A 57671-nucleotide genomic window follows, 5' to 3' on the forward strand; every position below is an offset into this window, starting at 1 on the left:
GGCACTACCATTAGTTTTAGGAGTAAAAACACAACCTAGAGGACCTTCCGAATCTGTGGTACATGGATTACCGTCGTCACAAACGACACTTTTTGAATAGACAAAAGGTATATCTTTTTTTATTATATAGTTATTAAAAATCAACCTACTTTTCAAAAACTGTAAGGATTGGTTTATTTCTGGGTATGGTTTTAGAAAGTAGGATTTATATACATTTTTTAAAAGCTGAATAAATTCTTCTTTTTCTTTAAATCCTGAAGACATGGTTTTTATGTCACCATTTTCATCAAAAAATAAAAGAGTAGGAAGAGATTTAATAAAAAAAGCAGCTTTATAAGCTGTCCCTTCCTCTGAACTGTTCAATACACGATAAGAAACAAAACCAGAATTTAAAACATTAATTACTTGAGGATCGGTTAATGTTTCTTCTTGAAATTTTTTACAGAAACCACACCAATCCGCATAATAAAGCACAAAAATACCTTTATGTTCATCAATAGCTTTCTGTTTAACCTCCTCAATAGATTGTAAAAATACAGGAGATGGTGCAGCTATAAGTTTTATAGAAAAAAATATCAGTATTAAAACGAAATGCTTTTTATTCATAAAAACTAAATTTTAACCCTTAAACTTATATTGAAAATTTTGAACAGAATTAACCAAATTATCAATAAACCAATCTTAAAGTTAAAAAAACAATAAACGGACTCCAAAATTGAAACCCGTTTTTTATTTTAAGGGAAATGCCATTCCATCTTTAAAGAATAATTTCGAGGCATAATCGGATCAACAGAATTGTACTCCTGCACATTGAAGGATATTTTGTCAAAATCATTTCCTACTTTTCCCCTTTATGTAAACTACCTAAAACTATAAAATAAATTGATATCTGATGGTATAAAAGCTGGAATGGCGATAAGTTGACATGCGTCGTTTTCGACTGTAAAATATGCAGACCTCTCGGCAAATCTTTTACAAAAAGCAAAAAATAAAAACTGCTGCCTAACAAGTTGCCAAAGGAAAAGGACTGCATTTCGTGTTTTCAAGAAACAAATCTGACCGCCCAATGACCTCTGGAAGAGTAATATAATACGCTGGAAACAAAGGCACTGGCAATATATCAGATACTGTTTTGGCAAAGCAGGGAAGTCAAGTGAAGGCTGCAAAATAATTAAGACAAAAAAACATTCAAGTTTATTTTGAATTTATTATAAAAGGAGTCTTTTTGGGACTCCTTATAATTTATAAAGCTTCAAAATGTTTTTAAAACTTTACACCTGCTGAAACATTAAAAGTACGACCATCAGCTGGTAAAATTCCAGGGCCAGGATACCCCCCAGCTCTTCTTGTGAAGTACTTTTCATTGGTTATATTATTAATTCCAGCTTTCACATTATAATTTTTCAGAAACTTAAAACTAGCCGAAATATCTTGAACTGTATAGGCTGGAATTAAGCCTGTAGTTGCAGCAACATTTGGAGTCTCCGTATTTGAGGCATCAGAATAGGCACTTCCGATATCACTTAACTGCCAAGTCATCGAAAATCCTTTTTTATTATAGTTCACCCCAAAACGATTGATTTTACTAGGAGCATTTTCTACTTTTTTGCCGCTTAAATTACCTTCAACTATTTGGTTATTAACAACAATTGTAGTTTTAAAACCTTTGTAGGTAGCATCAATAAATGCAACTGAAGCAAATAAACTCAAATAACCAAATTTTGATTTTTTGATAAAAGCAGAAATAGGATCAAATTCTAAATATCCTTCAAATCCTTGACTCAAGCTTCTTCCTAAATTTGTTCTATATTGATATCTTTGTCCTAAAGTATTCATTTGGGTTATTGTCCCTATTCTATCATTATAGTTTAATCTAAAATAGTCCACATCAAAACTCAAATAATTCCCAAGTCTTCCGCGATAACCAAAATCAAAATTATATCCTTTGGCGTCCTTTAAGTTTTGGTCAATTTCATCAGTAGTGGCAGGAGGAATAAGGTCAGATATTAGAACTGGTCTATAAGCTTGTGAAATATTAGAATAAAACTCAGAATTATTGCTTACATGATATTCTGCACCGCCTCCAAACAATACAAAAGTACGGCCTCTGGTAATCATGCTCAGATTATTATCTTGACCATTTAAAATGTTTAATCGCCCATCCATTGTAGACTTTATGTTTTCAAGCCTGAGACCTGCGGTTACCAAAAACTTTTTATTCAACCTAAAAACATTTTCAAAGAAAGCGGCCTTATTGATATTATTAAAATCCAATTTTCTAGAAAAATCTCCTTCAGCTAGTTCAAAATCCATATTGGACCCAGTAGACCCTTTCCCTAATTGATTCCGGTTAATATTACCATTGTAATATCTTAAACCACTTGCCAAAGTGTTTTTGAATTTACCAATTTTAAAATCACTTAAAAATCTTATTTCAGAGCCAAAATTATTATAAAAATCAGTGTCAACTTGACGGTTTTTAAAGTCATCTACCTCAGTGATTGCTTTTACAAAACCTACACTGCTTCTTTCCGCTATAACTCCAAAAGTTTTCCAACTAATTTTGGATTTACTGTTAAAAATATATTCGGCATTAACAGAAGGTACCAACCATGGTGTACTAAACCAATTTCGGCTTCGTAAACTTTGGCGAGGATCAACAGCATATTGAGCGTCAGTAAGGCCTCCTGCTTGTTGACTCGAATAGGTCATATAAGTTAATTCAGCAGCTACTTTTAATTTATTTGTAAATGCATAACTTAGTTCGGCATGTGCATGATCGGTATTATAGTAACTATTTTCTCTCCAACCATTTCCAAATCTTTTTTGGTAATACATGGTATAACTTAGTCTACCACGAGTACCCCCTAAATAATTAAACGTACTGAATAAACCATTGCTACCCATTGTATTTTGAGACTCAAAAGTGATTTTAGTTGATATATCAGGTTTACGAAGCACAAAATTCATAAGACCTCCAAATTGTGGTCCATATTGTAAGGAAGATGCCCCTCTAACTATTTCTATTCTATCAACAACCTCCATTGGAGGTGTATAATAGGCCTCAGGATACCCCATTGGATCAGGAGTTATGTCATATCCGTTCATCCTCATATTAAATTCCCACGAGCGATTAGGACTAAGACCTCTAGATGCTACACCTAGTTGAATCCCCGATCCATCATTTTCCCAGACTGAAATCCCAGGAGTTCTACCAAAAATCTGGCGACTATTATTCATAGCCAAATTGGCGTTGATATTATCTAGTTTTATAACTTCATTTTTTTTGGCAGCATTTATAGAATACCCTTCCACTTCCGCCATATAATCATTTCCTCTTACTCCCCTACTCGCTACAATCTGCACATCGTTCAAAAAATAGGTTTCATTTTCAAGCGTAAAATTTTCGCTTCTATGCTCCTTATTCTCTAAAAACAATGCTTTTTCAATAGATTTCATTCCTATTGAAGAAACAACCAAAGTATAGTTTCCTGCTTTTAAACCTTCTAAAATATATTCCCCTTTACCGTTGGTTTGCACTCCTCTGACTGTACCTTTTAATGATACGCTTGAGTTGCTCAATGGTTTTTGCTCGCTGTCATTTACAATACCTCCTATACTTGAAAATTGAGCTTTACTCTCAAAAACACAAAATGTAAATACAATAATTGTACAAATTAAATACTTCATATACTTTATTTTATTTTTATTTAGACTTATTATAAATAATACGCAAAACTAAAATTAAAAGATCTTCAAGTCAAGCTTATTTAGAATTATTTTAAATAAAAATAGAATTAAAAATTCTATCCATAGGGATATTTGAGTGCCTTTTAACGGTTTAGGGGGGAGAAATAACTACTTTTTTACATATAAATAAATAAAAAAACGTTTACTACGAATTCAAAACAATCAAATTATACATGGGTTTTATGAAAAACAAAATCAAGCCAAATCTAAAAGCCACAAGGCAAGCCTGATTTTTTCGTAGCCAACATTGCCTTCAAAATGCTCGAAGAGAGGTTTTAGAGCATCACCTTTTTTAACCTTTAATTCTTTGGCTGCATCTCCTATTGCATTTAAATCCCAGGAATCTATCAATTTCGTTAGATCAATTTCATTGCCATCTTCTTTCATTTTTATGAGATGAGAAATTACTGTAGATTGAGCTATTGACCTCTGTTGGGCAATTTCTTCCACCGAAAATCCATCTTGATACATTTGAAAAGTAACTGCCTGCGTAAGGCCTTTGCCCATTCTTGAGGCTATCTCTTTGTTTTGGTTTACAAATTCAAATATTTCTTTCATGAAAGCCTCTCCAAATCGCTTAAACTTCTCCTGACCGACTCCCGAAACTTCCAAAAACTGACTTTTAGTAATTGGTTTTTTTGATGCCATATCTACCAAAGTAGCGTCCGAAAATACGATATAAGCCGGTGAGCCAATAGCATCGGCAATTTGCTTGCGAAGCACTCTCAGCTTCTCAAAAAGTTCACCTTTGACTTGCTCCGTTTTACTTGGAGCTCGCTTAAGCAATTCTTCTTCAGCCGCTTGTCTTTCAGAAGGACTTATGTATTCAGATATCTCAACTTTTCTTTGGCCTTTTAGAATCTGCCTGCTCACTTCATTAAGCTTAAAAGTATGGCCTTCATCGTAGGCGATGTCAAAAGCACCATAATTGAGCAATTGTAAAATATAATCAACCCAAACTTCAGATTTGAGGTCTTTACCCACACCGAAAGTAGGTAATTGATCATATCCATGTCGAATCACACTTTGGTTGCGACTGCCACGCAATATATCTACCAACATAGTGAGAGCTATTTTTTCCTGGGTCCGAGATATAGCTGAAAGTGCCTTTTGGGCTATCACCGTAGCTTCAAATTTTTTCCTTGGATTTTTACAAACATCACAGTTGCCACAATCTTTGCCTATGTCTTCATTGAAATAACTTATCAATATACGTCGCCTACAGATATTTGCTTCGGCGTATTGCTTCATTCTATCCAACTTGGCCAACATCAGTTCTTTCTGTTCTTGAGGCAGTTCAGAGCTTTTTATCATGTCGGTGCGGGTGATAATATCCGCAAAACTATAGAATAGGGTTGTCTGAGCAGGTGTACCATCACGACCAGCACGGCCAATCTCTTGATAAAAACTCTCTACATTGCTTGGCATATTATAATGAATAATCCACCGAACATTCGACTTGTCAATACCCATTCCAAAAGCTATCGTAGCAACTATAATGGGTGTATCATCATTGATAAAATTCTCTTGAATCCTAGACCTTTTTTCAGAACTGATGCCCGCATGATAGGCTTCAGCCTTAAAACCCATTTTGTTCAAGCTTTCTGCAACGGTTTCAGTGGACCTACGGCTAAGGCAATAAATTATACCCGATTGGTTGGGCACTTTATTTAGAAATGACTGGATTTGTTGTAAACGCTTGCGACCCGGCAAAACTTCCAAACTAATATTTGGTCTATCAAAACTGCTGATGTAGGTATTTTCTTCAGGAATCTGCAATTGTTTACAAATATCTCTGCGGGTTACCTTGTCCGCAGTGGCTGTAAGTGCAACTACAGGTACATCTGGAAATTCATTCTTGATGATAGCCAGTTGTCGGTACTCAGGGCGAAAATCATGCCCCCACGAAGAAATACAATGCGACTCGTCAATGGCAAAAAGTGTGATATTTAGATTTTTGAAATTCTCAACCATATTGCCTGAAAACAATTTCTCAGGTGCTATATACAGGAGTTTCAGTTCGCCCATTTTAGCTGCCCAAAACACTGCATCTTGTTCGTCATTGGAAATACTTGAATTCAAAAAGGAAGCTTTAATTCCGTTTGCCCTTAATGATTCCACTTGGTCTTTCATTAAAGCTATCAAAGGGGAAATCACGACCGTTAGACCATCCATAACCATAGCAGGCACCTGAAAACAAATAGATTTCCCTCCGCCCGTAGGCATTAAAACGAGGGCATCTTTTTTGTCAAGAATTTGATCTATTATTTCTGCCTGAAGTGGCCTGAAACTATCGTATCCGAAGTATTTTTTTAATGCTGTGGTTTTGTCCATTATTAAAATTCTAAAAATAAAGGTTTTAGGAAATGCAATTTAAGATTTTTTTGAAGAAACAATAAAATTGGATTTATTTATGCTAAAAATTGTAGCTAAATAATTTGATTTATTTGGAATAGAGTTTCAGTTTTTTGTTTTTAAAGAACGGTTTAAATTGCTTTGATTAAATAATGCGACCTCTCTGAGGTCTTTTGCTCTGAATTATCTTCTTTGCTAATATAATTTGACTGCTCTGCAGTCAAAAGATTCATGTATTAAAAAAACATGTTATGACCTCAAAGAGGTCAAATTATATTAAAACACAAAGCTACCATGTGGCCACGACCTCAGAGAGGTCGAATTAAAACAAAGTCAAATTGAAAAATCAAGTAACATTACATTAAAAAACCTAAAGTTTAATGACCTCAGAGAGGTCAAATTATGTTAAAACCTAAAGCTACCGAATAAAAACGACCTCAGAGAGGTCGGATTTAAATAATGTCAATACTAGAAACAAATGGACACACTTGTATTTCTAGAAAAAAACTCAAATATCAAATCAAATATCTTATTCAAAATCCTCATAAACTTTGGAGGAATCTACTGTAGCTGAATTTATTTCTGCTAGTTCTTTCACTGTAAGATTTCGCCATTTCCCTTTAGGCATATCAAGGTGAATATTCATTATTCTCACTCTTTTGAGTTTTGTAACTGAGTAGCCCAAATACTCACACATTCGTCTAATCTGCCTATTGAGGCCTTGCGTAAGGATGATATTAAATGTATATAAATCTACTTTTTCTACTTTGCATTTCCTGGTAACTGTATCTAAAATCGGCACTCCTTTACTCATTTTAAAGATAAAATCTCGGCTGATAGGTTTGTTTACTGTCACCACATATTCTTTTTCGTGGTTGTTTCTTGCTCTTAGAATTTTGTTCACGATGTCACCATCCGAAGTTAGTAAAATCAAACCTTCACTAGGTTTATCGAGCCTTCCGATAGGAAAAATTCGTTTTGGATGATTGATGAAATCGATGATATTGTCTTTCTCTGCTTTAACATCTGTGGTGCAAACTATGCCCACAGGCTTGTTAAACGCAATGTAAACGTGCTCTTCTTTGGGTTCCGAAATCAGTTTTCCATCCACACTTATTTCGTCTCTATCTTGGATCCTCGTTCCCATTTCGGGTACTTTTCCATTAATGGTCACACGTTTTTCTTCAATGAGTGTGTCGGCGGCTCGTCTTGAACAAAAACCGACCTCGCTCAAGTATTTGTTAATTCTTGTGCCTTTGGGTTCTGAAGTATTATTTTCCTGATTTTGCATCCTGTTTAAATGTATAACTTTGTGACATGAATTCTGCCACAAAGTTCTACAAAGTATACCAAAACCTTTTATATTTTAAAAAAGAATTTACTCAAGCCCCCTCATCCCAAAGATTTTCTATGGTATAATCCGTGCCAGGAAGGCACCAAAAATCACCTTTGATGTATCTGTAATCAAGATTTACGGATGCCAAAAGACTCCTTTCTGTTACAGACAATTCGATATCCGCTGCTTCTAAGTTTTCTTTTAGTCTTTCTGCCCTAACAGACTTAGGTATAACAGATGTTCCACGATTTACGGCCCATGCTAACATTATCTGGGCTGTTGAGCATTTTTTACGCTCTGCTAAAGTTTTCAAAATTTCATTTTCAAAAAGCTTTGGTTCGCCCTCAACTATTCTGTTGGCAGGTCTATCAGCTGAACCTAGTGGCGAATATCCAGTCATAAAAATACCTTCTACATCACAAAATTCTTTCAAGGTATTTTGCTGTAAAAAAGGATGCATTTCCACTTGGTTCATTTCTGGTTTTTCTCCAGTTTTTGCAGTAATATCCTTGATTTTTTTGATACTAAAATTACTTGTACCGATGTGTTTTGTAAGTCCCTGAGCCTTCACATTTATCATCCCTTGCCAAGTTTCAGACAAAGGCGTTTGACTCAAACTAACCATTTCATCTGCATTTGTCGGGAAATTTACGTCGTCTTTCAGAGCAATTGGCCAATGGATTAAATACAAATCTAGATAATCCAAACGAAGATTTTTTAGCGTCAATTTGATGGCCGGCTCGACTTGCTCCAGCCGATGCCGATTATTCCAAAGCTTGGAGGTTATCCAAAGATCTTCCCGCTTTACTTCGCCATCCTTCATTGCGTCTGCCAATGCATCTCCGATTTCTGGCTCGTTGCCATACAAATGAGCACAATCAAAATGACGATATCCTATTTTTATTGCTGTTCTTACAGCTTCATACACTTCTCCAGGAGCAGATTTCCATGTTCCTAGTCCCAAAATCGGCATTTGGTCGCCATTCGTATACCTCAAAAATTTCATTTATTTTGTTTTAAATATATAATTTGTAATTGTGTACTTTCAATAAAAACAGTATCAGAAAAGTATCCTTCTTTCGAAAATTCAAGATTAAACTCGGGGCATTTCCCACGGGCTCTGCCTATTTCTACTTTATCAAAAACACCATCACTTTTAGTTTTTTCTCCTTCTTCCGAATCGATTAAATTTCTCACTAAAACCCCTTCCAAAGGCAGCTTTGAATCTGCATCCAAAACCGTTCCTTTTGCTGTTACCATGCAATCGCAGGACAAGACAATGCAAATTGGGCTGACTTTGAGAATACATTTGAGAAAGGCTTGCATCATTTAAACTTTTTCGGGCACTACAAAAGGTGCTCTGTATTTTCTTGTGAGCATTTCATTCGCTTTTTTATCGTCCACAAATTTCTCTTTTACTGGATCAAAATCCAAGGTTCTTCCTAATCTGTAAGAAATATTACCCAAATGTGCTAAACTAGCGGCCAAATGTGCAGTTTCCACAGGACCATTAAGATGTTTTTTGTCTTGAGTTCGAACCGCCTCCACAAAATTCAAATAGTGATCACCACCTTCTTTCCGAGCTGGACCAGGTTCTCTATTTTTACCTAAAAATGTCTTGTAGTCGTTATAGCCATTAATGACCATATAGCCCTTATCACCATAAAATATATTGCCAATTTCTACGCCATCCTCTTTGTTGGTCATCCATGGACGAACCTCAAACTGCAATATTTTATTTTCTTTGGTGTATTGATAAGAGGATGTCAAATATTCAGGCGTTTCTTTACAATCGTCCCAAAGGTATTTTCCGCCATTTGAACTTATTCTATCAGGCAAACCAACATCCAAGCCCCACATAGCGAGGTCTGTTTCGTGTATTCCTTGATTGCCTATATCACCATTGCCGTAGTCCCAAAACCAATGCCAGTTGTAGTGAACATAGTTTTTGGAAAATGCTTTTTCTTGGGCTGGCCCCTGCCAAAGGTTCCAATCAAGCCCTTCTGGTACTGCTGAATTCCCTTGGCTACCGATATCTGGCCTCCACTTATAAACTATTCCTTTAGCCATGTAAACTTTACCTATCAATCCGTCACGAAGATGTTTTATTCCTTCTTGGATAGCCACTGAGCTACGCAATTGCACACCATGCTGTACAATACGCTTGTATTTATCCGCAGCAGCAATCAACTGGCGACCTTCAAATACATTGTGACAAGCTGGTTTCTCTACATACACATCTTTGCCAGCCTGCATTGCCCAAATAGCCGCCAAGGCATGCCAGTGATTAGGTGTAGCTATACTTACTGCATCAATATTTTTATCCTCGTACACTTTTCTGAGGTCTTGCTCAGTACTTACTTTTTTATTGTATTTGGTTTCAAATTCAGTCGCTCTGTCTTTCAATACTACTTTGTCAACATCACAAAGTGTTGCGACCTCCACATTTGGTAAATTCATAAAACCTTTGATGTGGTCTTTTCCTCGACCGTTCACACCAATTACAGCCACCCTCAAGCGGTCATTAGCTCCAAATGCAGCGGAAGGTATTAATGTTGGAATAGCGTAAGCCACTACAGTAGCTGGCAAAGCAGTTTTTAGAAGATCTCTTCTTGTAAATTTTTTCATTTATGGTTGAATATTTGTTAGGTTAAATTTACATTTAATATTTTGTAAATCTCCAAATTGGTGGGGCAATTTTTAAAATTGCCTTAACAATATTCAATTACTAAATTTTTTATTTACTAATTTGTTCAAATTGGAAATTTGAACCACAGATTACAACCGTGCCACCGTCAAGCCACCATCTACCAAAAAAACCTGCCCAGTAGAATATAAGAAATTTCCTTGAGCAATAGCCGCCACTGCTTTACCAACATCTTCTGGCAACCCCCATCTTTTGGTTAAACAAAGGCCATCTTCTATCAAATCATCATATTTCTGGCTTACTTTTTCAGTCATATCTGTTTTTATAATACCCGGACGAACCTCAAAAACAGGAATCCCAACTTCGGCCATTCTAACCGCAAAAAGCTGCGTAGCCATTGCCACACCAGCTTTTGAAATACAATACTCACCTCTGTTTATTGAAGCCACAGTTGCAGAAATTGAAGAAACATTGATGATGCTTCCTTCAAAACTTGCGTCCTTTTGTTTTTGCTCCAACATCCAATTAGCTACAGATTGACTTAAAAAAAATGGCCCTTTTAAATTGGTATTGATTATGTTTTCAAAGCTTTCTTCAGACATTTCCAAAAGGTCTCTTCGCTCTTTTGGGGCTATGCCTGCATTGTTTACCAAGACATTTAATTTGCTAAAATTTGTTTTTATTTTTTCTAAAACTGCCTCTCTATCTTCTTTTTTTGAGATATCTCCTTGGCAATAAATTACATCTGCTCCCAATTCTTTTAAGTCTGCTAAAACAGATTCCACATCATTTTCGCTCCGCATACCATTTATGGCTAAATCAAAACCGCCAATTGCCATTTTTTGAGCAATCCCTAAGCCTATTCCCCTTGTGCCACCCGTAATTAAGGCTACTTTTTTCATAGCTTTTCCTTTATTTCTTTTAGTGTAATTTGCTCAGGTAACGTTTTATATAAAGGATCCAAAGGGTAACAACCTGAAACTAACCCATTACGTGGGGCAGTAGTACAGTCAGAAAAAGTTCTACACAACAATTTCCTCTCAGTAGGTTGATTGCTAAGCATATCGTCAGCCATAGTCGGATATGATAACACCATCCTTCCAAAGCCAACCGAATCTACCATCTTATTTCGTAGAACATATTGAGCAACGTTTGGCAACCATTCCTGCAAATACGAATATCCCGAACCTACTATCACTAAGTTTGGAAAATCCTTTTTCAGATCCGCCACAACATTTATCATTCGGGCCACGCCCAAAAGTGGCTCCTCTGGTGCTTGATACCCATCAGATGGTGGAAATAATGCCGGACGTGTAACATGCGGATTATAATAAGGACTCGACAATGTAATACAAACCAACTGAATATCAAGCTCTTCCAAAAGAGCTAAAAACTTTCTCGGTTCTTCTAAATCTATATTTAAACCTGTCTCATCACATCCAAAAGCGTATTTATATTTTTCGTTTTCTGCCAAATCTGGCGTCCCAATTCCGTCAGTTCCTTTTTTGAAAGGTGCAAAATCTATTGCACTTAACCTTACCCCTATCTCCAATCCTGGAGCTTCTTTTCTGATTCCTGCAACTATATTCTTTAAAAACCTGGTTCGGTTTTCAAAACTCCCACCATATTTTCCATCTCTATCGACTGCACTCAAAAACTCATGTCCCAGATATCCATGGCAATGTTTGATATCCACAAAATGATAGCCTGCTTTTTGAGCTAATACAGCTGCTTTAACAAAATCTGCTACCAAAGCGTCAACTTCATCGTCAGTCATTGGAGCATTATCTGCTGCCACATGAAACTTTTCGTCTAACTTTGGATGATTATAGGCTATTTTCGACTCAAACTTTGTGTTATCATTGGGTTTGCAAAAACGTCCCGAATGTGTCAGCTGCAAGCCCACCAAAAGGTCTTCAGAAGTACCATATTTTTCAGCATGTTTATCCAAAACCATTTGAAGCATTTCTTGCAAATCGCCAATATTTGCTTCGTTTATAGTTAATTGCCTCGGATTTGCCCTTCCTTCGTTCGTAACTGCCACAGCCTCGCAACCCCAAAGTAATTTAGCCCCAGAAATGGCAAAATTCTCCCAACGTTTTTTTGTAAAATGCGTAGGTTTTCCGTCAGCCGTGCCGTCCCAACCTTCCATTGGCAAAATTGATAAACTGTTGCCAATCGTCTTACCTGATTTCAATTGGATGGATTTATTGAAAGGAGAGCTTTCTTTGGGCAGTATTTCGGCATCAAATTTCAAATCTACATTATTGTCATGTAAATATTTTTCAAAATCTGCCGCTGTTTTTAATTGGGCAACTCTGCTGTATTTTGGTTTAAATTTTCCGGTCATTTTTGGGATGAATAATTACTTAGGCAAACAATTAAAAAAAGTATAATACGGTTCATTATTTAATGTTTTTTGGAGATATAGGGCGACTTCTCTGAAATGGTAATCTCCCCACATGCACGACTCACCATAAGGAATTTTGCTTCCCTCTGGCACAAAATCCCAGCCGTTTGGATGATGATAAATAGTATGTAAAAGTAAACCTTGGTGATTTTTATCGGTACTCAAATAGGGTTCTTCCAATAATGAGTTCATCACCGTCAGCCCTGCTTGCCAGTATTTATTTCCATCTTCCGCATCTCCGTTTTCTTTTAAATACTTACCCAATCGCAACAATCCTTGTGCGGCAATGGCCGAAGCCGAACTATCTACAGGCTCGTGATCGTTAAAAGGATTGGCTTTTTGGTATAGATAATCACCCAATTTGTGCAAATTCGGAGCACCTGTATCCCAATATGTTATACCATCAATTGGGGTATTTTCAATATAGAAATCACAAGTGGCTTTTGCTGCTTTCAGCATCTTATTTGTGATGTAAGTCCTACCTCCTATTGCTTCTAATTCTTCGCCGTCTAAAATCTCCAAACATTCTAGTTGCTCTGCAAAGCCACAAATAGCCCAAGCTAAACCACGTGTCCATGTACTGAAACCAGTATACCCTTGTTGTGAATTTGGACAACGATAATTTCCATCTTTTACATTAAAAATACACTCATGAGCCGTTCGGCCCCAAGCATCATAAATATCTCGGCCTTCGCCATAGAAAACAGAAAAATTTGCAGTTGCCTCAATATGTTTTAATGCTCGTTCTAAAAGACTAATTTTAGCATCGCCTTCTCCCTGAAACACATGGCCTAGTTGATGACTAATTATCAATGCCCTACATGACCTAATAGTGTCCACAAAAAGCGAATGTGCTCCATTGAAAGAATGAATATATCCGCCGTCGTTCTTGATATCAGTCCATCGGCTAGCCTGCACTGCACCCGAAATTTTCAGGGCCAATTCGTAGAAATTTTTCTCCCAATCATTTTGTTCGATTTTCCCCTCACGCATCAACCTTAACAGATTACCATAGGTACTTACATTGTTAAATCCATGATCGTGCACTCCAATATGACTGATATGCGGAGCCATTTTCTCAAGCGTTTTCTTTCGACCGATCTCTAAAAATTCACTTTCGCCAGTTGCATCAAATTGCAAAATAGCCGAGCCATATTGAAACCCTTGCGTCCATTCTGTCCAACCTCGGGTGGTGTATTTACCGTTTCTTGTAAAAACTGGCGAACCATCATTTTCATCGTATTCGGCTTGGATGGCCAAAATTTTCTCGCCAGAAAGTTTCCAAAATTTCTCTAATTTGGCCTGCAAATCCTGCACACTTAACTCGTAATCTATTTTTACCATTATATAGTGAAAGAAGAAATTGTAGATTTGTCATCTACAAGATTCTAGTATTTTATTTAAAGTCTTATTCTAAAGCGAATATTGTCAGTAAATTTAGAAATCCAAAGCAATAATTGAATTAAAACCTTTGATGTTTTTGTTATAAAAACAATCAATCTATCAAAAAAAGAGAAAATAGTATGAAAAATGTCTTGTTAATAATATTTGTGTTGGGTGCTATGGCTTATTTATATTTTAGAAATAACCCAAAAGTTGATTTTAAAGAAGACTTAGCAGGAGGAATACATTTCCAAAAAGGCAACTGGCAGCAGACATTGGATTTGGCAAAAAAAGAAAACAAAATGGTATTCTTGGATATTTATGCTACTTGGTGTGGGCCTTGTAAGCAACTCAAAAAATACACTTTTGCAGACAAAACCGCAGGGGAGTTTTTTAATGCAAACTTCATAAACATGGCATTAGACGGTGAGCAAGAAGAAGGAGCCATATTAGCACAGCAATTTGGCATCAGAGCCTACCCAACCCTTATGTTTGTAAGCCCAGAAGGTGAACTTATTACAAAATCTCCAGGATTCCGCACACCGAATGATTTGATAAAATTGGGAAAAGAGATATTGGAAGGAAGACAGTAAAAAAAATCGCGGCTCAAAAACATGAACCGCGATTCTGACCCTAATCCCAGTTATTTAATTAAATTCATGTGAAATAAATCACGTTCATTCAAAATAAATTCCACCTATATAGACGCAGATTTGCTTCGTTTCGATGCTTGCAAGTGCCTGTTTTTTTCAAAAACTTTTTATATCTACCCTTTTGCCAATATCAAAGCCAAAATAATGGTATTTGTAGCCCGCATAATTATTTATTTAAAAAAATAAATATATTTACTCTACGATTTTATCATCAAAATAAAACCATCATTATGGATAGAAGGAAATTTATTCAGCTTTCAGGCTTGAGTATGGGAGCCATGGCCAAGGCAGGATTCCCGATTATAGGGCATGCCGCCACACCAGAACAGTTTTTAGAATCTCCCGCTGACGTAGCTCAGAAAAAGAGAATGGCGGACATCGCCCTCAATGCAGCCAAAAGCCGTGGAGCCACTTACACCGACGTAAGAATTGGAAGATATTTACAGCAGTATTTGTTTACCAGAGAAACTAAGGTACAAAACATCGTAAATGCAGAATCATACGGCGTAGGCATCAGAGTGATAGCCAATGGCACATGGGGCTTTTCGGCAACCAGCGATGTTAGTCCAGAAGGCATAGCAAAATGTGCTGAAACCGCAGTAGCTATAGCTAAGGCCAATGCAAAAATCCAAACCGAACCCGTAATTTTAGCACCACAAAAAGGCGTTGGAGAGGTAAGTTGGAAAACGCCGATCGTAAAAAATGCATTCGAAATTCCGGTGCAAGAAAAAATAGATTTGCTGATGAATGTAAATTCGGAAGCAATGAAAAACGGAGCTGGATTTGTGACTTCTAATTTGTTTTTTGTAAACGAACAAAAATACTTCGCTTCCTCGGATGGCTCATATATCGACCAAGATATTCACAGAATCTGGCCGACCTTTACAGTTACGGCAGTAGACAAAGCCGCTGGAAAATTTAAAACCCGTGACGCCATCAGCTCTCCTATGGGCATGGGTTATGAGTATTTGGATGGTTTGGCTTCTGAAAAAATTGCAGGGCCAAATGGCCTAATTGGCTACAAAGCATCGTATGATATGGTTGAAGATGCTGTAACTGCTGCTAAACAAGCCAAAGAAAAAATGACGGCCAAGTCTGTGGCAGCTGGCAAATACGATTTAGTTCTTGACCCCAACCATCTTGGCTTAACTATTCACGAGTCTGTTGGGCATCCTTTGGAGCTGGACAGAGTACTAGGATATGAGGCAAATTACGCTGGTACGAGCTTTGCGACTTTGGACAAATGGAAAACGGGCACATTTAATTATGGATCAAAAGAAGTAAATATTGTTGCTGACAAAACCCAAGCCCACGCCCTTGGTACAGTAGGTTATGACGATGAAGGTGTACCTTGCAAAGAGTGGGATTTGATAAAAGCCGGTATTTTGGTAAACTACCAGGCCATAAGAGATCAGGTGAATATAATTGGTGAAAGTGAATCACATGGGTGTTGCTATGCAGACAACTGGGATTCTGTACAGTTTCAAAGAATGGCCAATATTTCGCTTAAACCAGGCAAAGATAAACTCAGTGTTTTGGATATGATTAAAGGTGTAGAAAAAGGCATTTATATAGTTGGTCGCGGTTCTTATTCGATTGACCAACAACGTTATAACTTCCAGTTTGGGGGACAGGTTTTCTACGAAATCAAAAACGGAGAAGTAGTAGGCATGCTCGATGATGTGGCTTATCAGTCTAATACTCAGGAGTTTTGGAACTCTTGCGTTCAGATTTGCGACAAAGACGATTACAGAACTTTCGGGTCGTTTTTTGATGGGAAAGGGCAACCTTCTCAAATATCAGCGGTTTCGCATGGTAGTTCTACCACGAGATTCAATGGCGTAAATGTTATAAACACTGGAAGAAAAATATAAAATGTGTCTGGACAAAAGGTCAGATATAAAATACAATCATTTTCAAAATTATAGATTCTAAAATATGAAAATATTAACAAGAGAAGAGGCCAAAAAAATCATAGACAAAGTTTTGGCGTTTTCAAAAGCAGACGAAATGAGTGTCAACCTAAATGGTGGACGCACTGGTAATATACGATATGCAAGAAACACGGTTTCTACTAGTGGGGAATCTGAAAACATCGCTTTGGCTGTTACCGCAGTGTATGGCAAAAAATCAGGAACTGCAACTATAAACGAATTCGATGATGCTTCTTTAGAAAAAACTGTAAGAAGAGCAGAAGAAATAGCAAGGTTAGCACCTGAAAACTCGGAATATATGCCCATGCTTGGGCCGCAAACCTATCTGGAAACCAATACTTTTTCAGAAAATACAGCAAAAATAGACCCAACCATAAGAGCTCAAGCAGCCATGGATAGTATAATGCCATGCAGAGAAAACAAACTTACTGCTGCTGGTTATATGGAAGATTCGGCTGGATTTTCGGCGATGGGAAACTCCAAAGGGCTTTTTGCCTATAACAAGGCCACGTCTGTGGATTTCACTATCACTGTAAGAACCGATGACGGCCTAGGATCTGGCTATGGCATTCAGGATTTCAATGACATCAAACTACTGAATACTAAAAAAGTAACCGAAGTTGCAATGCAAAAAGCTAAAGCTTCTGCGAGTGCTCAGGCCATAGAACCTGGTAAATATACTGTAATTTTAGAGCCAGCTGCAGCCGTAGATTTACTTCAAAACATGATGCGAAATATGGACGCAAGAAATGCCGACGAAGGAAGAAGTTTTTTAAGTAAAAAAGGCGGGGAAACTAAACTTGGCGAAAAGCTTTTTGATGAGGCTGTAAACATTTATTCTGACCCCATGAATGCCGAAATTCCAGGTTCGCCGTTTTCAGGAGATGGTCGTCCGCAAGAAAAAATCTCTTGGATAGAAAACGGCGTAGTTAAAAACATGACCTATTCGAGATTTTGGGCTGATAAAAAAGGCGTAAAAGCAGTTCCACCACCCAACGCTTTCATTATGGCAGGAGGAAGCAAATCATTGGCGGATTTAATCAAAGGAACTGACAAAGGCATTTTGGTTACTCGTTTGTGGTATATCAGGGCAGTAGATCCTCAAACCTTACTTTATACTGGTTTGACAAGAGACGGAACTTTTTATATCGAAAACGGAAAGATTAAGTTCCCAGTTAAAAACTTCCGATTCAACGAAAGTCCAGTGATAATGCTTAATAATCTTGAGGAAATGGGCAAGCCAGTTAGAATCAGCGGAAATCTTGTGCCTCCACTAAAAATTAGAGACTTTACGTTTTCTAGTTTGAGTGACGCTGTTTGATTTTGGTGGTTAGTTGATTGGTATTTGGTAAGTTGGAATGAAGTCAAATCACTAAAACTTAGTTCAAACTATTAATAATACTTTATGGTTTCGTTGCGTGTTTTAGATGAAAATGATGCTTCCGATTTAGCTTTTTTGGCCAATAATATAAACATTTGGAACAACGTCCGTGATTATTTTCCGCATCCTTATAGCAAAGAGGATGCGGATTTTTTTATTGATTTATGTAAAAAAGAAAAGCCTCAGGTCACTTTTGCTATTGAATATAAGCATAAGACTTGCGGAGTAATCGGGCTGGTTTTACAAAAAGACATATATAAACATTCTGCTGAAATTGGTTACTGGATTGGAGAACCTTTTTGGGGAAAAGGAATAGCCACTAATGCTGTGAAACAAATGGTAGAATATGCATTTCAAGAATTAAAACTAAAGAGAATATTTGCAGGAATATTTGAATACAACAAAGCCTCCATGCGGGTTTTAACAAAATGTGGTTTTCAAATGGAAGGAATTTCTAAAAAGGCTTTAATAAAAAATGATGGATTTTGGAATGAGTATAGATATGCAATTGTGAATTGAAATCTTCAAACCTAAAAACTTAAATACCAACAATTTATTTTTTTAATCTAAATTAATTAAATTTGACATAACAACCTTAAAGCTATGTCAATTTCAAAAAAAATAGGCTTTTTAACAGCATACTCGTTACCATTTTTGATAATTCTATCATATTATTTTGTCGGAATTATTTGGCCATTTCTTCCGGCTTTGTATGCTTATGTTTTTGTTCCATTATTAGATGAAATTATAGGCAATGATGCTCAAAATGTCCAAAAAGAGGAATTTGAGGATTTGCTTCAAGAAAAATATTTCGACTTTTTAGTTTATTCTCATATTTGGATACAAATCGGCCTATTGTTTTTTATTACTTATCAGTTTGCTACGCAAAGTCTTACAGACCTCCAAGTTTTTGGATATATCTTAAGTCAAGGCGTTTATGCTTCTTCTATCATAAATGTTGCACACGAATTAGGCCACAGAAAACATCCTTTGGCACAATTACATGCCAAAATTGGCTTAATTTCAGTTTGTTATGCTCATTTTACGGTTGAACACAACAGAGGCCATCATGTAAATGTAGCCACACCAAAAGACCCAGCCACTTCAAAATTCAACCAAACTGTTTTTTCGTTTTGGAAACAAACCTTAATCGGAAGCTTCAAAAGTGCTTGGCACATTGAAAAATCACTGTTAGAAAAGAAAAACATCGCAGTTTTAAGCTTTAAAAATGAAGTATTACAAGGTATTTTTGGAAGTATACTATTGTTAACCCTCTTGACTGGATTTTCATTTTATTTAATAAATGAATTTACTTGGCTGCCTATAATATTTTTCTTTGGCCAAAGTATAGTCGCTGTATTATCTTTAGAATGTGTGAATTACATTGAACATTATGGTATTTTAAGACAAGAAATAATTCCAGGAAAGTACGAAAAAGTAAATCCTTTGCACTCTTGGAACGCCAACCATTTCTTTAGCAATCTGTTATTGTTCCATCTTCAAAGACACTCTGACCACCACGCTTATGCTTCAAGACCTTATCAGGTTTTAAGACATTTTGACGAAAGCCCACAACTGCCTTTCGGATATCCAGTAATGATTTTGATGTCGCTTTGTCCTCCTCTTTGGTTTAAAATAATGAACCCTAGGCTTCAAAATTGGAAATCAAAATCGTATGATTCTGATACAATAAAGCATATCGTTAGACAATTTGCGTAAACACATCCTTATTTTTTACCAGATTTTGGTCAAAAATAACCATTAGAAAAGACTTTTTAACAACCATCATTTTTTGAATAGGAAAATTTAAAAAAATATGTAAGTTTGTAAAAAAAGAAAATACATGCTTAAACAGCTTAAATCGCTTTTTATTATAACCGAAGAAGCTAAAACTGAGACTTCAGAGAAAAAATCAGAAGAAAATAACGTAAATACTGAAGGTGAAAAAACAGAAAATCTGCCAAAAGTAAATACCTATTCTAACAAAGTTGACAATGGAATCCTTGAAAAATTATTGAGCAATATCGAGCAAAACAACCTTGAAGGATACGACTATTTCGAATTTAGGGCGGCTTTGATTAATATGGCCAAACTAAACCTTGACGAACCCACAAAGTTCAGGTCAGCTTTTGCTTCTTTGTCACCGATTGGGCTAACAGTCGACAAACTTTCAGAAACAGGAAGTTATTATATAGACATTTTGGTCAACGAAGAGAAGAAGTTTTCAGAAGCGATTGAGAATCAAGTAACCGAAAAAATAGAAGGTAATAAATCGAGAATTGTAGATTTGGAAAAAATGATTTCTGAAAAGTCAGAAATGATTAAAAAATTCACTGATGAAATTCAAGTTTTTCAAACCGAAATTGGTTCTATAAATCAGAAATTAGACGAAAACAGCCAGAAAATTGAGCAAACCAAAAATAGTTTCACAACTACAATGGAATACCTAAAAAATGAAATAAAAACCGACATTAATAAAATCAAAGAATATTTAAAATAATGAGCAATCTTATCGAACCTAAGACTTTTTGGGAGAAGCCAGAAGGAAAAACTGGAATATTTACCCTAGCCGGAATCGGCCTTGGAGCTGGATATCTTTTATATAAGGCTCTTCCTTTTCTAATTTCACTCACTTCCAACCTTCTTTATCTCTCGTTTTTGCTTTTGGCTTTGGGAGCCTTGATTTACTTGGTTTTGGATCCAAAAGTCCGCAACCTCGTATTTTATATTTACAAATCTTTTATGAGATGGATTACGGGACTTTTTATACAAATTGACCCGATAGGAATCCTTAAATCTTACATTGGTGATCTTAGAAACAATCTGGTAAAAATGAACAAACAGATTGCTATTCTCAAAGGTCAAATGATTAAGCTTAAGCAAATCATTACCCAAAATGAGCAAAACATAAACGAAAACCTAAAACTAGCAAGCAAAGCCAAAGAAACTGACAAACAGGCGATTATGGTTTTGAAATCGAGAAAAGCTGGCAGACTACAAGAGTCAAATATGCGACTGGACGAGCTTTATAAAAAAATGGAGGTTTTATATAAAGTATTGTTTAAAATGTACGAAAACTCTGAGATTTTGTTAGAAGATATTCAAGACCAAGTGCAGGTAAAAGAGCAAGAAAGAAAAGCCATAAGAACGAGTCACTCTGCTATGAAATCTGCTATGAATATCATTTCAGGAAATAATGACAAAAGAGATATGTTTGACAGAGCCTTGGAAGCAATTGCAGACGATGTAAGCTTGAAAGTTGGTGAAATGGAGCGTTTTATGGAAATGTCATCGAACTTTATGGATTCTATTGACCTTCAAAACGGTGTTTTTGAAGAAGAAGGACTTGAGCTATTGGATAAATGGGAAAAAGAAGGCGTTTCGCTGTTACTTGGAAATGAAAAAAATATTTTGGTGAAAGGCAGCGGAAACAAAGTAGATTTAGATGCTCCACTTCCAGAAAAAAACCAAAGGTCTGGCAACCACAACAATAATTATAACGAACTTTTTAATTTTTAAAAATATAAAAAAATGGAAAAAACTAGACTTACACCTTTCGCAAAAATATTGATTGTATTTGGTATAGTTGGGGCTATAGGATATGGTTTATACCAACTCCGCGGTAGTTCTTTGGCTACAAAAGATTCGGTTTTTGGAGATAGTAGTACCACAACAGATGCAAAATCAAAAGATGTAATAAACGTAGGCGTGGTTACTTGGGGCGGATACGCTGGTGGTCAATATTTCAACGAAGGGTTTGAAGCAAATAGCAAATCGAGATTTCTTAAAGACTATGGTTTTAATGTAAACTTCAAGGTTATTGACGATTTTGATGCGTCTAGAGATGCATTTAAAAGCGGCGACATTGACTTGATGTGGGCTACAGTGGATGCATTTCCTACTGAAGTGGCAGGTCTTGCACAGTTCGAACCACAAGTTGTATTCCAAGCAGACTGGTCTCGTGGCGGTGATGCAATAGTAGTAAATAGAAACATTAAAAATGTTGCGGATTTGAAAGGCAAAAAGGTTGCAGTAGCACCCATGACGCCGTCTCATTCATTTCTAATTTGGTTGTTAAACGCCGGCGACTTAAAAATGTCAGACATAAAATTAGTCGAAGTACCAAGTGCTATTGATGCTGCTGATGCTTTTAAAAGCGGAAATGTAGATGCCGCGGTGGTTTGGAGTCCGGACGATCAAGACTGTGTTAAAAAAGTGGCTGGTGCTAAAATCTTGGAAAACACTAAAAACGCTTCTCATATTATAGCCGACGTATTCATTGCAAAAAAAGAATTTGTAGACAAAAACAAAAAGAGACTTCAACAACTTTACGAAGGTTGGATGATAGGAGCAGCAGAGCTAAATCAGTCAGACGAAAACAAAAAGAAAGCGGCTGGTATATTAGCCACGGGTCTGAAAATGCCTGAAGACTTTTGTTATAATGCAATCAATAACGTAAGGCTTGCAACGCATGGAGACAACAAGAACTTTTTCCAATTAAACTCCGATTATAAAGGCGTTACTGGAGAAGAGCTTTACAATACCATGAAAATGAAATATGATGAATTGGGCTATAAAACAGCAAATGTTAAAAGCTGGAGATTGGTTTCGAATAGCGACTTGGTTACAAACACTTCGCTTTCAGGATCAGAAAATGATGCAGAAGAAGGGGCTACCTTCAACGTAGCATCTTCAACTGACGCAAAAAAAGAGGCAATTTCTACTAAAAATGTTTCGATAACTTTCAATACTGGCCAGTATACTTTAGATGAAAACGCAAAACAGTTGATTGACTTGCAGTGTGTGCCTATTGCCAAATCTTTCTCAAATGCGAGAATTAGAATAGAGGGAAATACAGATAATGTAGGCTTGAGAGAAAGCAATGTTGCACTGTCGAAAAGAAGAGCTCAAGCTGTAGTAAACTACATGGTGACAGAATACGGCATGCAAGCCGAAAGATTTATAGTGGTGGGCAATGGCCCAGACAAGCCATCGAAAGGTTGCGAGGCAAATGACAACGAAAGATGCAAAGCCAAAAACAGAAGAACTGATTTCGAATTGGTTTCAAATTAAAAAATCTTAAAATGGAATTGTTTGCATTAAGAGGTAAATTAGATTCAAAGCAAAGCTTGATCCTGATGATTTCTGGAGCAGTTTTGGTTATACTTTTTTGGTTTGCCTTATCTGAAATATTATCAAAAACCATCATTACCCAAACCGATTTCGGTAATGATAAAATCGAAAACAGCATAGACCATGAGTCGGATCTAGGTAAAGATTTAAGTCTAAAAACCGACGAAGAATTATCTAAAATAGGTTACGCTAGAGAAAAAGTATATCCACTTTTACCCTCGCCTATCAGCGTTGTAAAATCATATAGTGAACTTATTTCGGAAGATGATTTGATAGGCAATACATTTTTCTCAATAAGACTCAATTTTTTCGGTTATGTAGTTGCTATAATACTGTCAGTCATTATCGGGTTTATTCTTGGTTTGGTGCCACTTTTCAGAGGATTATTTAGCAAAATATTCGATTCATTTAGGTTTATTCCTTTAACGGCAGTTACGGGTATTTTCATTATGTGGTTTGGGCTTGGTTCTGAAATGAAAATCAGTTTTTTGGCTTTTGGTATTATGGTGTATCTAATTCCAGTTGTGGTACAAAGAATAGACGACGTTAACGAAGTTTATCTCCAAACTGCCTTTACCATTGGAGCCAGTTATTGGCAAACCATAAAATCGGTTTTTGTTCCGTTTACTTTTTCAAAGCTAATAGACGACATCAGAGTACTTACGGCTATTTCTTGGACGTATATAACCATAACGGAAATGCTGAACAAAGGTGGTGGAATAGGAGAATTGATTTGGATGGCAAAAAGGCAAAGTAGAATAGATAAAGCTTTTGCAATATTAATTGTAATTGTTTTAATCGGTATTATTCAAGATCGCCTATTTGTTTTTTTAGATAAAATATTATTTCCTCACAAATACGTAGCCGCTAAAAACAGATAAGAAATGAGTAAAATTATTTTCAAAGACGATCCAAATCTGGCCAATCTAATTGATTTGAGAGGTATCTCCCAATCTTATGATGAAAAGCAATCTTATATCATCAAAGACCTTGATTTATTGGTAGAAGATAAACCTATGCAGGGTCAGTTCGTGATTTTGTTAGGAATGTCGGGCTGTGGAAAGTCCACTATTCTAAGATATATCGCTGGCTTGCAAAAGCCAACTGAAGGCACAGTGCTTATAAAAGGAAAAGAAGTAAACGATGAAAATAGAGTCGGAATGGTTTTTCAGCAGTATTCTTCATTTCCTTGGCTTTCAGTTTTAGACAATGTAGCTCTACCGCTAAAGTTCAAAGGCGTTGGCTCCGCTGAGCGAAAAGAAAAGGCAATGGAGATGATTAAGCTGGTTGGACTAGATGGACAAGAAAACAAATACGCTCTATCTCCGTCTCTTTCTGGAGGTCAGTTACAAAGAGTAGCTATAGCCAGAAGTCTAATTTCAAACCCTGAAATCATCTTAATGGATGAACCATTCGGTGCGTTGGATATTAGAACCAGACTACAAATGCAAGATTTGCTTTTAAACGTTTGGGAGAAATTCCACAGCACTATTGTATTTGTAACACACGATATTGACGAAGCCGTATATCTTGGAGATGATATATATATTATGAATTATGCTCCATCAAATATTGTGGAGCATATAGTGGTAGATCTGCCTTTTCAAAGAAATAGATTGATTAAAAAAGACCGAAAGTTTACGGAAATAGTTCAACATGTAGAAGATAGCATGATGAGAATAACGGAGAAGAAATGAAATCCAAAACTTTAGATATTGCTGTAGATTTTAAGAATAAACTTCCTGAAGATTTGAAGGGATTTTTTTTTGCTAAAGATGATTTAAAGTTAAATCTTATTTGGTCCATTTCTGAAAAATTCAAAAATCTGAATCTTCAGAAAGAAGACATAGCTTTGGTGTATTCCAAAGTCCAAACGCTTGAAAATCCAGATATCATAATAAGTGATTTAAAAATTCATTTTCAGCAGGAATCCCCTATCAATATAAGTCATTTTTTGTCTAATTCAGAAGTTTTTAAAGGCTTAGACAAAACGCACGCTGAAGTTTTGGAAAGTTTTTTAGAAAAAATAAAAACGCAAAAAACCGAAGAAACTAATTACCTGAAAGACACGGCATTCCTTACCAATAAGCTCAAAGATTTGTTTAATATCGAAAAAGACAAGACCGAGAATTTTGTAATAAATAAAGCATATCTAGACTTATTGGCCAAAGAAGGGGAAGAACTCCAAAAATTGAGTGAGGATTTAGCCCAATCAAAAGATGTTCAAGATGCTTTAAATCTTTTGGTGCAGACATCAGACGCCGCCGAAAACTTTACGGTGACGCATGTTTTGATGCATGACCTTATAAAAATTTATAATATCCTATCTCCAGTTCTTTCTAAAAAAACAGATGATGATCTCATAAAAATCAAGTTTTTCTTGGCCTATTTCTTTGAAAAAATCCAAGGAAATGATATTTCAAAATCGCTCACTATAGAACGAATAAATCAAATGGTTAGCAAAGACCAATTTGAAAAAAACATTCAAACGATTGTAGATAGCTCCATTTTTACACTTCCTGACGAATACAAAGATGAGTTTTTGCTTTCAGCCATTCTTACCAGATTGGAGCATCCGCTTAAGACTTCCTCAATAACACTTTTGCTAAGGTTAGTACAGATTTTGATAAAAATTGACGATGAAATATCCGAAGGTGAGAAAGAGGTTTTAGAAAAAATAAAAGAAAGACTTTTTCATCCAAAAATAAAAATAAAAGGTGTAGAAGTAAGCGAAGTGCCCGAAGGAGAAAGTTTTGAAGATGTGATGAAAGAGCTGGATGAATTGATTGGATTGGCTGAAATCAAGAAAAGTATCCGGGAGTTTGCGGATTTTCTTAAAGTGCAAAAAATCAGAGAAACTTCAGGATTGAAACCCGTTAATAATTCATTGCATACTTTATTTTTAGGCCCTCCGGGTACAGGAAAAACTACTGTTGCACGTATTTTAGGAAGGATTTACAAGCATTTGGGATATTTAGAAAAAGGACATTTGGTAGAAACCGACCGAACAGGAATGGTGGCGGGATACATAGGACAAACTGCCATAAAAGTTGACGAAATAGTCACCAAAGCCCAAGAAGGTGTACTTTTTATTGACGAAGCCTATTCACTTTCTAGAGATGGAGACGATAAAAAAGACTTTGGCAATGAAGCCATTGAAGTGCTTTTGAAGAGAATGGAGGATAAAAGAGACAATTTTGTGGTAATAGCCGCTGGCTATAATGACGAAATGAAAACTTTCATAAACTCTAATCCAGGCCTTCAATCCAGATTCAATAGGCACTTTATTTTTGACCATTATCATCCTGAAGAACTTTTAGGTATTTTTGAATTGTATTGCAAAAAAAATGACTTCGAACTTAGTGAAGACGCTAGGGAAAAGCTATTTTTTATCTTCGAAAAACTCTACGAAAAAAAACACAAAGGCTTCGGGAATGCGAGAGTAGTCAGGAATCTTTTCGAAAAAGTAATTGAAAATCAATCGAGTAGAATCATAAAAATCAGCCCGATAACCAAAGAATTATTGATAAAAATCGAAGAACCTGACATACCTCCAGTCAACCAAACTGTAGAGAAATTCTTGTACTTTTTACAAAACCAAGAGGAAGAAACAGAAGCTTGACTTACAGAAAAGTTATTTTCATTTGGTTTAGATCTGTTCCATAGCTGAACTTTAAAGCTATTTCTACTTTATCTCCAGCAAGTACCGTTTTTGAATTTTGAGCTCGTACAATCGTCGGAGGCATTAAGCTATCAGTTCCAGTAAAGTTAGCTCCAGGACAAACTTCAACATAAGACTCTAAAAACAGACCATTAATTTCGCCTGATAGACAAGCTTCAGTTTTTAATATCAACTCAACATTTAAATCATTTTGTTGATTAAAATCTATTTGATTTACCAAAAACTGACCTGAATAAAAAGTTGGCTGATGCCGTGTAAATTGAATTGGAAAATGATCAATTCCGTTATCAAAACTATTAAAACAAAGCCTACAGAAATTCAGTATTTTATTTGGGAAAAAACTGCCCTCGGTTTTTAGAAATTTTCGAGCATAATCAAAAATCTGGACTTGCAATTCATTGGCACAAAAAATACTCATCAACTCTCCTATCACAGCGTCCACTTTTTCGGGCAGTTCTACTTCAAAAACACTTTTCGAAAAAAACTCTACTTTGTTTTCCCAACCATTATTTTTTATTATTTGCTCAATATTTGCTTTTACCTCAGGATTGCTCTCTATCAAATATGCTTTTTTTACAAAAGGCAAGTACAAGCTCGACAAAGGCATATTTCCAACGCCTATTTCACAAACTACCTTATCTCTAAAAAAATTATTCAGCCCAAATGCTTTTGCAAAAGCTCCAACTCGTTGAGCATCCGTTTCCATTATTTTATAGTATAATTCAGGAAAACCAAAGTGATCGGGATTAAAAGTTTGTGCTTTAAGCAGCTCATATTTTAGTTTCTCATAATTCTCAACTATGCGTGTTGAAAGCTTAGACAATTCCATATTTTTTGTTGCGTTATTATCAAATTTAAAGAGATTTAAAACCCAAGTTCAATTTAATAAAAATAAATCAGCTTTTAAATTCTCTTAAAAAAACTTAAACCTCTCCCTTTCACCCCTTAAATAATTCCATTTATCCTTTTGCAACGCTTTGTCTATTGTTTTCATCTTTTCTAAAAACTATATTTACTAATATTTCAAATCTAAACTAAAAGCTATTTACCTTGAAAAGAAGAAATTTCCTTCAATTATCAGGTATGGGATTGGGAGCAGCTATGTTGCCTAATATTCCTATTATGGGAAACACCGTATCTTACGAAGCTCTACTCAATGGCTCCATGGACGTTGCCGTAAAAAAACGTTTGGCTGATGCTGCCTTAAATGCTGCAAAATCCAAAGGAGCAAGCTATACTGACATCAGAATTGGCCGATATCTCAACCAATTTGTGGTAACTCGAGAGGACAAAGTTCAAAATATCGTCAATACTGAATCTTATGGCGTCGGAGTTAGAGTTATTGCCGACGGCTGTTGGGGATTTGCCGCAGTAGTAGATGCCAAGTCTGAGGCTGACACAGCTCGAGCAGCTGAAGAAGCCGTAGCCATAGCTAAAGCCAACGCAAGGTTGTTAAAAGAGCCAGTTGTTTTAGCTCCTCAAAAAGGTTTTGGTGAAGTTAGCTGGAAAACACCAATTGTTAAGAACGCCTTCGAGGTGCCTATTCAAGAGAAAGTTGATTTGCTTTTGGGCGTAAATGATGCCGCCATGAAAAACGGAGCAAACTATATGAATTCTGTTTTGTTTTTGGTAAACGAACAAAAATACTTTGCTTCTTCTGATGGTTCATACATTGATCAAGATATTCATCGCACTTGGCCTATTTTTAACGTAACATGTATTGACCCAAAATCAGGAAAATTTGAAACCAGAAATGCCTTGAGTGCTCCTATGGGCATGGGTTATGAATATCTTCAGACCAATCCTAAAGACAAAATATCGGGCATCACTACCAGATACAACAAAGGCTATGATATGCTTGAAGACGCTATTTCGGCGGCACAACAAGCCAAAGCCAAACTTTCAGCCAAGTCAGTTGAAGCTGGTAAGTATGATTTGGTTTTAGATCCATCTCATCTTTGGTTGACTATTCATGAGTCGGTAGGTCATCCGCTCGAACTTGACCGTGTTTTAGGTTATGAGGCCAACTTTGCGGGCACATCCTTTGCTACACTCGACAAATGGGAATCTAAAAACTTCAACTACGGAAGCAAAGAAGTTACACTTTTCGCAGACAAAACCCAAGTAGGTTCACTAGGAGCAGTTGGCTGGGACGATGAAGGCGTTAACACTAAAAAGTGGGATTTGGTAAAAGATGGCACTTTGGTAAATTATCAAGCCATCCGTGACCAAGCCCATATCATTGGAGAAAAAGAATCACATGGATGTTGCTACGCTGATAGCTGGTCTTCGGTGCAATTCCAACGCATGGCCAATGTTTCACTTGCTCCAGGAAAAACTCCTCTTTCTGTAGAAGAAATGATAAAAGATGTAAAAAAAGGAATCTATATCATCGGCGACGGTTCGTTTTCTATAGATCAGCAGCGGTACAATTTCCAATTTGGGGGTCAACTGTACTATGAAATAAAGGATGGAAAAATAGGAGAAATGCTCAAAGATGTCGCCTATCAATCTAATACGCAAGAATTCTGGAACTCATGCACCAAAGTTTGTGACGACAGAGACTATAGATTAGGAGGTTCGTTTTTCGATGGAAAAGGTCAACCTTCGCAGTCTAGTGCGGTGTCTCACGGTAGTTCTACTGCAAGGTTTGATGGTGTAAACGTGATAAATACTGCAAGGAAAATATAATTGGTTATTGGTTATTGGTTATTGGTTATTGGTTATTGGTTATTGGTAAAATGAGTTTGATAGCTATAAGTTCCAAATCATCGAAACTTTAGGACTGTCCCAAAAATCATTACCAACCTTTTTGAACCTAGCATTATTTTTTTCAATTTAAAAAAAGAATTTAAAAAAAATGAGTATAATATTAACAGAAACAGAAGCTAAGGCATTGCTAACGAAAATAATAGGGTTTTCGAAGGCAGACGAATGCATAGTGAATATAGTTGGCGAACGTAGAGGAAATATCCGTTATGCTAGAAACGAAGTTTCAACTAGCGGAGCCTTAACCAACAAAAACATAGCGGTTACTTCAGCTTTTGGCAACAAAGTCGGAACTGCCACCATCGACGAATTTGATGATGCATCTTTAGAAAAAGTTGTAAGAAGGGCTGAAGAACTGGCTAGGCTGGCACCCGAAAATCCAGAATACGAAGGATTGGTAGAACCTCAAAAATACATGAAAGCCAATGGTTTTTTTGATTCTACAGCTGGAATTAACCCAGACAAAAGAGCCGAAAAAGTAGCCCAAAGTTTGGAACTTTGTCGCGATGAGAAGCTTGTAGGAGCGGGTTTTCTTGAAGATCAATATGGCTATACCGCTATCATGAACTCCAAAGGCTTATTTGCCTATTATGCTTCATCTAATGTCAACTTTTCTTTGACGGTTCGCACCGAAGACGGCAAAGGCTCGGGTTATGTAGCCAAAGGGTATAGTGATTTTGATAAACTAAATACGGTTTCGGCCACAAAAACTGCTCTTCAAAAAGCAAAAGCCTCCGCCAGTGCTCAAGCAATAGAGCCTGGAAAATATACTGTAATATTAGAAGCAACGGCTGCCACTGTTTTATTAGAAAACATTTTCTTTGGTATGGATGCCCGCAGTGCAGATGAAGGTCGCTCGTTTTTCAGTAAACCTGGTGGCAAAACAAAATTGGGCGAAAAAATAGTAGACGAAGCAGTGACTTTCTACTCAGACCCAGCACATCCAGAATTGCCATCTTCGCCGTGGTCAGGTGAAGGTTTGCCTCAAGAAAAACTAAAATGGATTGATAAAGGCGTAGTTAAAAACCTAGCTTATTCTATTTTCTGGGCTAAAAAGAAAGGTATTAAACCTGTACCTTTTCCAAATAACATGATTATGGAAGGAGGAAAATCTAGCCTTGAGGAAATGATAAAAAGCACAAAAAGGGGAATTTTGGTAACTAAACTTTGGTATATAAGGCCTGTTGATCCTCAAACATTACTCTTGACTGGACTAACCAGAGACGGAACTTTTTATATTGAAGACGGAAAAATAAAACATCCCATAAAAAATTTAAGGTTTAACGAAAGTCCAATAATTATGCTGAACAATCTCGAGACACTGGGAATTTCAGAACGAGTAGTGAGCACTGAATCGAATCAAAACTATATGATTCCACCTATGAAAATCCGAGAATTTACCTTCTCGAGTTTAAGTGATGCAGTTTAATTTTTAGGCAAAATATGAAATGGCAAGTTTAAAATTCTTGCCATTTTTTATGTTTCAAGCAAATACAATTGACCTATTTAATGAAAATTCAGTCAATACATTGACTAAATTAACGTTAATTCAGTCATTATAATGACCAAATTAACATAAATTTAGTCAAAATATTAATATTACTAAGAAAAAAAGCGTTACTTTTGCTAGTACTATTTTTTTATAATTATGGTAGTAGAAAGAAAAATAAAGGCAAGGTTATTAAAAAATCTAATACCTGGAAAAGTAAACGTAGTTTATGGAGCTAGGCGAGTAGGCAAAACTTTTTTGATCAAACAAATAGCAGACGAACTCAACGTAAATTATTTATGGCTAAATGGAGAGTTGCCAGAAACCCAGGAGATTTTAGAAAAGAAAAACTTAAACGAATATAGAAATATTTTTGCGGGATTCGAAATAATAATAATTGACGAAGCTCAAGCGATAAATGATATTGGTAAAATCTTAAAAATAGTAGTAGACGAGTTGCCACATTTAAAAATCATTGCAAGCGGCTCGTCAGCATTTGACTTGGCAAACAATCTTGGGGAACCCTTGGTCGGCAGAGCTTTTTGGCACGAAATGTACCCATTGGCACAATTAGAAATAGCAAACAGTGAGAATTTTTTCGAAACAGCGAGAAGAAAAGAAGAGCGATTAATCTATGGAAGTTACCCTGAAATTTATACATTAGAGGGTTTTGAGCAAAAGGAAGAATACCTAAGAGATCTAGTAAATTCTTATCTTTTAAAAGACATTTTGATCTTAGACGGCGTCCGGAATTCTTCAAAAATCTATGATTTACTCAAACTTATTGCCTTTCAACTGGGCAAAGAAGTGTCGTTAAACGAATTGGGAACGCAGCTCGGAATGAGTAAAAATACGATAGAAAAATACCTTGACCTTCTGGAAAAAGTATTCGTTTTGAAAAAAATACCAGGTTTTAGTAAAAACCTAAGAAAGGAAGTCACGAAAAGTTCGAGGTGGTTTTTCTGGGACAATGGCATCAGAAATGCTGTAATTAACGATTTCAAAAGCTTGGCGTTTAGAAACGACACTGGCGAACTATGGGAAAACTATCTTATGATGGAGCGACTCAAAAAAAATGGCTACGAAAAAAACAATGTAGAAACGTATTTTTGGAGAACATATGACCAACAAGAAATAGATTGTATTGAAGTAAAAAACGGAGAAATTGAGGCTTATGAATTTAAATATTCCAGTAAAATAGCAAAAACTCCAGGTGGATTTGCACATGCTTATCCCGAATCATCGTTTTCTACAGTAAACAAAGACAATTATTTAGATTTTATAATTTAGACAATCTGCTTCCGTTTTTAATAAATAAAACATATTAAAAGTATTGCCGAAAAACCTTTCTAAAACGGAATAAGCATCGACAGCCTAAATACTTATGAAGAAATGGCTATTTTTGACATTTCAAACAAAAAGGTTTTTGAGAAAAAGCTTGAAAGCCAAAATATTGAAAAAATAAAATTGCCCAATTTGAACCCTGGGACTTATTTTTTGAAATTGAAAAAAGAGAAAAATATACATTTTTTCAAGATAATGAAAAACTAAAAAACCATAATGAAATTCATCAGGACTTGTGCTTTTTCAATAGTTATATTCCTTCAAATATTGGCGTGCAAAAAATCGCCAATAGATGTAATCCCTGTTGTAGAACCTGTTAAAGAAACCCCCAAAGACACAACAGTTGTAGTAATTCCTCCAAAATATCTTAAAGAAAACACTTGGATTTATGCCCAGATGAAACAAAACTATCTATGGGAATCTGACATGCTTGTTGAAGAAAAAACAGATAAAAATCTAGAACCAAAAGCGTATTTTGAGTCTTTGCTTAGCCCAAACAAGGACTGGGTGTCATATATGAAAATCCAAAAAGAGGACATGCTGGATTTTTGGAATGGAAATCTAAAATCTTATGGAATAAGATATGCAATAATTAAAAAAGAAGATGGAACAAATAATTTGAATCTGGCCATCTCATTGGTCCTTAAAGATAGTCCTGCAGAAAAAGCAGGTATGTGGAGAGGCGATATTATCACCAAAATTAATAGTAGCAAAATCACAGCAACAAACCTTGCTCAATTGTTAGAAAGTGACCAAGCTGAATTTGAATGGACAAACACAAACCAAGATAATTTCAAAGAAACAATCATAAAAAAGAAGTTTCAAGTAAACCCTTTTCAAACTACTGAAGTTTTTGAAATAGGTTCCAAAAAAATTGGCTATCTAACTTATGCACAATTCCTTCCAAATGTAGAGAATGAATTAAGAAAAATTTTTGGAGATTTCAAAAATCAAAATGTGAACGAATTTATTTTAGACTTAAGGTTTAATCCAGGTGGATTTACACCCAATACCGAAATCATGGGTTCTCTTCTGGTAAAAAATCTAAACCCTGGTACTGAAATGTACCATAATGTTTGGAACAAAAGCATAACCGAAGAAAAAATAAAAACCAGTGGCCTGGATGCTGGAGTAAGAACATGGACTTCGGAAGTAAACAATCTTGATAAACTCCAAAGGCTTTATGTTTTAACTTCGAAAACCACTTCCTCGTCTTCAGAGCTGATTATCAACTGCTTGAGGCCATTTATGGATGTAATAATTGTTGGGAACAATACCTATGGGAAAAATGTGATTTCGGTAATTCTGACAGACGAAACAAATTCCTTACCTTATGGTCTTATGCCAGCATATACAACTATCCTTAACGTAAAAGGAGAATCAAACTATGGAACCAAAGACGGCTTTACACCAGACTATTCCGTTATTGACGATATTATGCCCTATTATCCATTGGGAAACCCTAACGAGACACTTCTGAAAAAGACACTAGAATTAATCACTGGAATTCCTCCCATAAACACAATTGATAGCCTACATTATAAGGTGAATTTAAAAGACAACTACCACTATTATGATAGCGGGGCAACCCATACTTTTTAACAAAAAACCTATTTGAGATAAATATCAACAATAACATCTACTCAATTTCCCCGTTTGACCATTTCATTACAATATATTATCTTTAAAGCTTATATTTAAAAGAAAAAGCTAATTGAAACCTTTCGTATTTACCCGTATTCAATATAATTCTGGCGACTGGGACACTGACCAACGTATGCCTAGCAATGTTTTGAACTCACTCGTAGAATACACCACCATACCGATTGACGAAAAAGAAAGGATTATTTACCTAACGGACAAAAATTTATTCCGAAGTCCAATTTGTTATCTTTCAGGGCATAAATTAGTAGAATTCACTTCACTTGAGCGGGACAATTTGCATCGATATATTCAAAACGGAGGTTTTCTGTTTGTAGATGATTGTAACCATGACATCGATGGACTTTTCGCTAAATCATTCGAACAAGAAATGGGTCAAATATTCGGTCAAAAAGCTTTACAGAAAATCCCAAATACACACGAGATATATAACAGTTTTTTTAAATTTGAAGGCCCACCTACTACTAGTTTTGAACTCAATGGTTGGGGAGACGATCTCGTTCATGATTACCTAAAAGCCATAACTATTAATGGTCGAATATGCGTTTTGTATTCCAATAAAGACTACGGCTGCGAATGGGACTATGACTTCAGAAATAAACGGTGGTTGGCCGAAGACAATACCAAGTTTGCCGTAAACATCATCAATTATGCATTAACAATATAAAATTTTGGAAAATCTAAAAACACTCGTAAACAAACTACCAAAGCTAAAAACCGAAATAGGGAAAGTGATAGTTGGCCAAAGCCAAGTTATTGATGAAATTTTGATATCATTTTTGGCAGGAGGGCATTGTCTTTTGGAAGGCGTCCCAGGACTAGCTAAAACACTGATGGTAAAAACACTAGCGGATGCTCTTGATATGCAATTCAAGAGGTTACAGTTCACACCTGACCTAATGCCCGGTGATATTATAGGTACTGAGATATTAGAGGAAGACCACGAAACTGGAAAGAAATTTTTCAAATTCAATAAAGGGCCTTTGTTTGCTAACATAGTTTTGGCAGATGAAATAAACCGTACGCCACCAAAAACCCAAGCGGCACTTTTGGAGGCTATGCAAGAATATAAAGTGACTTATGCTGGTGTAAACTATGATTTGGACAAACCTTTTTTGATAATTGCAACTCAAAATCCGATAGAGCAATCCGGGACTTATCCCTTGCCTGAAGCTCAACTCGATAGATTTTTGTTGTTTATTAAACTTTATTATCCGTCGGAATCAGAAGAATTAGAAGTGCTAAAAAGTACTACTACGGATAGAAAAGTAAACATTGAAAATGTTTTTTCGGCAGCAGAAATCCTTGAATTACAAAACCTTACAAGACAAGTACATATAGATGATGCTTTGATAGAAAAAGTAAATGCATTGGTAAGAAATACTCGACCTCAAACCAGCACATCGGAATATGTAAAAAAATGGTGCGAGTGGGGAGCAGGACCAAGAGCTGGACAAGCGTTAATACTTTGCTCGAAAGCTAGAGCAATACTCCAAGGAAGATTTGCGGTTATTCCAGAAGACATAGAAACACTGGCATTTCCAGTTTTACGTCACAGAATTTCTCTGAATTTCAGAGCAGAAGCAGAAGGAATAAGTACAGACGATGTGGTAAAAATGCTCATAAAGTAAAAAATAGGCATATAACAAAACCTAATGTCGCTAACCAAAGAACTCATAAAAGTCAACAACCTGCAGCTTGCCGCCAAACTGGTAAGTGATCAACTCGTAATGGGCATGCATGCCAGTAAGAGGTCTGGCATGGGAGCTGAGTTTGAACAGTACCGACATTATATACCTGGCGACGACCCAAAACGAATAGACTGGAAGTTATTTGCGAGAACACAAAAGCACCAAATAAGAGAATCTTCAACGGAAAGTACCCTATGCATAAATTTCATTTTGGACCTTTCTGGATCAATGAACTATAGTGAAAATGGTGTTTCAAGGCTTAATTATGCAAAAATTCTTTTGGCATCCTTATCATACCTAGGTTTTAGACAAAGCGACCACATGAATCTTTATTTTTTGAAAGATGGTCAACTAGAAAGGGTAGTGACTGAAGGAAAACAAAGTTTTCAAAAAATACTATATCAGTTAGAAAATGCAAAAGCAGCAGGAAATTGGACATTTGAAAAAGTGAATTTCCAGGATTTTCAATCAAAAGCTAAAGAATTGTTGATTTTTGCTTCTGATTTGTTCCAAACAGATTCAGAGTTTTTTTCATTAATAAAAACTTGGGAAAGACCAGGTAAAGAGATATTGATTTTTCAAATTTTAGGAGAAAGAGAAATTGACCTAAACTTAGAAGGAATTATCAAATTTAAAGATTTAGAAACTAACCAAACGAGGGAATTGTCAGCCTCAGAAATCAAAAAAGATTATGAAAAAAACTTCAATTTTTTCTTAAATGAATTAGACAATGAATTGAATCTTAAAAATGTACATATTTACAGGTGCAAACTCAGCGATCCAATATCTGAAGTACTTAAAAACGCTCTAAAAAAACTAAAATGGAGTTAATAAACCCAAACATACTCTGGGGATTATTAGCAATCTCCGCTCCCATTCTGATTCATTTTTGGAATCAAAAAAAAGCAGTTACCATAGATTGGGCAGCTATGAAATGGCTCATAGAAAGTCAAAAACTAAAAGCCAAAGGTTTAAGATTGGATGATTTACTTTTGCTATTATTAAGAATTTTAGCAATGATACTTTTGGTACTTATTCTTTCTAAACCGTTGATAAATAAGCTTTTACCTAAAAAGAAAAACCTAGAAAAAATCCATTTTTTTCAGAAAAACAAAACGCTTTTTGAAAACTTCAAATTTGAGTTTTCAGATGCTATTCAAAAAAAAGAAAAGGTATTTTGGTTAAATGATTTAGAAAATACGATAAAAAAGACAGAAGAAAACCTAAATAACAATAATATACAAATTGCTTATATTCAAACAAATATAAATATTTTACAAAAAAAGTATCCAGAAAAAGAGATTCATATTTACACAAATCACCCAGTGGATCTCAATTTATATCCGAATATCTATTTAACAGAAAATCTAAAATTACATCCACTCAAAACTGAATCTGAAAACAATACTAAAGCTTTATTTTTTGGTCAATATGTTTATGTAAATAAAAAAAATGCACTCGTTCGCACCAATGAAAAACCAGAAAAAAAAGTTATAGACAAAGGTGATATTAAAGTATTTATTGATGATAACAAAACCTTAAAAGCAGCTTTTGAAGCTATTAAAGAAGTTTTCGGTTTTCCATTCGAATATGTTCAAAAAAAGGAAGCTGCGGAAATAATTTTCAACCAAAACAGCGTTTATCACACCATAGAATTTAAAACTGATGGAAACTTAGAAACTCAAGAAATCATCTTAGACCTCAATCCAGAAACATCCAATATAATTTTTAATGGAAAATTACCAGAAATAATATTGGAGATACTCTTAAACCACTATCAAATTAGTGACAAAAATACTCTTATAAGCAATCAACAATTAGCCAGCATTTTTAAAACAAAACAATCAGAAAACAAAACGAAAAAAATGGCAATTGACAAATATTTGCTATTCCTATTTTTAGGAATAATAATGGCAGAGCGGTATTTGTCTTTAAAACAGAATAAATGAAGGAATTAAAAAATAAAATACGCTTATTTATCTTCCAACAAGTCATTTTAGACTTGTTGAAGTGTCTATTCGTGTCTTTCTCTCTCTATTTCATATCATTTGCATTATTTAATTCATATAAAATTTCTGCAATCTCCTTTCTTTTTGGGTTTATTGCAACCGCCATTTTTACTAAACTTTTCAAGGATAAAACAAAATTAGCTCAAACGGTTTTACATAAAAATAATCCACAAATAGAATACAGTTTGTCTTTGCTTTTTAAGGATAATCTAAATGCAGCAGAAACTTTACAGGCAGAAAGAATCAATGAGAAATCCTTAAAAATTCCGTTCAAATTAGACAAGATTTTTTGGTTGCTTTTGGCATTTTTAGGATTAAGTTTTTTTTCAAAAAATCTAAAATTCAACTCCCAGCAAAAAAAATCTGCTTCCATAAGAGAAAGTATTTTAACGGGAAAATCTAAACAAAAACCTAATCCAAAATTCATTTCTTCGAAACTAAAAATCGTTCCACCTAGCTACACAGCTTTACCTACGAATACAAGCGAAAATCTAAATGCCGAAGCTATAATTGGTTCAAAATTAGAGTGGACGGTGATTTTTGAAAATGCGAAAGATCTAGAAGTATATATCGAAAATGCAAAGGGCAAAAACTTAGTTTTTAGCAAAATTGACACAAACACTTATCGTTTTTCTGACCTATTAGTAAGTTCTAGCTTTTACAGCATAAAAGCCCAAAAAGGAGATTCAACAGTTTATCAATCTGAATTTTACAGAATAGAGGCCATACCAGACGCTCCGCCAAAAATAGAACCAGTATCGAAAGAACTGTACCAATTTCATAAAATTTCGGACCCAACAAAAATCAATGTAAGTGCTAAAATATCAGACGATTTTAGAGTTAAGGAATCCTATATTGTGGCCACAGTGGCGAGAGGATCTGGCGAAAATGTGAAATTCAGAGAAGTTAAATGGCCAGTGGGTTCTAAAAATTTCAAATCAGAAAATATCTCCAAAACGATTGATTTAAAATCCTTAGGATTTGCTCCTGGTGACGAACTCTATTATTATTGGGCCGCTTTTGACAATAAATCACCAGAGCCAAACTTCTCAAAATCCGACACCTATTTTGTGGTATTCAAAGATACCGCTGCAAATGCTGAGACGGATTTAGCCACCATGGCCATGAATATTTTGCCAGAATATTTCAGAAGCCAAAGGCAAATAATCATTGATACCGAAAAATTGATTAAGAAAAAAAACAAGATCAAAAAGCAGGAATTTAATAGTGAATCCAACGAAATTGGGTACGACCAAAAGATTTTGCGTTTACGCTATGGTCAATATTTAGGTGAAGAATTTGAGACAAGCATCGGTCCAGGGGGGCATGACGATGAAGACGGCGATTTCATGAAAGGTTTTGTGCATGCCCACGATTCAGAGGAGCAGGAAGACAATCATGTGGAAGCGGAACATCACGATCATGGCATTACTAACCCAAATGCCGACCAAGACCCTTTAGCTGCTATGATGGCCGAATATGTGCATTCGCACGACGATGCCGACGCGAATACTTTCTATGAGCAATCCACGAGAAGTTTACTCAAAATGGCCTTAGAACAAATGTGGCAGTCAGAATTGCATCTTAGACTTTATGAACCTGAAAAAGCACTTCCATTTGAGAACAAAGCTTTGGCGTATTTGAAAGAAGCTCAACAAAAAGCAAGAGTTTATGTAAAGAAAACAGGATTTGACCCGCCTCCAATTAAGGAAAAAGAGAAGAGATTGACAGGAGAATTAACGAAGTTTAATCTAAATCAAAGCTTTGCAAAGACATTCTATGAAAACGAAACTTTGGCTTTATTGGCTAATCTTACCGATATTTTAGAAAAAGAAACCCTAGACAAAAATGATAAGCAAAGGTTAGTGAATCTGAGTCAAGCTTTGTCAGAAATACCGAATTTAAAAAGCTCGATTTTAAAAGATTTACAAACTTTGATAAATAGCAAAAGTATTTCAGAGGCTCAAAAAGCAGCCTTGAAAACAAAATTGCTGACCTTGTTGGATATAAATTTGGCAAAAAGCAGAAATGGAAATTCTACGAAAAACAATAAAGATTTAGAGGCGGTATTTAGAAAAAACATGAAATAAGAATTGGAAGAAAAAACCTTAAATATCGTATTGAATATACTCTTGGCAGGTCTGTTTGGTCTTCAAGCTTATGGATTATACAAAGTAAAATCACAGAAAAGGTGGCCGATAAAAGTCATTTTGAATGTTTTGCTATTGATTTCTATTGTTCTGTTGATATTTCCACCAAAGTTTCAAAAAAACATCACAAATAATAAAATCGGAATAAAAGATGAAAGAATTCCAGCTTCTGAAATAAAAAAGCTACAGGATAGTTTGGACATAGAATTGGTGATTACACCAAAAGACTACCTATCAAAATTCATTGACAAAAACCCTGAAATTCATCTGTTTGGGCAAAGCTTCACAGCAGAATTTTTGAGTGAATTGGCAGAAAAAAACATGCATTTACATCCTTATTTTAGCAAAAATGAAATTCAAGATTTAAGTTATCAATCGATACTTAGGCAAAACGAAAATCAGCAGATATTTGGGAAAATAGAGTTAGAAAACAAGGCGACCATTAAGGTAAAATATGGTTCTGCAACACTAGATAGCATAATTTTAGAAAAAGGGCAACAATCTTTTATTTTGAGTTTTCCATCCTTTTCTTTAGGTAAAACTGCCGTTGACATATTCTTAGACGACAAAGTGCTTAGTTCTATTCATTATTTTTCAAGAAAAGCTGACAAATTGAATATCTTGATTTTGTCCGAAAACCCTGACTTCGAAACTAAAACGCTTTCTGATTGGCTAGGAAAAAATGGACATCAGGTAAAAGTCCAAACTTTGGTGGCAAAAAATACACAAAACAATACCGATATCAATAAAACTGAAAACGAAAAGTACGATATTGTTTTTGCCACGCCGGCTAATATTTCTCAATCCATTTGTAAAAAAACTATCGCAAACGGAGGTGCAATATTTATGTATAATGCAGAAGAAAGTGCAATTGAAGTATTAAATAAAACTTATGGAACTGGATTCAAATTTCAAAAGATTGGAAACGAAAAAGAAATTCAACTAAAGGAAGGTCTTTTTGCATTGCCTTTTAAATTTTTACCAGAAACGCATTACCAAATAAACCAAGATTGGCCAATTGCAGTCAATAGTAAACGAATTGGAACTTCACTGCTGAGCGAAACTTATCCCTTGTTATTATCTGGAGACAGTATTACCTATCGAAAAATTTGGGCTGAGGTTTTGCAAAAATTGAATATTGTTCAAAAAAACAATATTGCAATTCAAGCACCTATTCAAAAAGACTTAAACACCGAAATTATTTTCAACAATTTTGAAAACTTGGATGCCATTTTCAAAACGCCAAACGATAGCATTTTTACGAAAAAACTAGCCTCAAATCCAAATTCTTATTTTGGAAACTATGCTTTCAGAAAATCAGGATGGCAAGCCATAGATCCTGAAAATGAAGTATTTATAGATGAGGATCTTGAATCTTATTTGGCTTATAATTTTTCAAAATCCGCAATCAACATTTATCAAAAAAATGGCATAAGTAATACGAACATTTCCCTAAAAGAGCCCATTTCACCTTGGGTTTTATTCTTTATTATATTCATTATATTAGCAATGCTTTGGTTAGAACCTAAGCTCTAAAAGTAAATTATTCTATTTAAAATTAAAGATTCTTAAATGAAAAACTTAAAAACTATTTTAATACTGTTCTTTTTTATCTTAAGAATTAATTCATTCGCTCAAGAGAGTCTCTTCACCCAAGAAATTGCCGAAAAACTCGCCGAACTTCCCATGCACTGCATAAGCCAAGAGTTTCCAAACAAAACGGGGCATAGTTCGGACGGAGCCGAAGATCACAAACTTTTACCTTCTCAACTACACCCAAGTTTTTATGGTTGCCTAGACTGGCACTCGAGTGTGCATGGGCATTGGATGTTGGTAAAACTGCTAAAGCAATTTCCAGAAATCAAAGACAGAGAGAAGATTATCAGAACATTAGAAAATAGCTTTGAAGCTGAAAAACTAAAGACCGAAGCTGAATATTTCACCAAATATAAAACTACCAAAACTTTCGAACGCACTTATGGTTGGGCTTGGATTCTAAAACTAGACCAAGAACTGCTAACTTGGGATGACCCTATGGCACAAAAATGGCATAAAAATCTGCAACCGCTAACCAATGAAGTGGTAAGACTATGGTCGGATTATTTGCCCAAACAAACCTATCCCAACAGAACTGGCGTACACCCAAATACAGCTTTCGGTCTTTGTTTTGCGTTAGATTGGGCTGCAACAACCAAAAATGAAGCTTTTGAAATGGCAATAATAGGTAGAGCAAATCAATTTTACTATTACCAAAAAGACGCCCCAGCCTATCTAGAACCAGATGGCTCGGATTTCCTATCTCCTAATCTCGAAATTGCCGACTTGATGCGAAGAATTATGTCGCCAAAAGAATTTGAGGCTTGGTTTGCGAAATTTTTATATAAAACCTCTATAGATAATTTATTAAAAATGCCAGTAGTAAGTGACAGAACTGATTTCCAAATTGTGCACCTCGACGGATTGAGTCTTAGTCGAGCTTGGTGTATGAAAGGCATAGCGTCAACCTTTTCTCCAAAGAATCCTTTAAAAACCAAATTTGAAAAAACATCAAAAGAGTTTTTAGAAAAAACTCTCCCTAATGTAACTTCTGGAAATTATGGAGGAGATCACTGGCTTGCTTCTTTTGCAGTATATGCCATCTTCGACTGAACTCAATTAAAATAAAAAAGCACCCCAAGAGGTGCTTTTTTATCAATCTATCTTAACATTACTAAAAAAATCCAACTTCAGTCAGCTGAAGAATCACATCTGTGCTTGCTGCTTTTTCATTTCTAAAAACTAAATATACATCATGCTTTCCTTTAACGTCTTGGTTTAGTTTCAAAACTGCCGTGCTTGAGCGAGATCTGTTCCACTCAGCCAAATTGGCTCCTGCTGGTGGCCTTCCAAATGGCAATTCTTTCAGGCCTACAAAGTCTGAAGTTGCTAATAACTTGCCGTCTGGCTTATCTAATCTTAGCTCTACACTTCCTCCCATTGCCCCATTTCTCATGTTGGCTTGCACAAAGGCTACTATCTCTTTTATTGAACTCAAATCTATGTTTTTATAAACTCCATAAGATTTATCTCCAATAAACGAAAATGAATAACCAGCAGTGCTAATAACTTGCGTGCTGAAAGAATTATCCAAATCTTGCGGACGAAGGTAATTTGGTTTTAAGACTAAAAGCGTTTCTTTAGTCAATGGCTTGGTTTTAGCAGAACCTTTGTCTTTGTAAGCCGCTCTTAATACAAAACTGCCAGCTGCACTTTCGTAGCTAGGCGTTTCAGGTTTCACCTCACCGCTAAGTCCTAATTTGGCCACGTTTAATTGATTGGTACCAAGACTAAAGATATAATCCACCATACGTTTGGCATTGATTTCACTCAAATCAGGGTGGGCACTCATACCATGCTCTCCCCAAACACCGCTTCCACCTTCTTTGATTTTCTTAACCAAATAAACCATATTTTCTGGCGTATTGCTGTACTTGTCAGCCACAGCTTGGTAACTTGGCCCGATAGACTTGGTGGTATATTGATGACACGACTTACAGTCAGCAGCTTCTATTAAGTTTCTTCCAACGGCAAATGAGGCCATATCGTCCGCACTTTTTTGCTTGGCGGCAATCTCGATAGGATCAAATCCTTGAGGCAAATAATCAAACGTAACTGCCACTTCATCAGGCTTTATTTTATCGCCGTCTTCGTGGTCTTTTACCTTAACATTATAGTTTAAAGGAGTATTTCCAAAATAAAAAGTTTGGTTGCTTGATGCCAATACAATATCAACTTCTGGAGCAGTATTACCAGCCGTTATCGGAATTGACTGGCTGTTTTTGGCACCTTTGGTATCTGTTACTTCCAATATTGCATTAAAATTACCCGCATTTTTAAAAGTAAAACTAGGTTCTTTTCCTAAAAGACTTGCGACTAGAGCTTTCTTTTGGTCTACTATTTTCCACTTATAAGTCAACTTGCCCTCGTCATAGGCATCATAATCGTTTGAACCCTCTGCAGAAAATTTAACTGCCAAAGGCAAAGCTCCAGAGGTTTTGTCGGCATTTGCCACTACATTAGGTTTTCTGTTGCCTGCATTGTATTCTATTTTCACCAGTTTAGAGTTATCGTTTCCTCTAAACCATGCAGAACCGTATTCTAACACATACATATCACCACTTGGGCCAAAGTCCATGTCTATAGCTGAACTGAAGTTCATATCTGGTAAGACACGTTCCATAGAGACATAGTCGCCATTTTCGTCCATTGTTACGGCCATAATCCAGCCACGCATAAACTCCGTAATGAGCCATTTACCCTCATAATATGCCGGCCAAGGTCGTGGTGCAGTAGCAAAATCTGCTTTTCTAAAAACTGGCCCACCTGTAGCACTTCTACCTGATGTACCAACCAGAGGAAACTCCGGAGAAGGTCCGTAAGGATAATAAATAAAAGCTGGAACTGGGTTCGGAAGATCCCGAATACCTGTATTATTAACTGAATTATTTTGCGGGTGATTTACATCAAAGGGCTCACCATAGGTTCCATCAGCAGAATTGTATTTTTTGTAAGGTCTATTGTTTGCAATAAAATATGGCCAACCGAAAAACCCAGGAGCTTTGGCTTGATTAAATTCGTCATAGCCTTTAGGTCCCCATGTAGAATCTTTGGAGGCATCAGGTCCCACTTCTCCCCAATACAAATAACCCGTCTTTGAATCTAAATTTACTCTCCATGGGTTTCTGTGACCCATAGTATAAATTTCGGGTCTGGTCTTTTCAGTTCCTTTTGGAAACAAATTACCTTTTGGAATGGTATAAGTTCCGTTTGCCTCAGGGTGAATTCTAAGAATCTTGCCTCTTAAATCATTCGAATTACCCGGTGCTCTTTGGTCGTCCTCGTTTTCATGGCCAGGCGTTTCTACCAAATTCGAAGATCCTTGACGAGGATTTACTGTGTTATTTCCAACTGTTAAAAACAAGTTGCCGGCTTTGTCCCAGGTCATTCCTCCACCAGTATGGCAGCATTCTTCGCGTTGGGTTTTAACTTCAAGAATCACTTTTTCAGATTCCATCACCAGCTCATCATTTTTAAGGACAAATCTTGTCAAAATGTGCTTTGATTCAGTTGGATGAGCATAATACAAATATACCCAATGATTTATGGCGAATTTAGGGTCAAGACTTATACCCATAAGGCCTTCTTCAGCCTCACGTGTTTGACCTTGTTTGTTGGTATATTTAGTATTTACAGTAATAAAGCCCGCATCAGAAACTTCTTTCGTTTTTTCATTTACGATTTTCACACCACCTTTACGCTCTACAATAATTACCTTATTACCAGGCAAAAAAGCCATTTCCATAGGCTCATCAAGGCCTTCTGCCAATACTACTTTTGTGAATCTATTCCAATCTGGAGGGGTTGGTTTGTCAGCCATAAAGCCAAACCAAGCAAGTATACTTAGAAAAAAAGTAAAGAGAATCTTTATCATTGATAAGATAATTTAAGGTTGAAAAATTAAAAATACCACCAATAAACGGAAACCCTCCAATTATTAGATGTATCAGTAATATTATTAGATAAGTTGGGATTTTTGCAGGATGAAGGGTTTGGGATTTAAACCCAAACCACCCGACAAACCTTCTTTTCTTCATCATAGTTTAACTCAATAAAATGAAAGCCAGGACGACCAATAAGTTGAAGTGGGAATTCATGAGTACCAGAAAAAATAGGGATACTTTGTAGTATTGGATATTTCCTGCCTTGCGTATCAATTTGGTTGATAGTTAGGCTAGAATTTTGGATAGCTTGGATTTTGATATTTATACTTCCATCAGTTGTGGGATTTGGAAAAACTGTGGGTTCTAATGGTTTTTCAGTAGCTAGCAAAACCGACGATCTTCTTGCTAAAATACCCCCTTCAATTGCATCAAACCTATTGGTAAGTATCTGAGTAGTGATTGTTTCGGAACTTCCGAGCCATTTGGTGAGAACTTCGTCGTACACACTTCTGTAATCGTATTGAAATACAAAGTCCTTGTTTATATCTAATGTATTAAAATCAAAAGGTTTACCGTAAACATTTCCATTTACGTCTTCGCCAAATACAAACATGACACCTGCAGCACCGTGGTCTGTTCCGTTGCTGTCATTTTGATTTGGTCTTCGGCCAAACTCCGATACAGTCATACCCACCACGTTTTTAGACAAATTTTGAGCCTTTAAATCCGCCATAAAATACGAAATAGCACTGCTAATTTCGGCCAATAAAGCAGCATGTTTTCCATCGGTAGTACCTTGTCCGGCATGAGTATCAAAACCATCAATACTCAGCAAATAAACTTTAGTTTTTAATCCACCTGAAATTAACCTCGCTACTAATTTCAACTCTTCCGTGAGTTTCTCTTTGGAATACTCTAAAGTGTTTTTACCAGTATCAAAAGCATCTTTTACAACCTTTGAATATTTGTTGGATTGAATACTTAGGTCTAAAAGGAAATTATGCTCGGCTTCGTAAGCTCCTTTTTCACTCAAAAAACTTTCGCCTGATAACAAATCTTTTCCTCTTTCATAAAAGTCATTGGGATTCTCAACAGAAATTCCCAAGTCTTGAGAACCAGACTGAAAAAGCAAAGAAGAAGAATTGCCGATATTCATACAATTGGGATGGTCGCTGGCATTATTAATCTTTTCAAAATATCTCCCAATCCAGCCTGATTCAAGTCTTTCTGCATCGTTTTGGGGATTAATTCCACTCAACCAAATATCTGTAGATCTAAAATGTGAAAGATTGGGGTTTGGATAGCCGACTCCTTGAATTACAGCCAGATTTCCATTATTAAACAAGCCGTATAAGCCATCGTTTTTGCCAGACCTTAAGGCAGGATTTAGATACGAAAGGGTGCTTCCTAATTTTAAAGCTTTGTTCTTCGGTATATTGAGTGTTTTTCTGAAAGTGGAATAATATTTATCATTTTCTGCAGGAATCACAGTATTCAATGCATCGTTTCCTCCAAACATTTGGATGATTACCAAAATATTATCGTCTGGATGGTCTAAATCAAGATTTTTTACCCAAACGGGAATTTTCCCAAGACTAAAAGCCGAAGAAAACGCCGCTGAAGCTGAGGAATATTTTATAAACTTTCTTCTGTTCATTGCTTTAACATAAATGAAAATCTGGCGTTTTTAACAATGCCAAAAGCATAAGTTTCAGTCTAAATCCACCTTGCTCTATATTTGCAATCATATTGGGCCATTCATAATCTGGCGTTCCGCCTAAAAGCTCTTTTTTATATTTTTCTAATTGTGAAGTAGTAGGACTTTTTGCCAAAAACAAAGTCAAAATCTGTTCCACCAGTTTATCGGCATTTTCTTTTTGATCAAACTGAGCTATCCAAGTAATCATTTGTGCATTTGTTTGGTTCCAAACAAAATAGGAAAGCTGTTGCACCGCAAAAGGGAAGGTTCGGGTATCCGTCCATTTTCTATAACCAGCCCAACCTGCTACGTTTGGAGGATTGAGCAATTCTTGCCCCATCGTTACCATTACCCATTCTTTCCAGTCTTCTTTAACATCAAAATGTTTTGAGAAACCGACAACTGTTTCAGCTGGTGTTTTTATCTGAACTCCCCTAGCAGCTTCGCTAAAGAAAAATTCCGATTTGAGAAGCTGACTCAAAACTGGCCTAATTTCCCAATTATTATCTCTAAAAGTCTTGGCTAATGATTTAATTAGCTCTCCATCTGGGGCCTCGGGCTTGCTGTAGACAAAATATCGAAATAACTTTTCGCAGATAAATTCTGAAACCTCTACGGACTTTTTGCTTAAAATTATATTGACTAAGTCTTTGATTTCTTGTTTTACACCAGCTTCGTAGCTCGCAGTAAAGGGTACATGTATGGTTTCACCTAGATAACTTTTTGCCTCAAAATCATGCTCATTAGGTGCAATAAATGCTTGAAAAATAGGAAATTGCTTCCATTCCTCTGAAAAAACATTCACTTTCCAACCTGTAAAAACCCTTGCTCCTTCTTTAACGTCTTGCTCAGAATAATTCCCGATGCCAACCGTATATAACTCCAAAAGTTCCCTTGAAAAATTTTCGTTGGGAGCAGTTTTCGTGCTGTCTTTTCCATTCAAAAAAAACAACATTGCTCCATCAATAGCTATTTTTTCTACCAATTCTCGAAAATTACCTTGGTGTAATTCCCTAAACAATACATTTTGTCGATACATCAAACCTGCATGCATCGGGTCGTCAATGGCAAATTTCGTGGTAAAATGTCCATGCCAAAAAAGTGTCATTTTCTCCCTTATGCTAGTCAAATCTTTTCCCATTTCGGCGGCCCACCAACGTTTGAGTTCATAGTTTTCCTCATATACTCGTTTGTAAACACCGTCTATAGCTTTCTGCTGGTCAGCTTGTGGGAGTTTCCACCAGGAAGGGAAACCTGAGTTTATCCAAGATGGACTTTGAGGCTTCGGATTTTTTAAGGCATTATCCAGTAAAAAATCCACCGCATCATCAGCTGTTTTACCTGCAAAATTTTTTAAGGTTGGCCAAGAAGTAGCAAAGGTAGTTCTCCTCAATAAATGAAGTGCATCTGCAGTACTAAGTGTTTGAGAAAAAGGCCTTAACATCGCGTTATATTTTCTGGGAAGATAATGCTAAAACGAAGAAAGTTGAAAAAAATTGAAAAGCCTATTTTCCTAAATTGATTTATTGATTTTAGATCTTTTAAAAGCGACATCTGTAGCAAAAAGCGGATATTCCGTAAAAATATTGGCAACAATATTCTTAAAATAACTCCGCTTTTGGGAATTTTTGTTAAAAATCCCATTGGCATATCCTCGCCAAACTATCTCAGAAGTAGATCCTTCTATCAAAGAAATCATCAAAGTACCTTCTTTCAAGCTATATTTTACAGATTTGTAAGTATCCTCCTCAGAATTATTATTTAGCCAATAGTTGATATTGGGTTGATCATATCCAGTGTATTTTATGGGATCGTAATACACATAAAAATTCACGAACAAATCCGGCTTATTTGCAGAATAGACATATCCTCTCGCACTCATTTGCTGAAGTATAGCCTGCTGTACGTCTTCACAAATATAATTGGTGTCACGTTGACATTCTACAAAAGTATAAGTCTTGTAGTCATTAAACCCCAAAGAATATTTATAATCGTGCTCTATAAACACACGGTTGCTAAAACATCCACACAATAACGGGATGGAGAATATTAAAACCAAGAATTTTCTCATGATTACATTTCGGTAATCTTCCTAGGTTTTTCTCCAGCGGCAAAAAGTGGGTATTGGTCAAAAATACTTCTAACCACTGACCTGTAGTAGTTTACGGGCTTGTTTACTTGTTTATTAAACACCCCAGAGGCATATCCTCTCCAAATCAAACGGCTGCTCTCGGCATCTAGAAGCGACACCAAAATCATCCCCCCGCCGAAGTTGAAAGTTTGAACTTTGTAGGTTTCGTCGCTTTCATAGCGGTTCACCCATCGCTCCATAGAAGGTTGGAAATATCCTTTATATCCTACCCTGTCTTTGATAATACTATAACTAACCAAAAGCCCAGGATTTTCGTCGGTTATTTTATATCCTCTGGCTTTCATTTGCCTTCTGATGGCATCTTGAATCTCGGAGCAAATGTTGGAAGTATCTATTTCACAATTTAAAAAATTGTAGCTTTTATAAACTGTAAAATCGGTATCATAACTATAGTCGTTATCTACCAAAAGTTTCATGGAGTTGCAGCCAACTAGGCCAAAAATCGCAAGGAAGGAGAAAATAAAGATTCTTTTCATTTGGTTATTTTTTTTAGATTCCAATAACTACGTAAAACTTTAGCTTTCAGTTGCTTATTTTTACGAATTTTAGCAAAAGTTTTTCAAGAATCAAACTAATAAACCAAAAAAAGGTTTTAAAATCCGCAATAATAATTCAAAGCCTTTATCATTTCGCCTTTTGTGATGCTTATATCGTATTGACAAGTGCCTATTCCATCTAATAATGAGGCTCTCACCAAATTGCCTTTATTTTTTTTATCTTGGAGGGTAAGGTTTACAATTTTCACAAAATCTAATTCATCTATATACACATTGCCATATACAGCAAAAATAAATTCTTCGATTTCAAGCAGCGTAGCTTCACTAATCATTTTTTTGGTAAACGAAATATAAGCCTCAGCTATCATTCCAGCTGCTATGGCCTCACCATGCAAAAGTCTTTGTTTACCTTTATCCAAATAAAAAGTTTCTATCGCATGACCAATGGTATGTCCAAAATTTAATATTTTTCTTAAACCTTTTTCAGTTGGATCTTCGGCCACTATTTGTTTCTTTATCTCTACCGAATGACTTATCAAATCCGCCAAATCTTGATTTTCTAAATCTTTTACTTTAATCTCGTTCCATTTAGCTTTATCTCTGATGAGACAGTGTTTTATGATTTCAGCAAAACCAGAACGAAGCTCATTTGCTGGTAGCGTTTTCAAAAATTGTTCATCAATAAAAACCGTTTTGGGCAAAGTAAAAACTCCAATATGATTTTTATATCCCTGAAAATCAACCCCTAATTTTCCACCAACGCTGGCGTCAACTTGCGAAAGAAGCGTAGTGGGGATCTGAATAAAATCGATTCCTCGCTTGTAGGTTGCTGCACAAAAACCGCCCATATCACCAATTACACCACCACCTAGATTGACTATAAGTGCGTGTCTGTCCAAACTATTCATTGTCATTTCTTCCCAAATCTGCTGACAGGTATCTAATGTTTTATGTTGTTCACCACTTTTTATAACTATAAGCTTGTGAGCAGGCAAACTGCTTTTTACCAAAGGATAGCAATGTTTTTTAGTATTATTATCTACCAAAACCATCACTTTTGAATATGTATTTTGAGCAAAAAACTGTGAAAGACTATCCGCAATTGGGCTTATGACTACTGACATTTTTGAAATTATTATTGAAATACAAAATTAGGGTAAAAATGAATCAAATAAAAAGGCTAAATTAATGTCACTAAATTCAAAAAAATTACCTTTGTAAAAAAAGTAATTTTGTGGACAACATAGAACTCATCTTAAAATACTTCTCTAGCTTAACAGAAACTCAAAAGGAGCATTTTGGCAAACTTAGAGAACTTTATGAATTGTGGAACGCCCAGATCAATGTGATATCTAGAAAAGATATGGAGCATTTGTATGAAAAACACGTACTTCATTCTCTCGGAATTGCCAAAGTCTGTGCTTTTGTGGCTGGAACTGAAATTTTGGATGTTGGAACTGGAGGCGGGTTTCCTGGCATTCCATTGGCTATTTTGTTTCCTGAAGTCAACTTTCATTTGGTGGATTCGATAGGCAAAAAAATAAAAGTAGTAAATGAAGTAGCGGCTGGACTTGGCCTAACAAATGTAAAAGCCGAACACCAAAGAGCCGAAAATATAGAAGGAAAGTATGATTTTGTAATCAGCAGAGCGGTGACAAGGATGGAGCCTTTCGTAGAATGGATAAAGCATAAATTCAAACGAAATCATTTCAATGCATTAGACAATGGCATTTTATATTTGAAAGGGGGAGATTTAACAGAAGAACTGGCAGAGGCAAAAAGGAAATATACCATCTACGATCTTCCGAATTACTTCGAAGAAGAGTTTTTTGAAACCAAAAAAGTAGTTTATCTTCCTTTTTAAATATGGCTGCAACTATTAATATTTCACACGAAAAAACTTCGATTACTATCAAGGCACATTTGTTGCTATACGGGACTTTCGCTTCGGATGAACTTGGGCAAAGAATAGTGGATGAAATAAACAGAATGTGGAATGAACCCAAAACAAAAATAATGCTAAATGAACTGGGATATGAGGTTTTGGTTGAGGTTGATTTTGAATGCTTAAGTCAGGAAGACATTCTTAATAAAGTACTGACAAATAACAACTTCGAGAATAATTTTATACGTATAGAAGAAAAAAACATAGCCGAACGCTCCATGATGGGCTTTGGTTTGGGAGATAACTCTGGCCATTGGCTTATCACTGACCAACTGGGCGATAGTACAACTGCCGCTCATGAGTTTGGGCATGCGTTGGGCTTGCCACATCCTGAGCAATTAGACTATAGATTTACGGGAATGCCTCCTATAATGGCACCAAGAGGTACTATTGTGGATGCTGAATATCAATGGAATCCACTCGCTGAACCTGGAGCTTATGGCGGAACTATGCGACCAATTTTTAGAAGAGTTAGAGCAGATGAAGTAATTCAGGTTATCCAGCATTTGGATTTATCTCAATCTGAAACAATAAATATTGGTAGACTAACAAATCAACTATTTGACGAAATCGGAAGACCTGTAGCATTAAGAAGTGACATTAACACTTGAATAACAAAATTTTAGCCTACATTGCTATCAAATAGAAAAACACAAATATGAAACTGCAATTTTTTATCATTATCCTTCTCTTTTTAGCACAAGCTTGTGTTACAGCACCTACTTCAACAACGAGTAGCGTAAAATCTAGTACTGAAATGGAAGCTAGAAGAGTTACAAACGAAATGAAAGCGGTTTTGAATTTAGACAACACGCAAGAAGAGAAAATATTGGTGATAAATGTGGTTAATTTTGCTATTCTTAAAAAACTCAGAGACAACAATCAAACGCAAGAAATAGCGACCACAAAAGAAAAATATAAAAATGAGGTAAAGCAAGTCCTAGACTCAAGTCAATTTAGCAAGTTTTTAGAAAATTTCGGTAATTTATAAAATACAAAATATCATGAAAAATAGCATTGCAGTATTCTTATTATTAAGCCTTTGGGCATGTGTACCAGGTACAACACCAAGTCAAGGCACACAAGCCATCGCTACCACAAGCCCCGAAGCCGAAGCAAAGGTTTTAACTTCAAAAATGAAGTCTGTTTTGAACCTGGATGCTGCTCAAGAAGAGAAGGTTTTGATGATAAATGTTGTGAACAAAAAAGTGGTAAAAAGGCTTAGAGAAACCAACGATACAAGTAAATTACCAAGCACAAAAGAAAAGTATCAATCAGAAATGAAAGGTGTACTTACTGATGATCAATTCACAAAATTTTTGGTAGAGTTTAAAGATATGTAATCAAAAGTCTTCAAGGTTTATTTAAAATCGTATAAACTATAGCAGAATCTGGCTTGGCAATAGGCATAAAGCTTTCATAGCCTCCAAAATCAACAATCGGCATATTGTAAGAAATTTTTCCTTCTTTTATCAAATCTTTTGAGGTCTTTTTTCCAGTAGCATTCATTGGCGATTTTACATCCATCTGATGCTCTTCAGATTTCTTTATTGTTTTATGAGGATAAGTATTATTTGGAATTCTGTATACCTGTTTTCCAGAGTATTGTATTTTCTGACCAAAAGCGTAATTTCCAAAAAATAAAAAAATTAAGGAAGTAAAAATTAATTTCATAATGTGTATATAGTTTGGTAATAGAACGATAGAAATTTTGAAATATTTTAAAACGGCAATCCCACCGCAAAATTCCAGATCATGTTATCTTGTCTCCAAGTTTTGTTGAAAGGTTTAATGTCTTTCAATACCCATTTTTGACCAGTTTCTAGCCAAGGTTTAACAACTGGGGTGGCCAAATCTATCCTGAAAATAATAAAAGAAAAATCTAAACGAAGGCCAATACCTGTACCTACGGCCAATTCTTTATAAAAGTTTTTGCTAAACAATGCCCCGCTTCCGTAGATGTATTCGTCTTTGTACATCCAGACGTTACCAGCATCTACAAATACCGCAGTTCCTATAAAATTACTGACTTTGTACCTTAGCTCAGTATTCAATTCAAGTTTTATGTCGCCTGTATTGTTTCCCAAAAACTGCTCTGCCAACGAGCCTGTTCTTGCATAAGTACCTGGCCCAACACCTCTCGCCCTAAAAGCACGTAGCGAGTTGTTGCCACCCACAAAAAACTGGCTTACAAACGGCAATTGGAGAGAATTTCCGTAAGGTACACCAATGCCCACTATGCTCCTGTTTGCCCAAGTAAGTTTGGGATTAAAGTCGTATTTGTACCTAAAATCATTCTCAAGCCTTATATATTGTGAATAATATTCTCCAAAAAATCGCCCAGTTTTCTCTGGATTATTACGGATTTTATCGGCCAGTCCAAAAAGATTTCCAGCAAAATCAAAACTCCCACGGTAAGCAAAATTACTCTTTTTGACCTGCTTTTGACTTACGGTAATTTCATAAGCACCACCAGCTATAAACTGGTTTTCCAGGATTACTAATAGACGCGGATCGGCGAATATTTCATCTATAAAAACCGTACTGATATTGCTGGATTTTACCAAATTTACACCGATGGGTTTAAGTGAATGTTCTATTCCTCGGCCTCGGGTCCAAGCATAATTTAGTGAAGCACGAGCAGAATTTAGATTGTAAAGGCCTGTTTTAATAAAACTTTCATAGCCAGCCTTTATTTGGGTTTTAGGTAATACTTTGCTAACCTCAGGGTCTATTTTGATAAATGGAGCAAAAAACCGTGGAATGTTTAAAGAAGCGTCTACCCCCAAACGATAGTTGTCTCGATACTCGCTGCTTTTGTTGCCTCCAACTTGCACCTCAAAGTTACCACTTGCCGAAATCTTAAAAAATTCCCCACCTCTAAAAGTATTGATATTCTGCCAATTAAGGCTAAGTTGAGATCCGGCTAACCCGCTTGACCTTGAAATAGCATTGGCTTCAATTCTTACAGACTTCTTTTTGTTGGTTTGGAGATTATAATACACATCTATAAGCGTAGAATCTAATCTGTTTACGACTTCATAATAGCTTTTGATAAACTTAAAATTTGACAATCCGACCAAACGATTATTGGTGATTGTTTGGAGTTCGCTATTAAAGAAAGTACCAGGACGAAAGGCTATTGCATCTGAAAAAATATCTTCTTTGTATTTTTTTTGCGGATCATCTAATATTAAACCTCTAAAAAAATCAAGGGAATTTTCGTTGGCATTTGTTACAATTTCGGTCTTGGAGTCAATGTTTACAAATATGTCATTGATTTGATACTGACGTTTGGCTATGGGCAAAATATCTTCTTTTGAGCCAATTTTCAAAATCACCTTTTGTGGCTTTATCGTTGTATCTGCCTCTATACCTACATATTCTGGTTTAAAATAAAAATAGCCTTTGTTTCTCAGTTCTTTGTCAATTTTCAAGCGTTCTTGCTTTATTTGAGTCAAATCAAAATACTCTCCAGGCTCAAAACCCTTGGCCGCAATCTCAAAATCTTCTTCAAATTGACCTTCACCTTTTACCAAAATCACAGTATCGATAGCAAATCTACGGTTAAGCGTAGCGGTATATTCAGCCAAAGCTAAAGACTTTTTGGAGTTTAATCCACCAACTACTTTTGCATTAAAATACCCTTTTGATTTCAGTACGTTTTCTAAATTCAAAGCGTTTTTTTCAACCAAAATTGGATTAATAAAAATCGGATCTTCCGCTAATTTCTTTTTAAACCAAGCCCTAATACCTTTGTCAGATTTAGGATTTCCTATAAAATAATGAAAGCCAACTTTATAGGGATATCCAAAAAGTTTGGTATTGGGTAAAGGTCGAGTTAAGTCTAAAAGCGTAGTTTTCAATTCTACTAAATTCTCCGATTTTAAACTATCATTTTTTATGATATTTATTGTAGCACCGTTATACAGTTTTTCTCCTGCAGGCAATTTGCTCGCAACTTTACAAGAAGAAAGCACTCCTGCAAAACCAATTAAAAACAATATGTATTTTATAAACTTCATTTCTTTTTCATCAATTCCTTCCAGGTGTCGTAGTCTATCGCAATAATAAATCCAAGACCAGTTTCTATCACAGAGCCTTCTATTACCATCTGGTTTAAGTTTTTTCTAAATACCTTTAATCTATATCGTCCGTCTTTGGTTATCAGCCAATTGGCCTGAATATTGTCAAATATCTCATCTGATTTCAAGTCTTTGTTTTCGAGTTCAAAGTTTTTTCCGACAGATATTGAGAGTCTGTCATTGGCAAGTTTTTTACTTACACCGAAATTCAAATTTGTATTTCGGGTATCGTTTATACTGTTAGACTCCAAGCCCAAATTAAGGTCAATACCTTTGATAATTCCTGAAGCATATTTGTCTAATTGAGAGCTAATCAGGTCACTTACCTTTTGGCGAGCTAAGTTTTCATAATTGGTAATATTGCCTACAATTTCGCTGGAATTAAAACCACCACCAACCAGCACCATAATGGCATTCGAATTTATCTTGTCTTGATATTTTTTATAAGCTACATCATTTTCAATTTTCTTTCCATTTTCACCAATTATCTTAAATCCTTCGCTTGCATAATCATCTTTATATTGTCCAATATCAGACTCTTTTAAAACCAATTCAAATTTTACAATTGGAGCAGAAAGCACTTCTGTCACTCTTAAATCCACTCTTAATGGGACGTTGAGTTTAATTTCCTTATATTTATCTAATATTGTTTTATTATCAAAAGGATAAGTTGAAATGGCCTTTTTTCCTATATTATATTCGGCCGTAATATCAAGTTCAGCTTCCATTGGATCACCAGACCAAACAATATGACTTTCGCTTGAAGAATTGATTTTAAACAGTCTTTTGATGGTCTGGTAGGTCAGCTCGTAGCTTCCGCTTTCAATATCGTATTGACCTATCATAAAAAGATCGCCTTTATTGTCAAAACCAACATTTAGTTTGCCTTTTCCATTTACAGTCATCAAGTCGCCAGTCACAGCATCCATGAGGATTTTTAAAGTCGCCTTTTCTGGTACATCTACATTGATATTTACGGCATTTGCAAACGATAATGCATTAGAGCTTTCACTTTCTTTTTTAGTTTCGGATTTATTAATATTCACAAATTTCACCACATTTGCCATTTCATTCGCTGCACTGGCATCGTCTGGCAGCAAAAGTGTAAGATCCGAATTGTCTTTTACAAAAACATCTCCTGTAAGTTTAAATTCTAGATTTTCTCCTTTCAGACTTAAATCAGCTCCAAAATATCCTTCTCCATAAAAGAGCTCATTTTGTCCTTTCTTTGCATTTACCAATTTGAAATCTTCCGAATTTATCTTAAAATCATAACTATAATTAGGCAAATTCTTCAAATCCACCTTGCCATCTACAAGCATCACTTTGCCATTTTCATCTTTTATTTCTGTCTTATTTAAGATGACTTTCTGATCTCTAAAAATCAACTTTTGGTTGTCAAGAATTAGCTTTGCTCCTGTTTCAACCAATTTAAAGTCAAACTTTTGAAAAATCGCTTCGCCGCTAATTATTGGACTAGAAGAGGAACCAGTTATGTCAAAATCGCCTGAAAGATTTCCTTTTAAGTCTGCAAGAATATCTTTGACATAAGATTGGGCCACCAAAAGGTCTATCTTTTTGATTTTGGCCTTAAAGTCAAGGGCTTCTTCTTTTTTAGGATAAAAAACACCAACAAGCGAAACATCTGTACTTGCTCCTATAAGGCTTGCATTTATTTTAATGTCGTCCAATGAATTGCTTTGAGCTTTTCCATCAAGCTTTCCTAATTTGACTTGGTTAAATTCAAAATCACGTATCAGAAAATCACCTGTAAAAGCCGGAGCATCTGACATATAATTCAACACTTCCAAGTCCAAATCTGCAAACCCTGCCACAAAACTTGAATCCTGAAGGAAGGCCTGAGATAAAAAATTCAAATCTATATTTTTTGAAAAAACACTCAGCGGACCATTGGGCGTTTCGTCTAAACTATTTACTCTAAGTATCTGACTTTTAGATGTAAATATCACGTCATTTATTAGTATGCCTTTATTCGAATAGGTTATACTTCCGTAAGGATTACCAGACCAAGGCT

47 protein-coding genes (1 of these 47 running past the window's edge) are annotated in these 57671 nt (G+C 35.8%); 27 read left to right on the forward strand and 20 right to left on the reverse strand.

Translation table 11 applies throughout. From position 1 onward, the window contains the following. The 10 genes from EGI22_RS16055 to EGI22_RS16100 form a co-directional block, all read right to left on the reverse strand. A partial coding sequence (locus tag EGI22_RS16055; protein WP_255069431.1) for a thioredoxin fold domain-containing protein occupies nucleotides 1-606 on the reverse strand: 606 nt, incomplete at its 3' end. A 657-nt stretch (nucleotides 607-1263) separates the two neighbouring features. Beyond that, nucleotides 1264-3690: a TonB-dependent receptor gene (locus EGI22_RS16060; protein ID WP_255069433.1), complete on the reverse strand. Its 2427-nt coding sequence runs from the start codon at nucleotides 3688-3690 to the stop codon at nucleotides 1264-1266. Nucleotides 3691-3945: 255 nt separating this feature from the next. Next, nucleotides 3946-6084: a DNA helicase RecQ gene (gene recQ, locus EGI22_RS16065; protein WP_255069434.1), complete on the reverse strand. Its 2139-nt coding sequence runs from the start codon at nucleotides 6082-6084 to the stop codon at nucleotides 3946-3948. Nucleotides 6085-6634: 550 nt separating this feature from the next. Continuing rightward, nucleotides 6635-7396 carry a 23S rRNA pseudouridine(2604) synthase RluF gene (gene rluF, locus EGI22_RS16070; protein ID WP_255069435.1) on the reverse strand — a complete coding sequence of 254 codons (762 nt, stop codon included), beginning with the start codon at nucleotides 7394-7396 and terminating at the stop codon, nucleotides 6635-6637. Nucleotides 7397-7487: 91 nt separating this feature from the next. After that, entirely contained in the window at nucleotides 7488-8447 is a 960-nt protein-coding gene (locus EGI22_RS16075) for an aldo/keto reductase (RefSeq protein WP_255069436.1), read from the reverse strand. Continuing rightward, nucleotides 8444-8770 carry a hypothetical protein gene (locus EGI22_RS16080; RefSeq protein ID WP_255069437.1) on the reverse strand — a complete coding sequence of 109 codons (327 nt, stop codon included), beginning with the start codon at nucleotides 8768-8770 and terminating at the stop codon, nucleotides 8444-8446. The genes EGI22_RS16075 and EGI22_RS16080 overlap by 4 nt, the downstream gene beginning before the upstream one ends. Further along, nucleotides 8771-10069 carry a Gfo/Idh/MocA family protein gene (locus EGI22_RS16085; protein ID WP_255069438.1) on the reverse strand — a complete coding sequence of 433 codons (1299 nt, stop codon included), beginning with the start codon at nucleotides 10067-10069 and terminating at the stop codon, nucleotides 8771-8773. A 150-nt stretch (nucleotides 10070-10219) separates the two neighbouring features. After that, on the reverse strand, nucleotides 10220-10990 hold the full coding sequence (locus EGI22_RS16090; RefSeq protein WP_255069439.1) for a 3-ketoacyl-ACP reductase: 771 nt from the start codon (nucleotides 10988-10990) through the stop codon (nucleotides 10220-10222). Beyond that, a complete protein-coding gene (locus tag EGI22_RS16095) occupies nucleotides 10987-12438 on the reverse strand; it encodes an NADH:flavin oxidoreductase (protein WP_255069440.1) in 1452 nt (483 codons plus the stop codon). Before EGI22_RS16095 ends, EGI22_RS16090 begins: the two co-directional genes overlap by 4 nt. 15 nt (nucleotides 12439-12453) lie before the next feature. Further along, the gene (locus EGI22_RS16100) at nucleotides 12454-13842 is read right to left on the reverse strand and encodes a glycoside hydrolase family 88 protein (protein WP_255069441.1); all 1389 of its coding nucleotides are present in this window, start codon (nucleotides 13840-13842) and stop codon (nucleotides 12454-12456) included. 179 nt (nucleotides 13843-14021) lie between these two features. Between EGI22_RS16100 and EGI22_RS16105 the strand changes: the two genes are divergently transcribed. The 11 genes from EGI22_RS16105 to EGI22_RS16155 all read left to right on the forward strand — a co-directional run bounded on the left by EGI22_RS16105 (nucleotide 14022) and on the right by EGI22_RS16155 (nucleotide 26604). Next, nucleotides 14022-14474 carry a thioredoxin domain-containing protein gene (locus EGI22_RS16105; protein WP_255069442.1) on the forward strand — a complete coding sequence of 151 codons (453 nt, stop codon included), beginning with the start codon at nucleotides 14022-14024 and terminating at the stop codon, nucleotides 14472-14474. Nucleotides 14475-14764: 290 nt separating this feature from the next. Continuing rightward, complete coding sequence (locus EGI22_RS16110) at nucleotides 14765-16408, forward strand: TldD/PmbA family protein (protein ID WP_255069443.1); 1644 nt, start codon at nucleotides 14765-14767, stop codon at nucleotides 16406-16408. Nucleotides 16409-16472: 64 nt separating this feature from the next. Continuing rightward, on the forward strand, nucleotides 16473-17789 hold the full coding sequence (locus EGI22_RS16115; protein ID WP_255069444.1) for a TldD/PmbA family protein: 1317 nt from the start codon (nucleotides 16473-16475) through the stop codon (nucleotides 17787-17789). Nucleotides 17790-17873: 84 nt separating this feature from the next. Continuing rightward, nucleotides 17874-18368: a GNAT family N-acetyltransferase gene (locus tag EGI22_RS16120; RefSeq protein ID WP_255069445.1), complete on the forward strand. Its 495-nt coding sequence runs from the start codon at nucleotides 17874-17876 to the stop codon at nucleotides 18366-18368. An 84-nt stretch (nucleotides 18369-18452) separates the two neighbouring features. Further along, nucleotides 18453-19568 carry an alkane 1-monooxygenase gene (locus EGI22_RS16125; protein ID WP_255069446.1) on the forward strand — a complete coding sequence of 372 codons (1116 nt, stop codon included), beginning with the start codon at nucleotides 18453-18455 and terminating at the stop codon, nucleotides 19566-19568. 124 nt (nucleotides 19569-19692) lie between these two features. Next, entirely contained in the window at nucleotides 19693-20349 is a 657-nt protein-coding gene (locus EGI22_RS16130; RefSeq protein ID WP_255069447.1) for a hypothetical protein, read from the forward strand. Next, nucleotides 20349-21368 (forward strand): PspA/IM30 family protein, encoded by a 1020-nt coding sequence (locus EGI22_RS16135; RefSeq protein ID WP_255069448.1) that lies wholly within the window; start codon nucleotides 20349-20351, stop codon nucleotides 21366-21368. Before EGI22_RS16130 ends, EGI22_RS16135 begins: the two co-directional genes overlap by 1 nt. A gap of 12 nt (nucleotides 21369-21380) precedes the next feature. Beyond that, nucleotides 21381-22922 (forward strand): phosphate ABC transporter substrate-binding/OmpA family protein, encoded by a 1542-nt coding sequence (locus EGI22_RS16140; protein WP_255069449.1) that lies wholly within the window; start codon nucleotides 21381-21383, stop codon nucleotides 22920-22922. Between the two features lie 11 nt (nucleotides 22923-22933). Then, a complete protein-coding gene (locus EGI22_RS16145; RefSeq protein ID WP_255069450.1) occupies nucleotides 22934-23863 on the forward strand; it encodes an ABC transporter permease in 930 nt (309 codons plus the stop codon). Between the two features lie 3 nt (nucleotides 23864-23866). Continuing rightward, a complete protein-coding gene (locus EGI22_RS16150; RefSeq protein WP_255069451.1) occupies nucleotides 23867-24679 on the forward strand; it encodes an ABC transporter ATP-binding protein in 813 nt (270 codons plus the stop codon). After that, the gene (locus tag EGI22_RS16155) at nucleotides 24676-26604 is read left to right on the forward strand and encodes an AAA family ATPase (RefSeq protein ID WP_255069453.1); all 1929 of its coding nucleotides are present in this window, start codon (nucleotides 24676-24678) and stop codon (nucleotides 26602-26604) included. Before EGI22_RS16150 ends, EGI22_RS16155 begins: the two co-directional genes overlap by 4 nt. A 1-nt stretch (nucleotide 26605) precedes the next feature. On the opposite strand, the gene EGI22_RS16160 is transcribed toward EGI22_RS16155, so the two are convergent. Further along, entirely contained in the window at nucleotides 26606-27493 is an 888-nt protein-coding gene (locus EGI22_RS16160) for a hypothetical protein (RefSeq protein ID WP_255069454.1), read from the reverse strand. Between the two features lie 221 nt (nucleotides 27494-27714). Here EGI22_RS16160 and EGI22_RS16165 point away from each other — a divergent pair, with 221 nt between their 5' ends. From EGI22_RS16165 to EGI22_RS16215, 12 genes are all read left to right on the forward strand, one after another. Beyond that, entirely contained in the window at nucleotides 27715-29355 is a 1641-nt protein-coding gene (locus EGI22_RS16165) for a TldD/PmbA family protein (RefSeq protein ID WP_255069455.1), read from the forward strand. A 169-nt stretch (nucleotides 29356-29524) separates the two neighbouring features. Next, nucleotides 29525-30862, forward strand: a complete 1338-nt coding sequence (locus EGI22_RS16170) for a TldD/PmbA family protein (RefSeq protein ID WP_255069456.1) — start codon at nucleotides 29525-29527, stop codon at nucleotides 30860-30862. A gap of 219 nt (nucleotides 30863-31081) precedes the next feature. Next, nucleotides 31082-32212: an ATP-binding protein gene (locus tag EGI22_RS16175; protein ID WP_255069457.1), complete on the forward strand. Its 1131-nt coding sequence runs from the start codon at nucleotides 31082-31084 to the stop codon at nucleotides 32210-32212. Between the two features lie 75 nt (nucleotides 32213-32287). Then, the gene (locus EGI22_RS24165) at nucleotides 32288-32473 is read left to right on the forward strand and encodes a T9SS type A sorting domain-containing protein (protein WP_369010879.1); all 186 of its coding nucleotides are present in this window, start codon (nucleotides 32288-32290) and stop codon (nucleotides 32471-32473) included. A 9-nt stretch (nucleotides 32474-32482) separates the two neighbouring features. Continuing rightward, nucleotides 32483-33868 carry a S41 family peptidase gene (locus EGI22_RS16180; RefSeq protein ID WP_255069458.1) on the forward strand — a complete coding sequence of 462 codons (1386 nt, stop codon included), beginning with the start codon at nucleotides 32483-32485 and terminating at the stop codon, nucleotides 33866-33868. A 112-nt stretch (nucleotides 33869-33980) separates the two neighbouring features. After that, nucleotides 33981-34595, forward strand: coding sequence for a DUF4159 domain-containing protein (locus EGI22_RS16185; protein ID WP_255069459.1), 615 nt, complete (start codon nucleotides 33981-33983; stop codon nucleotides 34593-34595). A gap of 4 nt (nucleotides 34596-34599) precedes the next feature. Continuing rightward, complete coding sequence (locus tag EGI22_RS16190) at nucleotides 34600-35559, forward strand: MoxR family ATPase (RefSeq protein WP_255069460.1); 960 nt, start codon at nucleotides 34600-34602, stop codon at nucleotides 35557-35559. A gap of 24 nt (nucleotides 35560-35583) precedes the next feature. Further along, a complete protein-coding gene (locus tag EGI22_RS16195; RefSeq protein ID WP_255069461.1) occupies nucleotides 35584-36450 on the forward strand; it encodes a DUF58 domain-containing protein in 867 nt (288 codons plus the stop codon). Continuing rightward, nucleotides 36441-37568 (forward strand): BatA domain-containing protein, encoded by a 1128-nt coding sequence (locus EGI22_RS16200; protein ID WP_255069462.1) that lies wholly within the window; start codon nucleotides 36441-36443, stop codon nucleotides 37566-37568. The genes EGI22_RS16195 and EGI22_RS16200 overlap by 10 nt, the downstream gene beginning before the upstream one ends. Continuing rightward, nucleotides 37565-39718 carry a hypothetical protein gene (locus EGI22_RS16205; protein ID WP_255069463.1) on the forward strand — a complete coding sequence of 718 codons (2154 nt, stop codon included), beginning with the start codon at nucleotides 37565-37567 and terminating at the stop codon, nucleotides 39716-39718. The genes EGI22_RS16200 and EGI22_RS16205 overlap by 4 nt, the downstream gene beginning before the upstream one ends. A 3-nt stretch (nucleotides 39719-39721) precedes the next feature. Further along, nucleotides 39722-41314 (forward strand): hypothetical protein, encoded by a 1593-nt coding sequence (locus tag EGI22_RS16210; protein ID WP_255069464.1) that lies wholly within the window; start codon nucleotides 39722-39724, stop codon nucleotides 41312-41314. A gap of 36 nt (nucleotides 41315-41350) precedes the next feature. Then, nucleotides 41351-42427, forward strand: coding sequence for a DUF2891 domain-containing protein (locus EGI22_RS16215; RefSeq protein ID WP_255069465.1), 1077 nt, complete (start codon nucleotides 41351-41353; stop codon nucleotides 42425-42427). Between the two features lie 61 nt (nucleotides 42428-42488). Here EGI22_RS16215 and EGI22_RS16220 read toward each other — a convergent pair whose 3' ends face one another. From EGI22_RS16220 to aroB, 6 genes are all read right to left on the reverse strand, one after another. After that, on the reverse strand, nucleotides 42489-45248 hold the full coding sequence (locus EGI22_RS16220) for a PQQ-dependent sugar dehydrogenase (protein ID WP_255069466.1): 2760 nt from the start codon (nucleotides 45246-45248) through the stop codon (nucleotides 42489-42491). A gap of 125 nt (nucleotides 45249-45373) precedes the next feature. Then, nucleotides 45374-46915 (reverse strand): DUF1501 domain-containing protein, encoded by a 1542-nt coding sequence (locus EGI22_RS16225; protein WP_255069467.1) that lies wholly within the window; start codon nucleotides 46913-46915, stop codon nucleotides 45374-45376. A gap of 4 nt (nucleotides 46916-46919) precedes the next feature. After that, nucleotides 46920-48401: a DUF1800 family protein gene (locus tag EGI22_RS16230; RefSeq protein WP_255069468.1), complete on the reverse strand. Its 1482-nt coding sequence runs from the start codon at nucleotides 48399-48401 to the stop codon at nucleotides 46920-46922. A 69-nt stretch (nucleotides 48402-48470) separates the two neighbouring features. Beyond that, nucleotides 48471-49028: a DUF4136 domain-containing protein gene (locus tag EGI22_RS16235; protein ID WP_255069469.1), complete on the reverse strand. Its 558-nt coding sequence runs from the start codon at nucleotides 49026-49028 to the stop codon at nucleotides 48471-48473. 2 nt (nucleotides 49029-49030) lie between these two features. Then, entirely contained in the window at nucleotides 49031-49585 is a 555-nt protein-coding gene (locus EGI22_RS16240; RefSeq protein ID WP_255069470.1) for a DUF4136 domain-containing protein, read from the reverse strand. A gap of 116 nt (nucleotides 49586-49701) precedes the next feature. After that, entirely contained in the window at nucleotides 49702-50730 is a 1029-nt protein-coding gene (gene aroB / locus EGI22_RS16245; protein WP_255069471.1) for a 3-dehydroquinate synthase, read from the reverse strand. A gap of 110 nt (nucleotides 50731-50840) precedes the next feature. Between aroB and rsmG the strand changes: the two genes are divergently transcribed. The 4 genes from rsmG to EGI22_RS16265 are packed head-to-tail and all read left to right on the forward strand — an operon-like array spanning nucleotide 50841 to nucleotide 52894. Beyond that, nucleotides 50841-51470, forward strand: coding sequence for a 16S rRNA (guanine(527)-N(7))-methyltransferase RsmG (rsmG, locus tag EGI22_RS16250; protein ID WP_255069472.1), 630 nt, complete (start codon nucleotides 50841-50843; stop codon nucleotides 51468-51470). Nucleotides 51471-51472: 2 nt separating this feature from the next. Further along, nucleotides 51473-52162: a hypothetical protein gene (locus EGI22_RS16255; RefSeq protein WP_255069473.1), complete on the forward strand. Its 690-nt coding sequence runs from the start codon at nucleotides 51473-51475 to the stop codon at nucleotides 52160-52162. A gap of 47 nt (nucleotides 52163-52209) precedes the next feature. Beyond that, a complete protein-coding gene (locus EGI22_RS16260; protein ID WP_255069474.1) occupies nucleotides 52210-52542 on the forward strand; it encodes a hypothetical protein in 333 nt (110 codons plus the stop codon). A 13-nt stretch (nucleotides 52543-52555) separates the two neighbouring features. Next, nucleotides 52556-52894: a hypothetical protein gene (locus EGI22_RS16265; RefSeq protein ID WP_255069475.1), complete on the forward strand. Its 339-nt coding sequence runs from the start codon at nucleotides 52556-52558 to the stop codon at nucleotides 52892-52894. A gap of 10 nt (nucleotides 52895-52904) precedes the next feature. Here EGI22_RS16265 and EGI22_RS16270 read toward each other — a convergent pair whose 3' ends face one another. The 3 genes in view from EGI22_RS16270 to EGI22_RS16280 are tightly spaced (at most 47 nt apart) and all read right to left on the reverse strand, a layout consistent with a single transcriptional unit that may run on beyond the window. Beyond that, nucleotides 52905-53225, reverse strand: a complete 321-nt coding sequence (locus tag EGI22_RS16270) for a hypothetical protein (RefSeq protein ID WP_255069476.1) — start codon at nucleotides 53223-53225, stop codon at nucleotides 52905-52907. Nucleotides 53226-53272: 47 nt separating this feature from the next. Continuing rightward, nucleotides 53273-55576 carry a BamA/TamA family outer membrane protein gene (locus EGI22_RS16275; RefSeq protein WP_255069477.1) on the reverse strand — a complete coding sequence of 768 codons (2304 nt, stop codon included), beginning with the start codon at nucleotides 55574-55576 and terminating at the stop codon, nucleotides 53273-53275. Continuing rightward, on the reverse strand, nucleotides 55573-57671 hold the end of the coding sequence (locus tag EGI22_RS16280) for a translocation/assembly module TamB domain-containing protein (protein ID WP_255069478.1). 2629 nt of this gene lie beyond the right edge of the window; 2099 of the gene's 4728 nt are visible here — the last part of the coding sequence; the start codon falls outside the window, past its right edge; the stop codon is at nucleotides 55573-55575. Before EGI22_RS16280 ends, EGI22_RS16275 begins: the two co-directional genes overlap by 4 nt.

The sequence above is a fragment of the Lacihabitans sp. LS3-19 genome, assembly GCF_024343575.1.
GTDB lineage: Bacteria > Bacteroidota > Bacteroidia > Cytophagales > Spirosomataceae > Leadbetterella.

Bases quoted from the DNA above. Each gene is read 5' to 3' on its own strand.
- EGI22_RS16060 (WP_255069433.1), bottom strand. From the start codon at position 3,690: ATGAAGTATTTAATTTGTACAATTATTGTATTTACATTTTGTGTTTTT.
- recQ (WP_255069434.1), bottom strand. From the start codon at position 6,084: ATGGACAAAACCACAGCATTAAAAAAATACTTCGGATACGATAGTTTC.
- rluF (WP_255069435.1), bottom strand. From the start codon at position 7,396: ATGCAAAATCAGGAAAATAATACTTCAGAACCCAAAGGCACAAGAATT.
- EGI22_RS16075 (WP_255069436.1), bottom strand. From the start codon at position 8,447: ATGAAATTTTTGAGGTATACGAATGGCGACCAAATGCCGATTTTGGGA.
- EGI22_RS16080 (WP_255069437.1), bottom strand. From the start codon at position 8,770: ATGATGCAAGCCTTTCTCAAATGTATTCTCAAAGTCAGCCCAATTTGC.
- EGI22_RS16085 (WP_255069438.1), bottom strand. From the start codon at position 10,069: ATGAAAAAATTTACAAGAAGAGATCTTCTAAAAACTGCTTTGCCAGCT.
- EGI22_RS16090 (WP_255069439.1), bottom strand. From the start codon at position 10,990: ATGAAAAAAGTAGCCTTAATTACGGGTGGCACAAGGGGAATAGGCTTA.
- EGI22_RS16095 (WP_255069440.1), bottom strand. From the start codon at position 12,438: ATGACCGGAAAATTTAAACCAAAATACAGCAGAGTTGCCCAATTAAAA.
- EGI22_RS16100 (WP_255069441.1), bottom strand. From the start codon at position 13,842: ATGGTAAAAATAGATTACGAGTTAAGTGTGCAGGATTTGCAGGCCAAA.
- EGI22_RS16105 (WP_255069442.1), top strand. From the start codon at position 14,022: ATGAAAAATGTCTTGTTAATAATATTTGTGTTGGGTGCTATGGCTTAT.
- EGI22_RS16110 (WP_255069443.1), top strand. From the start codon at position 14,765: ATGGATAGAAGGAAATTTATTCAGCTTTCAGGCTTGAGTATGGGAGCC.
- EGI22_RS16115 (WP_255069444.1), top strand. From the start codon at position 16,473: ATGAAAATATTAACAAGAGAAGAGGCCAAAAAAATCATAGACAAAGTT.
- EGI22_RS16120 (WP_255069445.1), top strand. From the start codon at position 17,874: ATGGTTTCGTTGCGTGTTTTAGATGAAAATGATGCTTCCGATTTAGCT.
- EGI22_RS16125 (WP_255069446.1), top strand. From the start codon at position 18,453: ATGTCAATTTCAAAAAAAATAGGCTTTTTAACAGCATACTCGTTACCA.
- EGI22_RS16130 (WP_255069447.1), top strand. From the start codon at position 19,693: ATGCTTAAACAGCTTAAATCGCTTTTTATTATAACCGAAGAAGCTAAA.
- EGI22_RS16135 (WP_255069448.1), top strand. From the start codon at position 20,349: ATGAGCAATCTTATCGAACCTAAGACTTTTTGGGAGAAGCCAGAAGGA.
- EGI22_RS16140 (WP_255069449.1), top strand. From the start codon at position 21,381: ATGGAAAAAACTAGACTTACACCTTTCGCAAAAATATTGATTGTATTT.
- EGI22_RS16145 (WP_255069450.1), top strand. From the start codon at position 22,934: ATGGAATTGTTTGCATTAAGAGGTAAATTAGATTCAAAGCAAAGCTTG.
- EGI22_RS16150 (WP_255069451.1), top strand. From the start codon at position 23,867: ATGAGTAAAATTATTTTCAAAGACGATCCAAATCTGGCCAATCTAATT.
- EGI22_RS16155 (WP_255069453.1), top strand. From the start codon at position 24,676: ATGAAATCCAAAACTTTAGATATTGCTGTAGATTTTAAGAATAAACTT.
- EGI22_RS16160 (WP_255069454.1), bottom strand. From the start codon at position 27,493: ATGGAATTGTCTAAGCTTTCAACACGCATAGTTGAGAATTATGAGAAA.
- EGI22_RS16170 (WP_255069456.1), top strand. From the start codon at position 29,525: ATGAGTATAATATTAACAGAAACAGAAGCTAAGGCATTGCTAACGAAA.
- EGI22_RS16175 (WP_255069457.1), top strand. From the start codon at position 31,082: ATGGTAGTAGAAAGAAAAATAAAGGCAAGGTTATTAAAAAATCTAATA.
- EGI22_RS16180 (WP_255069458.1), top strand. From the start codon at position 32,483: ATGAAATTCATCAGGACTTGTGCTTTTTCAATAGTTATATTCCTTCAA.
- EGI22_RS16195 (WP_255069461.1), top strand. From the start codon at position 35,584: ATGTCGCTAACCAAAGAACTCATAAAAGTCAACAACCTGCAGCTTGCC.
- EGI22_RS16200 (WP_255069462.1), top strand. From the start codon at position 36,441: ATGGAGTTAATAAACCCAAACATACTCTGGGGATTATTAGCAATCTCC.
- EGI22_RS16205 (WP_255069463.1), top strand. From the start codon at position 37,565: ATGAAGGAATTAAAAAATAAAATACGCTTATTTATCTTCCAACAAGTC.
- EGI22_RS16215 (WP_255069465.1), top strand. From the start codon at position 41,351: ATGAAAAACTTAAAAACTATTTTAATACTGTTCTTTTTTATCTTAAGA.
- EGI22_RS16220 (WP_255069466.1), bottom strand. From the start codon at position 45,248: ATGATAAAGATTCTCTTTACTTTTTTTCTAAGTATACTTGCTTGGTTT.
- EGI22_RS16225 (WP_255069467.1), bottom strand. From the start codon at position 46,915: ATGAACAGAAGAAAGTTTATAAAATATTCCTCAGCTTCAGCGGCGTTT.
- EGI22_RS16230 (WP_255069468.1), bottom strand. From the start codon at position 48,401: ATGTTAAGGCCTTTTTCTCAAACACTTAGTACTGCAGATGCACTTCAT.
- EGI22_RS16235 (WP_255069469.1), bottom strand. From the start codon at position 49,028: ATGAGAAAATTCTTGGTTTTAATATTCTCCATCCCGTTATTGTGTGGA.
- EGI22_RS16240 (WP_255069470.1), bottom strand. From the start codon at position 49,585: ATGAAAAGAATCTTTATTTTCTCCTTCCTTGCGATTTTTGGCCTAGTT.
- aroB (WP_255069471.1), bottom strand. From the start codon at position 50,730: ATGTCAGTAGTCATAAGCCCAATTGCGGATAGTCTTTCACAGTTTTTT.
- EGI22_RS16255 (WP_255069473.1), top strand. From the start codon at position 51,473: ATGGCTGCAACTATTAATATTTCACACGAAAAAACTTCGATTACTATC.
- EGI22_RS16260 (WP_255069474.1), top strand. From the start codon at position 52,210: ATGAAACTGCAATTTTTTATCATTATCCTTCTCTTTTTAGCACAAGCT.
- EGI22_RS16265 (WP_255069475.1), top strand. From the start codon at position 52,556: ATGAAAAATAGCATTGCAGTATTCTTATTATTAAGCCTTTGGGCATGT.
- EGI22_RS16270 (WP_255069476.1), bottom strand. From the start codon at position 53,225: ATGAAATTAATTTTTACTTCCTTAATTTTTTTATTTTTTGGAAATTAC.
- EGI22_RS16275 (WP_255069477.1), bottom strand. From the start codon at position 55,576: ATGAAGTTTATAAAATACATATTGTTTTTAATTGGTTTTGCAGGAGTG.